General features: G+C 34.1%; 51 protein-coding genes and 1 riboswitch (2 of these 52 cut by a window edge). Of the genes, 32 read left to right on the top strand and 19 right to left on the bottom strand.

The annotated features are described in order from the left end of the window. The 7 genes from LNP04_RS09975 to LNP04_RS09945 form a co-directional block, all read left to right on the top strand. Positions 1 to 1,414, top strand: partial view of a hypothetical protein gene (locus LNP04_RS09975; protein WP_229982822.1) — the 3' portion only. Its footprint begins 236 nt before the window's first position; 1,414 of the gene's 1,650 nt are visible here — the last part of the coding sequence; its start codon lies beyond the left edge, outside the window; it ends in the stop codon at positions 1,412 to 1,414. Positions 1,415 to 1,471: 57 nt separating this feature from the next. After that, on the top strand, positions 1,472 to 2,662 hold the full coding sequence (locus LNP04_RS09970) for an oligosaccharide flippase family protein (RefSeq protein ID WP_229982821.1): 1,191 nt from the start codon (positions 1,472 to 1,474) through the stop codon (positions 2,660 to 2,662). 13 nt (positions 2,663 to 2,675) lie between these two features. Continuing rightward, the gene (locus LNP04_RS09965) at positions 2,676 to 3,185 is read left to right on the top strand and encodes a hypothetical protein (RefSeq protein ID WP_229982819.1); all 510 of its coding nucleotides are present in this window, start codon (positions 2,676 to 2,678) and stop codon (positions 3,183 to 3,185) included. Between the two features lie 99 nt (positions 3,186 to 3,284). Continuing rightward, on the top strand, positions 3,285 to 4,553 hold the full coding sequence (serS, locus tag LNP04_RS09960) for a serine--tRNA ligase (protein ID WP_229982818.1): 1,269 nt from the start codon (positions 3,285 to 3,287) through the stop codon (positions 4,551 to 4,553). Positions 4,554 to 4,994: 441 nt separating this feature from the next. Further along, a complete protein-coding gene (locus tag LNP04_RS09955; protein WP_229982817.1) occupies positions 4,995 to 5,285 on the top strand; it encodes a hypothetical protein in 291 nt (96 codons plus the stop codon). Positions 5,286 to 5,582: 297 nt separating this feature from the next. After that, on the top strand, positions 5,583 to 5,831 hold the full coding sequence (locus tag LNP04_RS09950) for a hypothetical protein (protein WP_229982816.1): 249 nt from the start codon (positions 5,583 to 5,585) through the stop codon (positions 5,829 to 5,831). Between the two features lie 54 nt (positions 5,832 to 5,885). After that, positions 5,886 to 6,596 (top strand): hypothetical protein, encoded by a 711-nt coding sequence (locus LNP04_RS09945; RefSeq protein ID WP_229982815.1) that lies wholly within the window; start codon positions 5,886 to 5,888, stop codon positions 6,594 to 6,596. 17 nt (positions 6,597 to 6,613) lie between these two features. On the opposite strand, the gene LNP04_RS09940 is transcribed toward LNP04_RS09945, so the two are convergent. Continuing rightward, positions 6,614 to 7,816 (bottom strand): IS256 family transposase, encoded by a 1,203-nt coding sequence (locus LNP04_RS09940; RefSeq protein WP_229982814.1) that lies wholly within the window; start codon positions 7,814 to 7,816, stop codon positions 6,614 to 6,616. Positions 7,817 to 7,938: 122 nt separating this feature from the next. Between LNP04_RS09940 and LNP04_RS09935 the strand changes: the two genes are divergently transcribed. The 5 genes from LNP04_RS09935 to LNP04_RS09915 all read left to right on the top strand — a co-directional run bounded on the left by LNP04_RS09935 (position 7,939) and on the right by LNP04_RS09915 (position 13,046). Next, complete coding sequence (locus LNP04_RS09935) at positions 7,939 to 8,433, top strand: hypothetical protein (protein WP_229982812.1); 495 nt, start codon at positions 7,939 to 7,941, stop codon at positions 8,431 to 8,433. Positions 8,434 to 8,435: 2 nt separating this feature from the next. Beyond that, positions 8,436 to 9,629, top strand: coding sequence for a radical SAM protein (locus LNP04_RS09930; protein ID WP_229982811.1), 1,194 nt, complete (start codon positions 8,436 to 8,438; stop codon positions 9,627 to 9,629). A 56-nt stretch (positions 9,630 to 9,685) separates the two neighbouring features. Further along, positions 9,686 to 10,177, top strand: coding sequence for a hypothetical protein (locus LNP04_RS09925; RefSeq protein ID WP_229982810.1), 492 nt, complete (start codon positions 9,686 to 9,688; stop codon positions 10,175 to 10,177). Between the two features lies 1 nt (position 10,178). Beyond that, entirely contained in the window at positions 10,179 to 10,445 is a 267-nt protein-coding gene (locus LNP04_RS09920; protein WP_229982809.1) for a hypothetical protein, read from the top strand. Positions 10,446 to 10,721: 276 nt separating this feature from the next. After that, a complete protein-coding gene (locus LNP04_RS09915; protein ID WP_229982808.1) occupies positions 10,722 to 13,046 on the top strand; it encodes a TonB-dependent receptor domain-containing protein in 2,325 nt (774 codons plus the stop codon). A 13-nt stretch (positions 13,047 to 13,059) separates the two neighbouring features. Here the strand turns inward: LNP04_RS09915 and LNP04_RS09910 are convergent, their stop codons facing one another. The 8 genes from LNP04_RS09910 to LNP04_RS09875 all read right to left on the bottom strand — a co-directional run bounded on the left by LNP04_RS09910 (position 13,060) and on the right by LNP04_RS09875 (position 22,000). Beyond that, complete coding sequence (locus LNP04_RS09910; protein WP_229982807.1) at positions 13,060 to 13,824, bottom strand: sulfite exporter TauE/SafE family protein; 765 nt, start codon at positions 13,822 to 13,824, stop codon at positions 13,060 to 13,062. Next, positions 13,815 to 14,267 (bottom strand): FixH family protein, encoded by a 453-nt coding sequence (locus tag LNP04_RS09905; RefSeq protein ID WP_229982806.1) that lies wholly within the window; start codon positions 14,265 to 14,267, stop codon positions 13,815 to 13,817. The genes LNP04_RS09910 and LNP04_RS09905 overlap by 10 nt, the downstream gene beginning before the upstream one ends. Before the next feature lie 12 nt (positions 14,268 to 14,279). Beyond that, a complete protein-coding gene (gene ccoG, locus LNP04_RS09900) occupies positions 14,280 to 15,734 on the bottom strand; it encodes a cytochrome c oxidase accessory protein CcoG (protein WP_229982805.1) in 1,455 nt (484 codons plus the stop codon). A 98-nt stretch (positions 15,735 to 15,832) separates the two neighbouring features. Next, on the bottom strand, positions 15,833 to 16,711 hold the full coding sequence (locus tag LNP04_RS09895) for a cbb3-type cytochrome c oxidase N-terminal domain-containing protein (protein WP_229982804.1): 879 nt from the start codon (positions 16,709 to 16,711) through the stop codon (positions 15,833 to 15,835). Positions 16,712 to 16,810: 99 nt separating this feature from the next. Beyond that, on the bottom strand, positions 16,811 to 17,008 hold the full coding sequence (locus LNP04_RS09890; protein ID WP_229982803.1) for a cbb3-type cytochrome c oxidase subunit 3: 198 nt from the start codon (positions 17,006 to 17,008) through the stop codon (positions 16,811 to 16,813). A gap of 12 nt (positions 17,009 to 17,020) precedes the next feature. Next, positions 17,021 to 19,282, bottom strand: coding sequence for a cytochrome-c oxidase, cbb3-type subunit I (gene ccoN / locus LNP04_RS09885; protein ID WP_229982802.1), 2,262 nt, complete (start codon positions 19,280 to 19,282; stop codon positions 17,021 to 17,023). Positions 19,283 to 19,287: 5 nt separating this feature from the next. Next, positions 19,288 to 19,512 carry a cbb3-type cytochrome oxidase assembly protein CcoS gene (gene ccoS / locus LNP04_RS09880; protein ID WP_229982801.1) on the bottom strand — a complete coding sequence of 75 codons (225 nt, stop codon included), beginning with the start codon at positions 19,510 to 19,512 and terminating at the stop codon, positions 19,288 to 19,290. Positions 19,513 to 19,621: 109 nt separating this feature from the next. Further along, positions 19,622 to 22,000 (bottom strand): heavy metal translocating P-type ATPase metal-binding domain-containing protein, encoded by a 2,379-nt coding sequence (locus LNP04_RS09875; protein WP_229982800.1) that lies wholly within the window; start codon positions 21,998 to 22,000, stop codon positions 19,622 to 19,624. Between the two features lie 90 nt (positions 22,001 to 22,090). Between LNP04_RS09875 and LNP04_RS09870 the strand changes: the two genes are divergently transcribed. From LNP04_RS09870 to LNP04_RS09850, 5 genes are all read left to right on the top strand, one after another. Further along, complete coding sequence (locus LNP04_RS09870) at positions 22,091 to 22,804, top strand: Crp/Fnr family transcriptional regulator (protein ID WP_129535743.1); 714 nt, start codon at positions 22,091 to 22,093, stop codon at positions 22,802 to 22,804. A gap of 59 nt (positions 22,805 to 22,863) precedes the next feature. Then, a complete protein-coding gene (panB, locus tag LNP04_RS09865) occupies positions 22,864 to 23,679 on the top strand; it encodes a 3-methyl-2-oxobutanoate hydroxymethyltransferase (protein WP_129535744.1) in 816 nt (271 codons plus the stop codon). Then, entirely contained in the window at positions 23,679 to 24,005 is a 327-nt protein-coding gene (locus LNP04_RS09860; protein ID WP_229982799.1) for a hypothetical protein, read from the top strand. Before panB ends, LNP04_RS09860 begins: the two co-directional genes overlap by 1 nt. Beyond that, positions 24,005 to 24,691 (top strand): RluA family pseudouridine synthase, encoded by a 687-nt coding sequence (locus LNP04_RS09855; protein ID WP_229986289.1) that lies wholly within the window; start codon positions 24,005 to 24,007, stop codon positions 24,689 to 24,691. Before LNP04_RS09860 ends, LNP04_RS09855 begins: the two co-directional genes overlap by 1 nt. Before the next feature lie 148 nt (positions 24,692 to 24,839). Continuing rightward, positions 24,840 to 27,674: a fibronectin type III domain-containing protein gene (locus tag LNP04_RS09850; protein ID WP_229982798.1), complete on the top strand. Its 2,835-nt coding sequence runs from the start codon at positions 24,840 to 24,842 to the stop codon at positions 27,672 to 27,674. Positions 27,675 to 27,736: 62 nt separating this feature from the next. Here the strand turns inward: LNP04_RS09850 and LNP04_RS09845 are convergent, their stop codons facing one another. Together LNP04_RS09845 and LNP04_RS09840 are read right to left on the bottom strand one after the other, a co-directional pair. After that, complete coding sequence (locus LNP04_RS09845; RefSeq protein ID WP_229982797.1) at positions 27,737 to 29,860, bottom strand: outer membrane beta-barrel protein; 2,124 nt, start codon at positions 29,858 to 29,860, stop codon at positions 27,737 to 27,739. Positions 29,861 to 29,926: 66 nt separating this feature from the next. Then, on the bottom strand, positions 29,927 to 30,766 hold the full coding sequence (locus LNP04_RS09840; protein WP_229982796.1) for a DUF5694 domain-containing protein: 840 nt from the start codon (positions 30,764 to 30,766) through the stop codon (positions 29,927 to 29,929). A 158-nt stretch (positions 30,767 to 30,924) separates the two neighbouring features. On the opposite strand from LNP04_RS09840, the gene LNP04_RS09835 reads away from it, so the two are divergent. After that, on the top strand, positions 30,925 to 31,938 hold the full coding sequence (locus tag LNP04_RS09835) for a sensor histidine kinase (protein WP_229982795.1): 1,014 nt from the start codon (positions 30,925 to 30,927) through the stop codon (positions 31,936 to 31,938). Further along, positions 31,925 to 32,608, top strand: coding sequence for a LytTR family DNA-binding domain-containing protein (locus LNP04_RS09830; protein ID WP_229982794.1), 684 nt, complete (start codon positions 31,925 to 31,927; stop codon positions 32,606 to 32,608). The genes LNP04_RS09835 and LNP04_RS09830 overlap by 14 nt, the downstream gene beginning before the upstream one ends. A 49-nt stretch (positions 32,609 to 32,657) precedes the next feature. Here the strand turns inward: LNP04_RS09830 and LNP04_RS09825 are convergent, their stop codons facing one another. Further along, positions 32,658 to 34,925, bottom strand: a complete 2,268-nt coding sequence (locus tag LNP04_RS09825) for an aconitate hydratase (RefSeq protein WP_229982793.1) — start codon at positions 34,923 to 34,925, stop codon at positions 32,658 to 32,660. A 444-nt stretch (positions 34,926 to 35,369) separates the two neighbouring features. Then, entirely contained in the window at positions 35,370 to 38,150 is a 2,781-nt protein-coding gene (locus tag LNP04_RS09820) for a bifunctional aconitate hydratase 2/2-methylisocitrate dehydratase (RefSeq protein ID WP_229982792.1), read from the bottom strand. Between the two features lie 397 nt (positions 38,151 to 38,547). Between LNP04_RS09820 and LNP04_RS09815 the strand changes: the two genes are divergently transcribed. The 8 genes from LNP04_RS09815 to LNP04_RS09780 all read left to right on the top strand — a co-directional run bounded on the left by LNP04_RS09815 (position 38,548) and on the right by LNP04_RS09780 (position 47,790). Then, complete coding sequence (locus tag LNP04_RS09815; protein ID WP_229982791.1) at positions 38,548 to 39,309, top strand: WG repeat-containing protein; 762 nt, start codon at positions 38,548 to 38,550, stop codon at positions 39,307 to 39,309. Between the two features lie 34 nt (positions 39,310 to 39,343). After that, positions 39,344 to 39,437: riboswitch (TPP riboswitch) on the top strand. A 44-nt stretch (positions 39,438 to 39,481) separates the two neighbouring features. Next, positions 39,482 to 41,584: a TonB-dependent receptor gene (locus LNP04_RS09810; RefSeq protein WP_229982790.1), complete on the top strand. Its 2,103-nt coding sequence runs from the start codon at positions 39,482 to 39,484 to the stop codon at positions 41,582 to 41,584. A 282-nt stretch (positions 41,585 to 41,866) separates the two neighbouring features. Next, positions 41,867 to 42,628: a hypothetical protein gene (locus LNP04_RS09805; protein ID WP_229982789.1), complete on the top strand. Its 762-nt coding sequence runs from the start codon at positions 41,867 to 41,869 to the stop codon at positions 42,626 to 42,628. Beyond that, positions 42,616 to 43,137, top strand: coding sequence for an acyl-CoA thioesterase (locus LNP04_RS09800; protein ID WP_229982788.1), 522 nt, complete (start codon positions 42,616 to 42,618; stop codon positions 43,135 to 43,137). Before LNP04_RS09805 ends, LNP04_RS09800 begins: the two co-directional genes overlap by 13 nt. Before the next feature lie 117 nt (positions 43,138 to 43,254). Continuing rightward, the gene (locus LNP04_RS09795; protein WP_229982787.1) at positions 43,255 to 44,187 is read left to right on the top strand and encodes a 2-hydroxyacid dehydrogenase; all 933 of its coding nucleotides are present in this window, start codon (positions 43,255 to 43,257) and stop codon (positions 44,185 to 44,187) included. Between the two features lie 93 nt (positions 44,188 to 44,280). Next, a complete protein-coding gene (locus tag LNP04_RS09790; protein WP_229982786.1) occupies positions 44,281 to 45,543 on the top strand; it encodes a serine hydrolase in 1,263 nt (420 codons plus the stop codon). A gap of 25 nt (positions 45,544 to 45,568) precedes the next feature. After that, on the top strand, positions 45,569 to 47,332 hold the full coding sequence (locus tag LNP04_RS09785; protein ID WP_229982785.1) for an Ig-like domain-containing protein: 1,764 nt from the start codon (positions 45,569 to 45,571) through the stop codon (positions 47,330 to 47,332). Then, complete coding sequence (locus LNP04_RS09780; protein ID WP_229982784.1) at positions 47,332 to 47,790, top strand: heme-binding domain-containing protein; 459 nt, start codon at positions 47,332 to 47,334, stop codon at positions 47,788 to 47,790. Before LNP04_RS09785 ends, LNP04_RS09780 begins: the two co-directional genes overlap by 1 nt. A gap of 81 nt (positions 47,791 to 47,871) precedes the next feature. On the opposite strand, the gene LNP04_RS09775 is transcribed toward LNP04_RS09780, so the two are convergent. From LNP04_RS09775 to LNP04_RS09755, 5 genes are all read right to left on the bottom strand, one after another. Continuing rightward, positions 47,872 to 48,387, bottom strand: coding sequence for an NUDIX domain-containing protein (locus tag LNP04_RS09775; protein ID WP_229982783.1), 516 nt, complete (start codon positions 48,385 to 48,387; stop codon positions 47,872 to 47,874). After that, positions 48,384 to 49,301 carry a site-specific tyrosine recombinase XerD gene (gene xerD, locus LNP04_RS09770; protein WP_229982782.1) on the bottom strand — a complete coding sequence of 306 codons (918 nt, stop codon included), beginning with the start codon at positions 49,299 to 49,301 and terminating at the stop codon, positions 48,384 to 48,386. Before xerD ends, LNP04_RS09775 begins: the two co-directional genes overlap by 4 nt. Positions 49,302 to 49,316: 15 nt before the next feature. Then, positions 49,317 to 49,748 (bottom strand): dCMP deaminase family protein, encoded by a 432-nt coding sequence (locus LNP04_RS09765; protein ID WP_229982781.1) that lies wholly within the window; start codon positions 49,746 to 49,748, stop codon positions 49,317 to 49,319. 27 nt (positions 49,749 to 49,775) lie between these two features. Continuing rightward, the gene (locus tag LNP04_RS09760; protein ID WP_229982780.1) at positions 49,776 to 50,543 is read right to left on the bottom strand and encodes an enoyl-CoA hydratase-related protein; all 768 of its coding nucleotides are present in this window, start codon (positions 50,541 to 50,543) and stop codon (positions 49,776 to 49,778) included. 99 nt (positions 50,544 to 50,642) lie between these two features. Further along, positions 50,643 to 52,130: a catalase gene (locus LNP04_RS09755; protein WP_229982779.1), complete on the bottom strand. Its 1,488-nt coding sequence runs from the start codon at positions 52,128 to 52,130 to the stop codon at positions 50,643 to 50,645. Between the two features lie 130 nt (positions 52,131 to 52,260). Between LNP04_RS09755 and LNP04_RS09750 the strand changes: the two genes are divergently transcribed. The 5 genes from LNP04_RS09750 to LNP04_RS09730 all read left to right on the top strand — a co-directional run bounded on the left by LNP04_RS09750 (position 52,261) and on the right by LNP04_RS09730 (position 56,968). Beyond that, positions 52,261 to 53,211, top strand: a complete 951-nt coding sequence (locus LNP04_RS09750; protein WP_229982778.1) for a LysR substrate-binding domain-containing protein — start codon at positions 52,261 to 52,263, stop codon at positions 53,209 to 53,211. A gap of 233 nt (positions 53,212 to 53,444) precedes the next feature. After that, positions 53,445 to 54,725, top strand: coding sequence for a methionine adenosyltransferase (gene metK, locus LNP04_RS09745; protein WP_229982777.1), 1,281 nt, complete (start codon positions 53,445 to 53,447; stop codon positions 54,723 to 54,725). Positions 54,726 to 54,807: 82 nt separating this feature from the next. Next, complete coding sequence (locus tag LNP04_RS09740; RefSeq protein WP_229982776.1) at positions 54,808 to 55,299, top strand: hypothetical protein; 492 nt, start codon at positions 54,808 to 54,810, stop codon at positions 55,297 to 55,299. Positions 55,300 to 55,486: 187 nt separating this feature from the next. Further along, a complete protein-coding gene (locus tag LNP04_RS09735; RefSeq protein ID WP_129535767.1) occupies positions 55,487 to 56,074 on the top strand; it encodes an RNA polymerase sigma factor in 588 nt (195 codons plus the stop codon). Between the two features lie 198 nt (positions 56,075 to 56,272). Further along, the gene (locus LNP04_RS09730; RefSeq protein WP_229982775.1) at positions 56,273 to 56,968 is read left to right on the top strand and encodes a YjjG family noncanonical pyrimidine nucleotidase; all 696 of its coding nucleotides are present in this window, start codon (positions 56,273 to 56,275) and stop codon (positions 56,966 to 56,968) included. A gap of 68 nt (positions 56,969 to 57,036) precedes the next feature. On the opposite strand, the gene trpS is transcribed toward LNP04_RS09730, so the two are convergent. Next, positions 57,037 to 57,671: the 3' portion of a tryptophan--tRNA ligase gene (trpS, locus tag LNP04_RS09725; RefSeq protein ID WP_229982774.1), read on the bottom strand. The gene runs 334 nt beyond the window's last position; the window shows 635 of its 969 coding nt (coding positions 335–969); its start codon lies off the right edge, out of view — the gene reads right to left on this strand; it ends in the stop codon at positions 57,037 to 57,039.

Here is a 57,671-nt window from a genome sequence, read left to right as displayed (position 1 = left end):
CGAGTTCAGAGGTTGCATTTGGGATAAAAAAGAAAATAAAATCCTTGTATTTACGAATCCCACATCTAGTCAACGTGTTTTTTATTCAAAAATAGATTCACTTATTTTTATCGATTCAGATTTGGTGAGAATGAGTGAAACAATTAAAGAAAATAACATTTCTATTAGTCCTGATATTACCTCACTCTATCAAATTTTAGCAATTGGAAATTTATTAGAGAACAGAACTCCAATTGAAAATATATACAAAGTTTTAGATGGTCATTTTTTAACGATCGACTGTAAAACACAATCGATTATTGAAAGAGAATATTTTGATATCGCTCAAACAGAATATTTTTCAAATTCCAAAGAGGTGGCAGTAGATCAAATCCATGAAGTTTTTGCGGCTGGTGTAAAAATGGAATATGAAAAAGATTTAGAGTACAATACGTCACATTTGGCATTGTTGAGTGGCGGATTAGACAGCAGAATGGCAATGATGTATGCTATCAAAGAAGGTTTTGAAATTGGTTCAACTCTTTGTTTTTCTCAGTCAGAGTATCTTGATGAAAAAATTTCGAGAAAGATAGCTGCAGATTATGACTTAGATTATGAGTTTATACCGCTTGATAGTGGCTTATTTTTAAAAAAAATAGATGAGCTTACAAGAATCTCTGAGGGTTGTATACATTTTATAGGAGGTATACATGTAAGTCATGCAGTAGATAATTTGAAGTACAGAGATTTTTCGCTTTTTCACGGCGGGCAAATAGGAGATGGAATATTGGGAGGTTTCAATTCTGAACCCCGACGAAAATCACCTTCTCATTATAAGATTATTGTGAATTCAGATTTTCTTCCCCACATACAATCCAATATTGACTCTGTTTTAAAAAAACATGATCGTGAAGAAATCTTTTTACTAAAAAATCTCGCCTATAATAGGACAGTTCTGGGCTCGCAGGTTCTCCGGCAGAAAGCGTATATGGTATCACCTTACATGACCAAAGATTTTATGCAATTGTCTGTTAGCCTTCCTGAAGAGTGGAAGTTTAAGCATAAACTGTATCAACAATGGCTTTTAAAACATTGTAAAGAAGCATCTAAATACACTTGGGAAAGAACTTTAATGAAACCAGATGCTCAATGGAAAATAAGGTTTGGTGAGAAGTATTTGAAAGGTGCTCGTAAAGCTTTTTATCAGAAACTACTAAACAAGCCGAAAAAAACCAGTATGTATCCTTATCAGTTTTATTTTGATAATGATATATCTATACAGCGGTATTATTCAAATTATTTCACAGAAAATATTGATCGTCTGGAAAATTATATTGAATTGCAAAACGATGTGAAATCTCTCTTTAGTTCATCTTCATTTTTTGAAAAAGCCTACGCAATCAATATTTTATCTATTTTTAAGCTATATTTTTAAATGAAAAGCTTACTATTTTTCTTGCAAAACTTTCTTAAAAATGAGGGACATTATGTTTTGACTTCATTATTGATTGCTAAAATATGTGGACTTTTATCATCTCTTTTTATCATTAAAATACTCCCAACAGAAGATTTTGGTAAGCTGAGCATAGTTGCGGCGGTTTTTTCTATTTTATCTGCATGCAGTGGTTTTGGGAGTCATCAGAGTTTATTGAGATTCGGCTCTATTTCCGATCTGGAAGCAGAAAAGAATAGCCTATCTGCTTATCTTTTTAGAAAAGGGTTTTATTATCAAATTTTATTATCAATAATTTTTTTGATAGTCAGTTTTTTTTACATTACAAAATATGAAGATATTTTCTATATTTTTTTGTTTTTTTGTGTTCGTCTTATCGGCTTTTATTTTTTTACTTATGTGCAATCAGATCTTAGAGTGTATAATAAAAACAGAGAGTTTGCTAGGTTTAATAACTTTTTAAGCATATATGGGCTTTTAATTCTGCTAATTCTAACCTATTTTTTTCAATTGAAAGGGTATCTCATTGCGATGGCTTTTACTCCTTTTTTGTCTTTGTTTTGGTTGGAAAAATCAAGAATGAATACTGTAAAGTTGTCTGATAGTTTTAATTTGAAAGAAATTAAACAATACGGATTTAATACTTCTGCAACAACCTTACTCTCCGATGCTCTTTTTTCAATAGATATCATTATCCTAAGTTTTTTACTCAATGAAGATGCAGTGGCAGACTACCGAGTAGCTATTTTGATTCCTTCAAATGTTACATTTTTAGCATTGTCTTTTATGCAGAGTGATTTTCATACTTTGGCAAAGAACTATCAAAACCGCAGTTTTCTTAAAAGCTATATCATCGGATATTACAAGTTTTTTATTCCAATTTGTCTGCTTATCTTTATAATAAGTGCATTATTTAGTAAAGAAATTCTGATAGTAATATCCAAAGAAAAGTATGCAGAAAGTTCTTATGTGTTTGTGATTTTCATGGCAACTTTTTTAATGAATATTTTGTTTAGAAATCTTTATGGGAATCTACTATCTGCAATAGGTAAAATGTCTGTCAATACAAAAGGCTCGGTGATTTCATTCATTACACTTATTGTATTTTCTTTCTTTTTAGTTCCAAAGTATCATGTTTTAGGAATGGCAGTTTGTGTTTCTGTGACTTTATTAAGTTCGGGATTTTTCTATTTTTATCATTTTAATAAATATTTAAAGAATCTAAAATAATTATCTTTGCCATATGAAGAATCTACTTTTTGGAATTTTATTGGGATGTTTTGCGCTTATCAGTTGTACGAGTGATGAAGATTCTTTTCAAAAAATAGATCAGACGATTCATTTTTATATTGAGGATGTTGCGGGTAAAGATTTATTAATACCGAATACCATTGGGGCTTACACCTCTGTCTCTATGAACGATGTTTTGGCGGCAACAGACGTTGCGCCTGTGAGCTTTTCTCCGAAAACAGATCCGAATTCTAGAAATTTGCTTGAGTATGTTGCGGGAGCCACCAGACAATTACAAAGCGGAGAGGCTTCTGATGACAGAATTTATCGTTCCCGAATTCGGGTGGCACTCACCAAAAAGTTGACTGACTCTACTTTTGCGGAGCCTGTAAATGATACTTTAGAAATTCTTTACCATTGGACTCCGGAAGTTTTTTCGGTTTCTAAAGTTTCTTATAACAATTCTGAATTACCATTAACAAAAGATTCAGAAAATCGTAATGTGGTGAAAATCACAAAATAATATTTAAATTTGCATAAATCTGTTGGATGATGGAAGCGGAACGATAGAAAGTCCTGTAACACCCAACAACAAACATCTAACACCCAACAACATACAAAAATGTTACAAGTCAATTTTTTGCGCGAAAACAAAGAACGCGTTTTAGAAGGTCTTCAAAAAAGACAATTCAAGGGTCTTGAGTTGGTAGACGAAGCTATCGTTACTGACGAAGAGAGAAAAAGAATTCAGTTTGAATTAGATTCTCAACTTTCAGAAATCAATAAAATCTCCAAAGAGATAGGTATTCTGATGAAAGAAGGGAAAAAAGAAGAAGCTGAAGCCTCAAAATCTAAAACATCACAGTTCAAAGAGTCGAGCGCAGAATTGAAGTATCAATTGGAAGTTATCGAGAAAAAATTATTAGATATTCTGTATCAAATTCCAAACGTGCCTTACGAATTGGTAAAAGCGGGAGTTTCTGCAGATGACAACGAAATTATTTATCAGTCTCATGATGTGGAAGGTTTAGGAGAAGGTGCAATTCCTCATTGGGAATTGGCAAAAAAATATAATTTAATTGATTTTGAATTAGGTGTAAAAATAGCAGGTGCTGGTTTCCCTGTTTATTTTGGGAAAGGTGCGAGATTGCAGAGAGCTTTGGTTCAATATTTTTTAGATAAAAATGTAGATGCAGGTTATCTGGAAGTGAATCCGCCTCACGTTGTGAATGAAGCTTCAGGTTACGGAACAGGTCAGTTGCCTGACAAAGAAGGGCAGATGTACTACATCAATGCAGATGATGTGTATTTAATCCCAACAGCGGAAGTTCCGGTGACGAATTTATACCGTGATGTTTTGTTGGATGAAAAAGATCTTCCAATTAAAAACACGGCATTTTCTCAGTGTTACAGAAGAGAAGCGGGAAGTTACGGAGCTCACGTAAGAGGTTTGAACCGTCTTCACCAATTTGAAAAGGTAGAAATTGTAAGATTAGAAAAACCAGAAAATTCTTATGTCGTTTTGGAAGAAATGGTAGAGCATATCAAAGAAATCCTTACAGATCTTGAATTGCCTTACAGAGTTTTAAGATTGTGCGGTGGCGATACAGGTTTTGCTTCAGCAATGACGTATGATTTTGAAGTTTGGAGTGCAGCTCAGGAGAAATGGTTGGAAGTAAGTTCAGTTTCAAATTTTGAAACGTTCCAGGCCAACAGACTGAAGTGTCGTTACAAAGCTGACGGAAAAACTCAGTTAGTTCATACTTTGAACGGTTCTGCAATGGCTTTGCCGAGAATTATGGCAGCATTGCTTGAAAATAATCAGACTGAAGAAGGAATTAAGCTTCCAAAGAAAATCGCTGAGTATGCGAAGTTTGAATTGATTAATTAAAACTTAGATTTATATAATGAAACCACCGATTTTTCGGTGGTTTTTTTGTTTTAAAATCTATGTTTTAATTAAATTTTATTTGTGAGGGTTATTTTTTTTTGCTGATAATAATATGAAAGTTGAAACTAAATAATCAAATCCTCTCTTCTTTTTTTCCAACTTTCTAGAGTTTTAATAATTCTATGAATAAATACTTTTAGAAAATTTAATACGACATATCAATTTATTTTTAATTTAAAATTTTCAATTGCTATTTGCTATATATTCTTATATAATTCAAATTTTATAAAAATTATAAATTAATAATATTTTACTCGTGATTTTTGCAAATTCATTATTTTCAATGAATGGTGATGAATTTTGAGAATTTATTTGCAAATAATAGAAATATTTATATTTTTGCCATTACTATGTGATTCGTTACTCAAAAAAACTTACATAATGATCAATGATATTTCAAAGAAAATAATAAATATTAGTGAATTCAAGATTGAAGAACTTGAAGAAAGATTAGAATTAGGAAGCTGGGCTGGAGGAGATGGTGGAAATGGCGGAAATGGTGGAAATGGTGGAAATGGCTGTTGCAATAATAATAGTTGTGACTGTGGCGGAGGAGCAAACACTGGCGGAAATGGTGGAAATGGTGGAAATGCTGGAAGTGGTGGAAATGGTACTATTGGTACATCTACAACTACAATTGAACCCCAAAAACCAACAACATCAACTCAGTAGTATTCCGAAATAAACAAAATTTGTAAATATTCTTAACAATTATTAAAGAAATTAAAATTCAAGAATTAGAAGAAAGATTAGAATTAGGTATTTGGCTTGGTGGAGAGAGTTCATCCGGTGATTGTAATGCAACTGGTTGTGGCGGTAGTGATGGTGGTAGTGGAGAAGGAACTATTACAATAGGAGATGGAAATAGTGGGACATCGACTCCAACAACACAACAACCTACCACAACAATAGATTCTTCAAAATAAATATTTTAGAAACATTTTTTAACAATTAAATATATTAACTATTATGAAAAAAGAAATTAGAATTCAAGAATTAGAAGAAAGACTAGAATTGGGAAGCTGGGTTGGAGGTGATGGAGGTGATGGAGCTGCCGGAGGAAGCGGAGCTTCTGGAAGTGGTGGAAATGGTGGAAACGGTGGAAACGGTGGAAACGGTGGAAATGCTGGTGATGGTACTATTGGTATTAATGTTGGTGGAGGAACAAAGCCTTCAGTTCCAACAACTACAACTACAACTGTCGAACCTTCAAAATAAAATTTATAATTTTTAATTTTGACCACTTATTTTTAATAATAAGTGGCTTTTTGTATGAATATAGAAAGTCTAATACCTAATATACATAACTCTTTTTCTGTTGTTGAAAAAGAGAATGAAAATGTTTTATTAATAATTGAAATTGATAAAGTTCAACGAGCATATTTATATTGTGACTCTCAAGTACTTCACATAATAGAATATATTAACGGGAAAAATTCTATATCAAAAATCCAAGATAATTTAAAGCAAGACAAAGAAATTGATATATCATTAGACCAACTACATGAAATAATATTTAATAAATTAAAAAAGATAACATCAGATGAAATTCATATAAAGCCAAAAAACTCATATCTACTTTTAAAGTTCACATTGATTAAATCAAAATATGTTGAAGTCATTTCTAAATATTTATCATTCATATTTAAAAATAGGAACTTTGTAATAATTTCTTTTATTTTCAATATAATATTTTGTGTAGGTTTTATCTATAGTGGTGTGCATAATTTTAAGTTAGATTCTCAAAAAATATACATATTGCCCTTAACAATGGCAATAACATTATTATTTCATGAATTTGGTCATGCTATTTCCTGTCGTTCTTATGGGGCTAAACATGGCGATATAGGTTTTGGTTTTTATTTATTAACACCTGTTCTATATGCTGATGTAACTGACGTTTGGAAATTATCAAGAAAAGAAAGGGTTATTGTAGATATTGCAGGAATGTATAGACACTGTCCCATTAAGTGTGTAAATTAAAAAGTTAGGGCTTAGATTTATAATCTGAGCCTATTTTCAAAAATAAGCATAAATTGGTTTAAAATCAATCCCCAATTTTGGATGGGCATGGTCCATTTTTTAGTTGCTTCTTTCAATGCTAAATAAACAGATTTTATAACTGCATCATCTGTAGGGAAAGACATTTTGTTTTTGGTGTATTTTCGGATTTTCCCGTTTAGATTTTCAATTAAATTGGTCGTGTAAATTATTTTTCTAATCTCGATTGGAAACTCAAAAAAGACGGTTAATTCGTCCCAATGAGTTCTCCAGGATTGTATTGCATAGAGATATTTACTTTCCCATTTGGTTGCAAAGTCGTCCAAAGCTGCTTTTGCCGCTTCTTTTGTGGGGGCAGTATAAATGTGTTTCATATCTGCAGAAAATTCTTTCCTATCTTTCCAGACAACATATTTACATGCATTTCTAATTTGGTGAACTACGCAGATTTGGGTTTGAGATTGCGGAAAAACCGAGCGAATGGTCTGGGTAAATCCATTCAGATTATCGGTAGCAGTGATGAGAATATCTTCTACGCCACGAGCTTTTAAATCGGTCAGAACATTCATCCAAAAGCTGGAGCTTTCGTTCTTTCCGAGCCACATCCCGAGAACTTCTTTTTTACCTTCACGATTGAGTCCTACGGCTAAATAAATGGTTTTGTTGATGACCTTGGAGTTTTCACGAACCTTGAAAACAATCCCGTCCATCCAGACAATCAGATATACTTCATCCAATGGTCGGTTCTGCCAGGCAACCACTTCGCTGGCAACAGCATTGGTGATTCGTGAGATGGTGGAAGTCGAAACGTCAAAATCATACATTTCTTTGATTTGCTCTTCAATATCACTTACACTCATCCCTTTAGCATAAAATGAGATGATAATGTTCTCCAAACCATCGATGATATTGTGTCTCTTTGGAACTAATGCTGGTTCAAAACTGCCTTCCCTATCTCTGGGAACTTTTATTTCTGATTCGCCGAATGAGGACTTTATCCTCTTGGTTGCGTGTCCGTTCCGATAGTTTCCATTAATGGTTTTTTCGTGTTTTGAATTATCCAGATGGCTGTCAAGTTCAGCATCCAACATATGTTCTACTGCTTTTTTGTGCAGCTCTTTAAAGAATGAGGTTAAATCTTCCCCGTTCTTAAAGGATTTGTAGAAATCCTTATTGTTTAGTAAATCTTCTTTGTCGATCATAACTATGTAATGGTTAAAAATAATAAAAAGTTATTTCCGTAAAATTTTTTGAGCTATAAGGGCTCAAAATTTTACAGAATAACTTTTTAACTTACACAGTTAGTGAGATACTACCAATGTATATGGAAAGTTTGTTGGTATTGTTTTTAATTTTATTATATATTTTAACAAATAACCCGCTTTTCTATTATTGTTCATCTGTGATAGTATTCAATACGATAGTAAATATAAATCCATTTTTAAGATTTGATGGATATTGGATTCTTTCAGATATTACCAATACGTATAATCTAAGAGCAAAAGCCAATGAGCAACTATATAATTTTATATCATTAAAAGATGTAAAGATTAATGCTCACAAAGGATTTTTAATAGTTTACGGATTATTATGCAACCTATTTCTACTTTGGTTTTTGTATTATGTATCAAGATATATGTTTTTAGATTTATTTAAATTTCCTACTAATGTTTATTATTATGTAAAAAACTGGTTTTGGCAAAGCGAAAATAATATTACTTTTTGGCAAATATCATTGCCTCTAGCATTTTATTTTATTGTTTTTTCACAATTAAAATCTTTATCAAAGAATATTAAATTAAAATTGAAAAAAGAATGAAAATGAGTGAAACAGTCTGGACATTATCGAAATATATTGTTTCTACCGAATATGATGATGCAATAATTATCTTTTCTACCAAATTCGGAAAAATATTAAAAATATCTACTGCGGTTTGGCAATGTATATGTGTTGGAAATTTAGATAATTTACCAACAGAAATAAAGGAATCTCTAATAGCGAATCAAATTCTAGTATCTAATCAAAAGGATGAATTTACGGAAATATTAAATCAAAACGAAAGTGTAAATACTAATAATACAACTCTTTATGAAGTTATTCAGCCTTCTGCATACTGCCAGATGGGATGTTTTTATTGTGGGCAAAATCATCAAAACATTAATTTAAACAAAAAAAATATATTAAACATAGTTGATGCAATTGAGCGAAAAATAAAAATAAATAGTTTTACGGAACTTAGAATTGGATGGTTTGGAGCAGAGCCGCTGATTGGTATGAGTAGTATGTTTGAGATAACAAATCGATTAAAAGAGATTTGTGATAAAGCTAATATTATTTATAGTGCAAAAATTATTACAAATGGTTTAAAGCTGACTGAATCAGTTTTTCGTGATTTATATAATAAACTATTCGTAGACTTTATAGAAATCACAATAGATGGTGTTGAAAACGCTCATAATGGAAGAAGAAACCTGAAAAATAGTGATAAAGGAACATTTAAAACAATTATCAGGAATTTAGAGAATATTATTAAGTTAAAAGCTCAGGAAAACTATAACGTTGAAATAAGCATAAGATGCAATGTTGATAAGGAAAATCAAACTACGGTTATTCCTCTAATTGATTTTTTAAAAGAAAAAAATATTTTAAATAGTGTAAATTTCTATTCTGCAAAAATTCATGAATGGGGCGACAAAAGTAATGATGAAGTAATAGATTTCGATTACCCTAGCCAAGAAATATTTTGGTTTGAAAATTTAATAAAGAATGGTAAAGGTGTTTCTTTACTACCGAAGAGAGTTTATAATGTTTGTTTGGCAACTAATAAAAATTCATCTGTGTATGATGCATTCGGAAATGTATTTAAGTGTACAGAGGTTCCATATATTACAAACGATATCAAAATGATGATGGAGGGTTTTCAACTTATAATAATGAAAATATTCTACGTAAGTATTTTTCTTCAGAAAATTACTTTTCGTATGATGGGTGGACTCAATCTCATTTTTGTGTAAGCTCTGTTGCACTTCATGTACTTTATAAATATAAAGAGACATATAAAAGTGAATGGATGAAATTAAAAGATTTTATATCAAGTAGATTAGAGAATGATTTATTAGATTCATATTGGTGGACTAATGATATTTATAGTGTTTATTATATTTCCTCTATTTCACATGTTGTGGATTTTCCAGAGGGTCTTATTAAAAACAAATTAAAAAAAATATCTTTATGTCAAAATTCCAATGGTAGTTTTTCAGATTTTTTTGGAGAAAATTTATTTTATACTGGCTTAGCTTTAAAAAGTTTATCAACAGTTGATTCTTTTCAAAAGAATATTAAAAATGGAATAGATTATCTATTGAAAAATCAGTATAGTGATGGCTCATGGGAAAATAGTAACTCACTGAGGATTCCAAGACCAGAAATTACGATACCAGAAATTACTAAATTTGATAGTATTAAGACCTTTGGGACAAATGTCAGAGCTATGGAATTTAAAAGATTATTTACAACATCAGTGTGCTTAAATACTTTAAACAAATTAAAAAATATTATATAAAATGACTACAATTAAAATTGAAGAACTAGAAGAAAGATTAGAGTTAGGTTCTTGGAACTCTTCTAATGATGGAAATGATGGTGAAAAAGGAAAAGACGGTGAGAACGGAAAAGATGGTGAGAACGGAAAAGATGGTGAAAATGGTAAGGATGGCACACGTGGAGGTCGCGGAGGTGATGGAGGTCGCGGAGGTGATGGAGGTGGGGGAAGTAATGGAGGAAATGGAGGTAACGGCGGCAATGGAGGGAATAGTGGAAAAAAAGAATAATCTTATTTGTATGATTAAAGATTTTTTGATTCTACAAAAAACTAATTATTTCCATAAATCTGTTTACAATTAACTCATAAAGAATATATTTTTTTATTCTTTAATAATTTTATTTATTAAATGTCAATTATTTCCTTATTTAAAAATGTTGTTTTTTTATTGTCGATAATCATTAGTGTCAAAACTTATTCTCAAAGCATTAATAAATCTAATATTGAGTTTTTAATAAATATTTCTAACTGTAAATTAGATAATGTCGAAATAAAAGTATCGTACATGGAGGATGGTGTCCTTAATTCCATGTTTTCTTTTTCAAACTGTTCACATACTGAAAAGGTTTCCTTGAAAAATGGAATGTATAAAATCTACATTTCTAAAGAAAACTATCAAACAGTAATAAAAGAAATTACGATTTCTGAAAATGAAAAAAAGATTGATTTAAATATTAATTTAGAATCAATTAAATCAATTGAAGAAGTGACATTATCAGGAGTAAAGAAAAGATTTATAAAATCAGAAGCTGATAAAATAACTATTTTAGTAGACGGAAATAACATTTTGAGTAATGGCTCAACTTACGAAGCTCTTACCAAAATTCCAGGTGTTATAGTTACTCCGAATGGTTATATTGCTCAAAATGGCAAAATATCAGCAATATATATTGATGGTGAACCCTCATCTATTTCTGGTGAAGACTTGAATAATTATTTGAATAGTTTACCCGCAAATTCGATTGATAAAATTGAACTAATATATAGTCCAGGAGCAAAGTATAGTGCGAATGTTTCAGGTGGGATTATTAATATTATAACAAAATCGAAGAATACAAGAGGAATTAATGGAAGCATAAATACAATAAATACAGTAAATCATAATTATAAAAATGCAACTTCATTACAATTAAACGGAAAGTATGATGCTATTTCATGGCAATTTCTAGCAGGTTATTATTATAATGAAGGTGACCAAAAAATAGATGTAAAAAGTATTTACAATCTACAAAATTCAACTCCTATACTTAATCAAGAAACAAAAAATCTTTTTCTATATAGGGGAAGTTATGCTCGTACAGGACTGAAATATACATTTAAGGACAAGTCTAGCATAAATTTGAACTATAATTTTTGGATAAACGGACATAATCCATCTTCAAGTATGAATATATTTAGTGAGGATTATATCCCTGCTATTAATAATTTATCACTATCAAACACACACACAGAAAATAGTAGTAATGAGCTAATTTTAAAATATAAACAAAATCTTGATTCTATAGGAAATAATTTTCAGCTAACCGCATATGGGCAAATTTTTAATTCTGAATATTTTGGAAATACTCAACAATTGGGATTTACTAATTTGTATAGTATAAATCAGTCGGATAAAAAAGTACAGAACTATTATGTTAAAAATGATTGGGAATTTAAAATAAAAAAGTTTGATTTAAGTATGTATTTAGGAGGGAGGTATGGAGATTTTCAAGCAGAAAGATTAGGTAAGTATAATCTAAATAATCCTGATTCCTTAATTTTTGAAAATACCAATTTTAATTCTGAAATTCCGTTTAATTATAATGAAAAAAATCTAGCTGCGTATGTTTCATTTAATAAGAAAATCAAAAAATTTGAACTTAGTGGAGGTTTGAGAATGGAATATTATGATATTAGAAGTAAATCAAATCCAAATGAATATACCGTAAAAACTAATTATATAAAGTTTTTCCCAAATTTAAACGCCTTTTATAGAATAAATTCGGATATAAATTTATCCTTAAATTATTCTAAAAAGATTAACCAACCAAATTATAATGATTTAGACCCTAATATTAATAATTTTAACAATTCTTATTTCCAAACTGTAGGAAATCCTTTTCTAAACCCGGAGTTAGTAGACAATTATCAAGCTAAACTGAGTGCATTTGACTATGCATATTTATCGTATGGATATTCTTTTGAAAAATCTAAAAACTTAACTATTATAGAAAACGATGGAGTTAATTTACAATCCATACAAACTTTAAAAAGTTTTGATAATGTAAAAACGTATTCTTTAAATTTAGGATTACCTCTTCCCTTTGCATTATTTACAAAAGGAATTTCTTTTTTAAAAAATGGTAATATAAATCCAGACAAAGTAAGTTTTTTATTTGCTAATGTAGGTTATAATAAAACAGTATTTAACAATTCATTTATATTAGTTCCTTCTAATAAAGCTACTTGGAACTTTTACGGATATTCTCAAATAGTACTTCCTAAAAACTTTAAATTTAATGTATATTATAGTTATATGTCTAAGGGAGTTTATAATATTTATGATATCAGAAAACCTGTTCAATCTTTGGAATTGACACTTTCTAATAAATTTTTTAACAATTCCTTCAATTGCATTTTCTCTGTTCAAAATGCGTTAAATAATAGTGGACTAAATGCCATTTTATATAATCAAAATCTAACTACACTTTACAATAGAGTTGATGAAAAAAGAATGTATAGGTTATCGTTGACATATACGTTTGGGAAATATAAAACAGCAAAAAACGACAGCGTAGATATTAGTACCGAAACAAAAAGTGTTGATTCCAATAAATCAATTGGTAAATAATTAATTGAAAAAATCAATGACAATTCGCACTGTGCGGATGCGTACTATGATCTCCCGGCAAATGACATTCGCCTTTATTATCTTTAGAAATCGTCATCGCTTCCGCTCTTGGAGAGATGTAAGGGATTCCCAACTCCAAACCTCTCAGAATAAATAATCCTCCTAAAAGAATCATAATCACCGGAACTGCTTTTAAAATTTTAAGCCTGAAAGCCTGATTCATGAGGTTTCCGACCAAAACTACTGCAAACATGAATGGAAGTGTGCCCAAACCAAATAAAGCCATATATGATGCTCCCTGTAAGATTCCGCCAGCAGCTAGACTTGCTGTTAATGCCATGTAAACCATTCCACAGGGAAGAAAGCCGTTGAGAACACCTGTGGTGAATCTTGAGCGGTAATCTGCTTTCTGTAAAAGTTTTCCTAAGTTTGATTTAACGGCAAATAAAAATTTAGATAAAAAAGGAATTTTCGAAGCAAAATCTTTTCCACCAAATGAAAATAAGGCCATCACAATCAGTAAAATTCCTACAGCAATTGTTAAATACTGCTGAAAACCTGCCATCTCAAATCCTTCACCGATAATTCCTAAAACTCCACCCAATAATGAATAGGTGAAAATTCTTCCGAACTGATAGGTTAAATTCTGAAGATAGAAATTGGTCGCCTGTTTTTTTGTTAATCCCATCGACAGAGCAATGGGACCACACATTCCGATACAGTGAAAACCGGATGCAAAGCCTAAACCAATTGCAGATATAATCAATGCTATTTCCATATCACATCATAGTCGAGTCGGTAGTCTGTCTTGTTGGTAGTCCACATCAATCGCAACGTATAATTTCCTTTCGTTAAAACTCTTGCAGGAATCGTGAATGACTGATTGGCATCAAGTTGCTCAGATCTTTTGATATCTAAATTCTGATCATCTGATCTGTTCAGCACAAATTTAATATTTGAATTTGCGTTGTTGATGGTTGCAGGGAAAGTCAATTTAATTCCCTCTGCATTCTGAGAAAAGGCTGGCTTTTCTTTAATGGTATCTGCTCTTTTTTTTGCATCGATTACCGATTGGTATTCCAATTCTTCTTCGTAATATTTGTCAGTAACCATTTCCGAGTTTTTCTGTCCGTTCGGAAATAAAAAAAGCATTGATAAAATAAATATAATAAAAGAACCAAGCGCCAAAAACACGCCATGTCCCCAAGTGAAATTTTTCATTCTTTAAAAAATTTAAAATTGTAATTTAAATGGTCCTTCAAAATAAGTTTCATAAGAATCTATAAGCTCGCCCTTCATATCGTAAACTCCGATTTTGACGTTTTGCTTAGACAGTTTCATGGCATTCTCCGGGAAGCTGATGTTGATGGTTCCTTTTGTAATCTTATCTCTGGCAACCGTAATTTTGCTTGATGCACTGTAGCTGATTTCACCTTGTGCAGGCTCAATCACCTTGATGGTAACGATTTTTTTGTCGTTGGTTTTATTCAGGAAGGTGTAGTTGTAAGTATTTGTGATTTTTCCTTCTCTTACAAAGAATGTGCTTCCAGCTGGTTTAATGAATTTGGCTTCCATCTCGCCACGGCTCGACAGTAAATATCCTAAGAATCCTACCAAAAGAACAAGAACTACAGCAAAGCCTTTCATTCTTCCGGTAAATTTGTAAGGTTCTCCGGTTTCTATTTCTTTTTCGGACGCGTAACGTACAAGACCTTTAGGCAAACCTACCTTTTCCATCACTTCATCACAGGCATCGATACAAGCAGTACAGTTGATACATTCTAATTGCTGTCCGTCTCTAATGTCGATTCCTGTAGGACAAACTACCACACACTGGTAACAGTCGATACAGTCACCTTTTCCGGCAGCTTTTCTGTCTTCACCTTTTCTCCATTTTGAACGGTTTTCACCTCTGTTGAAGTCGTAAAATACATTGATGGTTTCTTTATCAATTAAAACGCCTTGCAATCTACCGTAAGGACAAACCAATGTACAAACCTGTTCTCTAAACCATGCAAACACAAAGTAAAATGCTGCGGCAAAGAGAATCATCACAATAAAGTTGGTTGGATGTGCAAATGGCCCAGCTGATATAATCTCGATGACCTGCTCGTAACCCACGATGTACATAAACATGAAATGGGTAATGATTAATGAAATCACGACATAAACTGACCATTTCAAACTTCTTTTCCAGATTTTTTCGCTGTTCCATTCCTGTCTGTCCAACTTCATCTGCTTGTTTCTGTCTCCTTCAATCAGGTATTCTATTTTACGAAATATCGATTCCATAAAAATTGTCTGAGGGCATATCCACCCGCAGAAAATTCTTCCGAATGCAATCGTAAAAATGATAATGAAAATAAGAGAAGCGATAGCTCCTAAAGTAAGGATGAAAAAATCTTGTGGATAAAAAGGCTGTCCAACGATGAAAAACTCTCTGTCGATAACATTAAAAAGAAAGAAAGGGTTGCCATTGATTTTGATGAATGGTACTGTAAAATAGACGATTAGTAAGAAGTAACTTACAAAGTCTCTGTAGTTGGTATATTTACCTTTTGGTTTCTTTGGAAAAACCCATTTTCTCTTTCCGGATTGTTCCATTGTTCCTATAGAATCTCTATAGGTTTCAGGATCTAAAACCTGACCCTGTCCGCCACGCAGAATATCTTCTTCTTTATCTGACATTATAGTTTGGTTTTATTTAAAAAAAGAAAAAACATAATTCGTTACTATTTTTTAATTTAATAACAAATTATGTTTAATCATATATTTTCAAGTTTTAATTACTGTTTCTCCCACTTGGCTTCATCACCATAAGCTGGTGCTCCGCCTTTGTCTGTTGTAATTGGTGGAAGTTCCTGGTTAATGTGGTAAACGTAAGCAGCTACATTCTGAATGTCTGTTCCTGTTAATACGCCGTTTTTACCCCAAGCCTGCATTGCAGTTCCTGTTACCCCGTTTTCTACAACGTGGAATACGTTTTTGAATAATGTTTTCTCAGGCTGGTTGTGCCAGAAATTATCTGTCAAGTTAGGACCGATACCTCCTTTACCTCCGTCTGAGTGACAAGATACACAGTTGCTTTTGAAGATTTCTTCACCGGCAGCGATGTTGTCTTCAGAAAATACAGCTGTTTCTATTGTAATTGGTGGCTGCTTACTATTATAATCATCAATAGCGGCCATTTGTTCTTTGTATTCAGCATCATATTCGCTTAATGGGTGAGCAAAATCTGTAAAAGAATATGCACAGATGTACACTACACAAAATACAGTTCCGAAGTAGAATAAACCTAACCACCATTTTGGTAATTGATTATCTAACTCCATAATCCCGTCGAAACCATGATCGATAAGAATATCTTTTTCTTCTGTATCAGACTGCTTTTTGAAAGCTGCATCATACTGTCTCTTTAAAAAAGGAATTTTCTTTTCAGATAAGTACGCTGCTTTTTCTGCGTCAGATAATTTTTTGAATTTATTATTTTCAATCAAATCTCCGATTGCACTGTGAATGTATGCCAAGATTGCACTGATCGCAACAGTTCCCCAGAAATAAGGTGAAGCTAAAAACGAGTAGCTTTGAACAAATAAATAATAAAAAACTATAAGAAGCCCCATTATTATCAAGATGTTTACAAAAACCGGTGTTCTTTGTTTCATAAGTGAATGTTTATTGTTTTTAAATGTCATATGAATCACCATCGTCAAAATGTTATAAGCAATAACTAGGCTAACGGCGATTTCATAATCAATAATAGTTTAATCTTTTAAATTAAAATCATCTTCATCATCCCCAAGAGGTGCATTCTCTTCTTCTCTGTAATATTTTTTAGGTCTGCTAAAAACATATACAATCAATCCGATAAAGAACAACATAAAGAAAATCAGAGCCAAAGTTTGATACAAACCTGCATTTTCCGTATTGGATAATATATCTTTAAAGTTCTGAGGAATCATGAGCTTTTAATGTTAGTTATTACTAGCTGTTTTTATTTCAGTAGTTTTAATATCTGTACCCAATCTTTGTAGGTAAGAGATCAATGCTACAATTTCCTTCTTCTCAAGTTTTACGTCTGGTCTCTTAGCGTATTCCGCTTTCAAGTCAGCTGCTTCAGAATAGATGTCTTTTACAATTTTTGCAGCCTGGTTGTCTGCCCATTTATCTGCAGAATCAATTTGAGCTTTTGTATATGGTACATCAAAAGTATTCTTCATCAACTTCATTTTGTCGACCATCTTAGATCTGTCTAGATTCGTTGCGATCAACCAAGGGTAACGTGGCATGATAGAACCTGCAGATGTAGATCTTGGGTTATACATGTGTTTGTAATGCCAAGAACTTGGGTTTTTACCACCTTCTCTATGCAAATCTGGTCCTGTTCTTTTTGATCCCCAAAGGAAAGGTCTATCGTAAACGAATTCCCCTGCTTTAGAATATTGTCCGTTTTTACCGTTAAATCTTACAATCTCGTCTCTGAATGGTCTTACCATCTGAGAGTGACAAGCGTTACAACCTTCACGGATATATAAATCTCTACCTTCTAATTCTAACGGTGAATAAGGTTTCACTGCTGAAATCGTCGGTACACTTTTCTTCAATGATAGGGTAGGAATAATCTCTACCATACTCCCAATTGAAATCGTAAGTAATGACAATACGGTTAACAACATTGGCATTCTTTCCAACCAAAGGTGGAAACCTTCTCCTTCTTTACGTTTGTTCCCGATGTTTGCCAAAGCTGGTGCTTCTGCAGGAACTTCTTTTTGGAATGATCCTTGTCTAACAGTTTTCCAAACATTCACAACCATTAGTAAACCACCTGAAAGATAGAATAACCCTCCTAAGAATCTTAATTTGTAGTAAGGAATAATTGCAGTCACAGTATCCAACCAGTTTTTCCATAATAATGTTCCATCCGGGTTGAATTGCTTCCACATTAGACCTTGAGTAAATCCTGCGATGTACATTGGTACTGCGTAGAAAATGATTCCTAATGTACCTAACCAGAAATGCCAGTTAGCTAATTTTACAGACCACATTTTTGTTCTCCAAAGGATCGGTACCAAGTAATAGATAACACCAAATGCCATGAAACCATTCCATCCTAATGCTCCTAAATGTACGTGACCAATAACCCAGTCTGTAAAGTGACCAATTTTATTGATGTTTTTTGTCGCTAAAAGCGGTCCTTCGAATGTTGCCATACCATAACAAGTAACTGCAACTACGAAGAATTTCAAAATAGGATTTTCTCTTACTTTATCCCAAGCTCCTCTTAAGGTAAGAAGACCATTCAACATACCTCCCCAAGACGGTGCGATTAGCATAATTGAGAAACCAGTTCCCACTGCCTGCGCCCATGCCGGTAAAGCTGTATACTGAAGGTGGTGAGGACCAGCCCAAATGTATACGAAAATCAATGACCAGAAGTGAATAATCGATAATTTATACGAAAATACAGGTCTGTCTGCTGCCTTAGGTAAGAAATAATACATTAAACCTAAAACAGGAGTCGTCAATACGAATGCAACCGCATTGTGACCGTACCACCATTGTACGATAGCATCTTTTGCTCCTGCATACGCTGAATAAGATTTCCAGCCAGAGAAAGATAAAGGTACTTCAAGATTGTTAAAGATGTGAAGCATCGCTACGGCAACCCAAGTTCCAAGATAGAACCAAATGGCCACGTAAAGGTGTCTTACTCTTCTTTTCTTGATGGTTAAAATCATGTTTACACCAAAGATAATCCAAGATACAGCAATCAAAATATCGATTGGCCATTCGTGCTCAGCATATTCTTTTGAAGTGTTGATCCCCATAAAGAAGGTGATGTACGTAGCTACAATCATCAACTGCCAAGTCCAGAAATGAATCCAAGACAGCGTGTCGCTATACATTCTTGTTTTTAATAATCTTTGTGTAGAGTAGTAAACCCCTACATAAACGATATTACATACAAATGCAAAGATTACTGTCGTGGTGTGCAGCATTCTTATTCTACCAAAACCAAACGCACCGTGTGTGTTGATCAAACCTTGTATGTTACCAGATGATAAACTGTTGATTGTTGTATCATCAGTCCCGAAAAAAAATTCAGGAAGCTCAGGGTAGAAAAGCATCAAAGCTGCTGTCAGCCCAAACACGAATCCTATAATCCCAAAAACTATGGTCGCGTATAGGAATGCCCGAACAATACTGTTGTCATAACTAAACTTTTGTGTCTCCATATTAACTATTCACTTTTTTCTTCAAATTTATTACTTTCTCCTTTTTCACTTTTATCGTTTTTGTTGCCAGAATCTTCTTTCTCCTCCTTCACTTCATCATCAAAGAGTATTCTTACAGCCGGTGACTCATCGTCCTCAAACTGTCCTTTTCTGGCATTAACTATAAAAACGATCAGGAAAACTGCAGCTAAAGAAACACTGCATAAGATCATTAAATATAGAATATCCATTAGACAACAAAATTAACCTATTTTCGGGGTTCAAAATTAGTGAAAAATAATGACATTAATCACGAAATACGGGCTTTGGCTAATTTAAAATCAGTCTAAATAAGGGCTTTTAAGCGGTTTTTCGGAAATATTTGCGACCCAGTATCCAAGTCGAAAGTGTAGTAAATGAAATGACTGTGATGGAGCTCAGCGGCATCAAAATGGCAGCAAATAATGGTGACATATGACCAGTAACTGCAAAACTTAAGCCGACAATGTTGTAAAGAAAACTGATTACGAATGTCAATTTTACAATCGTCATTGATCCTTTGCAAACATTAAGGTAATTGTCTAAATGTGAGACTTTTTCGCCGTTCATGATTACGTCAGAAGATGGTGTAAAGCTGTTGGTGTCGTCAGAAATGGCAATTCCTACATTGCTTTGTTTTAGTGCTCCGGCATCGTTTAATCCGTCACCCAACATTGCCACTTTCATTCCGTTGTTTTGTAGGCTTTGTATGAAGTTTAATTTATCCTCCGGGCTTTGGTTAAATGCCATCGAACTCACATTTGGGATGATCGTTTTTAGTTGAGTTTCTTCCGAAGAATTATCTCCGCTCAGGATGAAAATCTTGTACTGAGCGATTTTTTTGAATAAATTTTTAAGGTTTTCCCGATATTCATTTTTAAAAATAAACTTCCCGATAAACTCGTTATTCTTGCTGATGTAGACTGCGGTTTCCAGGTTTTTAGATTCCTGATTGTTGTATTTTGCAGAGCCGATCTTATATAAATTTCCTCTTACCCTGGCTTCATAACCTTTCCCTGAAATTTCAACAAATTGTTCAACGGGAAAATAATCATCATTAATTTCAATGAAATCATATAGAGATTTTGAAAGCGGATGGTTTGAATTTTTTAATAAAGTTTTGATATTCATTAAATCAAATTCCTGAATTTCAGAACCTTCAAATTTAATGTTGGTCTTCTTTCTTTCGGTAATCGTTCCTGTTTTATCAAAAACAATAGCGTCTAATTTTGAAATCTTCTCAATCGTTAGCGTATCTTTTACATAAAATTTATTTCGACCCAAAATTCGCATGATGTGTCCGAATGTAAACGGAGAAGATAATGCTAATGCACAAGGACAGGCAATAATCAAAATCGCAGAAATCACCTGAAACATTTTTTCTAAATCAATAAATGACCAGTAAATTCCTGAAATCAAGGCAATTCCTAAAATGATAAACGTAAAATATTTACTGATGTCGTTGATTAGTGTGTCTAATCCCGTTTCATGCTTTTTGAATGCTTCTTTGTTCCAAAGCTGAGTCAGATAACTTTGGTCAACGTTTTTAATAACTTCCAATTCGAGAGAAGAGCCAACTTGTTTTCCTCCGGCAAAAATTTTATCTCCGGGTTGTTTGTTGATGCTTTCACTTTCTCCTGTGATAAAGCTGTTGTCAATATTTCCTTCACCGTTAATCAAAACCGCATCCACCGGAATGATTTCTTGATTTCTAACTAGAATTCTGTCGCCAATTTTAATTTCAGAAAGTAAAATGTTTTGCTGTTTCCCGCCAAAATCAACTTTCGTAACCGCAATCGGATAGAACGATTTGTAATCTCTGTCATAAGAGAGTGAACTGTATGTTCTTTTCTGGAACATTTTACCTAATAACATGAAGAATAGAAGTCCGCATAACGTGTCAAAATATCCAGGACCGTAATCTGTGATGATTTCATAAACACTTCGTCCGAACAACACGAAAATTCCTAAAACAATCGGAACATCAATATTGACGATTTTGTTTTTTAAACCGTACCAAGCAGATTTGTAATAATCTGAAGCTGAGTAAAATACGACCGGAAGTGAGAGCAGAAACATCAACACTCGGAATAAACCTTTGTAGTGTTCCATCCAGACGTCTTCGCCGCCAATATATTCTGGGAAAGCTAAGAACATTCCGTTACCGAAGGCAAAACCTGCAATGGCTAATTTTACCAGAAGAGATTTGTCTAAATGATCTTCGTTTTTATCGGCGGTTTCTAAGCTGATCGCTGGTTTATATCCTAAATTGGTTAAGAAATTAGCTAATTCGCTTAATTTTAAATCGTTATGATTGAATGAGATCTGTAAGTTCTTTCTTGTAAAGTTGACCTGAGAATATTTAATATCTTTATGAAGTGTATGAAGACTTTCTAAAAGCCAGATACAAGAAGAGCAGTGAATCACCGGAATTTTGAATGTTACCAAACTGGTATTTCCCTCTGAGAAATCGGTGATTTTTTCAAAAATTTCTGGCGTGTCGAGATAATCAAACTGTGAAGAATTTTCGTCGTTCGGACGGATTCCTGCGCGCTTATTTAATTCGTAAAAATTAGTTAGATTGTTGATATTCAGAATTTCGTAGACCGATTTGCAACCGTTGCAGCAAAAAATTTTCTCGTCAAAAGGAATTCTCTCCTTTTCTATGTCTTGTCCACAATGAAAACAGTTCTCGCTCACCTTCATAAATTATTGACTGACAAAATTATAACAATTTTTTTTGTTTATCGAGTTTAAATGTTCTATTTTTGTGATAAATGTCATATTAAAATGTCGCAGGAACAACAGATTGCTATTGAAGAAAGATTTGCCAGGGTTTTTAACGATAAATCCTTCAAAGAAAGGCTTTCCAATACTGATTTTGAAAGATACTTAGGTGCAAAAAAGAAGATGAGTTTTCAGAAACACGACATCATTTTTGATGATGGTGAAATTCCGAAAGGAGTTTATTTTTTGGAAAAAGGAGCTGCAAAATTGTCGAAGTCGGGCTCTTTTGGGAAAGATCAGATTTTAAGATTTATAAAAGAGGGTGATATCATCGGATATCGTGCTTTGCTTTGTGGTGAAAACTTTCAGGCTAAAGCAGAAGCGATGACTGATGTAGAATGCACTTTTTTACCTGCAGATGTTTTTATGGATCTTCTTGAGGTTGATCCTCAGTTGTCATTCATTATGCTTCAAAAGATCGCTTATGAATTGGGAGAATCTTCAAACACCATTACATTCCTTGCTCAGAAAACAGTAAGAGAAAGATTGGCGGAGATTTTAATTCTTTTAGAGCAAAAATTAGGTACGGATCCCGAAGGTTTCATCAAAATCTCATTAACGAGAGAAGAGATAGCAAACATTATCGGTACCGCAACAGAAAGTGCCATCCGATTGATTTCTGAATTTAAAGGAGATCAGCTCATCGAAGTAGACGGAAGAAACATTAAAATTCTCAATCACGATAAACTCATGAAACTCGGTCACGTAGTTTTATAATCATTCAATATACAAGTCGGCGGAAGCCGACTTTTTAACTTATAAACAATACATATATTATGTCTGTTCATTCTGAAATCAAAAGAGTTACTACTGAAACCTTACGAAAAATGAAATTCGATAAGGAGAAAATAACAATGCTTACCGCTTACGATTTTACCACTGCGAAAATGGTAGATGCCGGCGGAATCGATGCCGTACTGATTGGCGACTCTGCAGCTAATGTTATGGCGGGCTTTGAAACTACATTGCCGATTACTTTAGATCAAATGATTTATCATACTCAAAGTGTTGTGCGTGGAATAGACCGAGCTTTGATCGTGGCTGATTTGCCTTTCGGAACTTACCAAAGTAATCCCGACAAAGCATTGGAATCATCAGTAAGAATGATGAAAGAGGGTGGTGCTCACGCCATAAAAATAGAAGGTGGAAAAGAAATTTCAAAATCTATAAAGAAAATCATCAATGCAGGAATTCCTGTAATGGGACATTTGGGATTGACACCGCAGTCTATTTATCAATTCGGAACCTATAAAGTTAGAGCGAAAGATGAAGAAGAGGCTGAAAAATTAATCAGTGATGCAAAGCTTTTGGAAGAACTGGGCTGTTTTTCTATTGTTTTGGAAAAAATTCCTGCAGATTTAGCTAAAAAAGTGTCAGAAAGCATTACGATCCCAACCATTGGAATTGGGGCTGGTCCTGATTGTGACGGGCAGGTTTTGGTATATCACGATATGGTTGGGATGAACAAAGGTTTTTCACCAAAATTCTTAAGAAGATATCTAGATTTATATACAGAAATCACCGGAGCTGTGGCGCAGTACGTAAAAGACGTGAAAAGTGCTGATTTCCCTAACGAAAAAGAAAGTTACTAATGAGAAACAATTTACAAATGGCACAGGGGATTATCTCCGTGTTGGCAATACTTTGTCTGGTTATTGGATGGTTTGGAATGTTTTCACCGGAAGTCAACGAGATTATTTCAAGAAAATTATTTTATCTTTTAATAGGGTTGAGTTTTATTTTGCAGGCACCGTTGCTATCTAATGCAAAATTTACATATCCGATGTATGCTGCTGCTGCATTATGTATTATCGGAGCATTTCTTCCTGTGGAATCTAATTTTTCATTCATTAAAACAGTTGGTTTGCTGGGTGGAGTGATTATTTCATTTACCAACAGATCTGTGAACCGTCAGTAATTATGAAGGAACAGATTGTTTATGAGGATAACCACCTTTTGGTCATCAATAAAAGAGTTGGACAATTAGTGCAGGGCGACAAAACCGGAGATGAGTCTCTGCTGGATTCCATTAAAAATTATATTAAAATAAGAGATAACAAGCCCGGAAATGTTTTTCTGGGCTTGGTTCATCGTATCGACAGGCCGACTTCTGGCTTGGTAATTTATGCTAAAACTTCGAAAGCACTTTCCCGTTTGACGCAGATGGTTAAAAACAGAGAGGTCAAAAAAACGTATTGGGCGGTTGTTCCTAAAGAAATGATTCCTCAAAGCCAAAGACTGGTTCATTATTTACAGAAGAACGAAAAAAATAACAAGGCCATTGTTTTTACCAAAGTGACTGATGGCGCAAAGGAAGCAATTCTTACGTATAACATTATAAAGACTTTAGATAATTATCATCTTTTGGAAATTGATCTTGAAACCGGAAGGCATCATCAGATTCGTGCTCAATTATCAAAAACGGGAGTTCCGATTAAAGGTGATTTGAAATATGGTTCGCCACGTTCAAATCCTGATGGCGGAATCAATTTACACGCAAGAAAATTAGGATTTGTACATCCTGTTACGAAAGAAAATATAGAAATCATTGCTCCGGTTCCGCAGAATGATGCGGTTTGGAAGGCTTGCGAGGATTCAATATAGTGGGATTAATTAAGTTTTCAAAATTAATCAATAGTCATAATATTTGCTAATATTTTATTTATTTATCAGTGTTGTGCTGTTTTTTTTAAAATATAATTTAAGTTATGTAAAAAATAGTATATTTGTTTTAATCTAAATTGAAACAGATATGAAGCAATTTTACCAAAGCCTTTTTGTTAAAAGGAAATCAACGAAAAATTACCTAAAAAGTGCCATCGCAGGTTTGGCATTTTTATTTGCGGGTAATAATACTATAAATGCACAGGTAAGTACTTATAGTTTTGCGCAATCTTCCGGAGTTTTTACTCCAATTTCAGGTAATGTTTTGGGAGCTGCAACAGGAAATACTTCTGCCACAAATCTTAATAGTGAAGTTTATCCCATCACGATACCGTTTGGCTTTAATTTTAACCAGGTAGTTTATAATTCTCTGAATATTTCTTCAAACGGGTTTATAACGTTTGGATCAACTGCGCCAACCGCTACTAACACGACTCCGATTACTAGTACCGCAACATATGAAGGAAGTGTTTCTGCATTCGGAAGAGACTTAAGTAGTGTATATGATATTGGAGGAACTACTGGTAGAATTAGTTGGGAGACGATAGGTACTGCGCCAGCTCGTGAAGTTGTGATTCAGTGGACAGATTTTCGACCGGCAACTTCAACTTCAACAACGGCTGTTTACACATTTTCTTTTCAAATAAGACTTCATGAAACTACTAACAAGATTTCTGTAATATATAATTCAGGATCAAATATTGTCGGAAGTGTTTCCTCATCTTCTACTGTACAGGTAGGATTGAGAGGAACTTCAACATCGGATTTCAACAATAGGCTAAATGCTTCAAGTGTAGATTTTGGAAGCTCTACCGTAGGAACAGCAAATAGTAGCGTACAAAATTACAGTACAGTAAATGCTGTACCTGGAATGCCGCCTGCGGGTCTTACTTATATTTGGACTCCACCATCTTGCTTTAGACCGTCATCTGTTACAAATCCGACTAGTACAATTAATAGTGTTGATATACAGTGGGTCGCTCCTGCTTTAGCACCATCAAGTGGCTACGAACTTTACTATAGTACAACTAATACAGGCCCCATTTCAACCACAACTCCATCTATTGTAGGGATAACTTCAACCTCTACAACTATACCGAGTTTAGCACCAAATACATTATATTATGTTTGGGTAAGATCAGTCTGTACTGCATCTGATAAGAGCGAATGGTCTTTAGCGGGTACTTCAAAAACACTATGTACTCCTGTTACTACGATGTTTGAAAATTTTGATAGTTATGCAACGGGTAATATCGTTCCTGATTGTTGGGCTAGAATTGTAGGTGCATCAAACACCGCTCAGACAATCAGTTCTACAAGTCCTGCATCTGGAAATAGAAATCTTTACCAAATAGCATCTACTCCTGCTAATGCAACCGTTGCCGTGCTTCCAGAATTTAGTAACGTAAATATGGGAACGCATTGGCTGAGATTTAAAGCCAGAGTTGCATCATCTACAGGTTCTTTAGATGTTGGATATGTTACTAATTCTTCTGATGCATCTACGTTTGTCAATATTCAGACGATCAGCATATTGAATACTGTGTATTCTTCTCAAGATTCAGAATATACTGTGATTGTGCCTTCTACAATTCCTGCTAATGCAAGATTAGCTATTAGAAATAATGGTACTTCTACTGTGGGACATTTTTATGATGATGTTTATTGGGAAGCAAAACCTTCGTGTATTTCTCCGACTAATATAACAGTTTCTAATATCACGCCAACATCTGCACAAATTCAATGGAATGCCTCTGTAACTGCCCCGGCAAATGGATACGATATTTATTATAGTGTAAACAATGTTCCACCCACAGCGGCAACTGTTCCATCTGTAAGTGTAGCAACTGGTACATCTGTAATTATAAGTCCTTTGGATCCTTTTACAAAATATTATGTTTGGATAAGGTCAAAATGTTCTACAAGTGATTTAAGTAATTGGTCGACTCAAATCGTTACATTTAATTCTCTTTGCCAACCGCCTGCAATTGTTTCTACAACTCCTGCAACCATATGTCCGAACTCAACAGCAACATTATCAGCTACTGCAGATACGGGTGCAACAATAACTTGGTATGATGCTCCAACCGGAGGGAATACATTAACAACTGGAAATTCTTATACAACACCGAATTTATCTTCTACTACAAACTATTACGTATCTGCATTAACCGGCAGTTCTGTGAGTGTTGGAGTAGCGAATCCCGGCGCATTAACAAATGGAGGCACAACTGGTGCCGGCACAACTTTTTACATGGAGGCAACGGTATCCGGCACTCCAATCACCGTACAAAGTGTGGATGTTTTTCCTAGTGCTGCAGGTGATTCAAGTTTTATAAGAGTATATTTAGGCTCAGCCAGCACTCCTGTTTATGAAATCCCATTTACTTCTAATGTTGCCAGTGGAGGGGTTACACCACAGACGATCCCTCTCAATATATTTTTAAATCCGGGGGTGTACAGATTTAAAATTGAAGGAGCGGGTAGTTATTACAGAAACTACAGTACTCCTAACGGAGTAGGACAGTCATTTCCATATGGACAGGGTAATTTTACGTTAACGGGTGGAAGTAATGTAACAACAGGATACTATTTATTCTACAATTTTATTGTTGGAAACACTTGTGAATCTGCAAGAACAATGGTCACTGCTACTGTAGATGTTAACTGTCTTTCTACCTCAGAAACTATAAAGAAAGATGCAATAAAAGTCTATCCAAACCCATTCTCAGAAATGGTCAATATCACTAAGCCGGAATTAGTGAAAATGATACAAGTTTCAGATCTCTCTGGAAAATTGATTAAGACAATCAATCAACCAGAGTCTGTAATAAGATTAAATGATCTTTCTGCGGGAATGTATTTACTGCAACTTGATATGAAAGATGGTTCTAAGCAAACCATTAAAGTAATTAAGAAATAATAATTTAATCATCAAATAAGAATCGGCTCTAAATTTTTTAGAGCCGATTTCTTTTTTCTATCTTACTGTTGCAAAATTCCACCGTTATTTTCGCTTTGGGTGGTTTGCTTGATCATATTAGGATCTTCTTTCGCCAGTTTATTTTTGGTCGGTATTTTATAATTTACGGTAATCCCGAAACTTCTGCTGTCGACTTTGTTTGATGTAAATACTTTTCCTCCTAGTGAATTTGCCACAATGACACTTTTGTTCTGATTAAAAATATCTCTGGCGTAAAGCGAAAGATTAAGACGATCGGCCATGAACTTTTTTGATATCGTTAAATCAAAAGCATTGTTTAAAGGTTTTTCAATTTGAAAATAATAGAAATTTCCTCCCTTTGGTATTACGTTATAATTCGCTTGAAGCCTGATGTCTTTTGGGAGAATAAATTGTCCCATCAAACTGAAAATCCAAAATCCTTTTGATTTGATATCCGGCATTTCCTGAATCTGATATCCTGTGTAAACATATAATAAGTTCATTTTGTCAGGATTTACATTAAACTTCATCAGCTCGCTGAAAGGCGTCGTGAAAAGCATAAACGGAATCGGCATTCCGAAATTGAAGTTGTGTGTTCTGATGCTGTTTACCTGTACCTGTTCGTTTCTGATTAAATTGCCTTCCCTCGAAACTTTCTGAACAATCTGATTTTTCACCCAACTTGTGTTGTAGCCAATGTACGCATAATCAAATGCACTGATTTTGATTTCAGCATTGTCATAAATTGTTGGCTGTAGATCAGGATTACCGCTAGTTGTAAGTGTCTCTGTACTAAGTGTTGTGTTATTCGGGTTTAAGAGCGAAACACTTGGCAGGCTGATTTTTTTGTTATAGTTTAAATTAATGAAAAGTTGTTTCATTAAATTATACTGGACACTTGCATTTGGAAAAACTTTAAACTTTTTGAATGGATTTAAATTATCTTCCTTTAAAACATTGTTTTTGTCATAGAATCGTGTAATCCCTGTAATGTCATAATTTTCAGCTCTTGCTCCTGCGATGAAATCAAACTTCTTTAAAGTTGCCTGAAATTCTAAATAGGCAGAAGTAGTCTGTCTTGTGTAATCGAGATTCACCAGATTTCCATCTTTCGTTTCAAAATTTTGCTGGTCATACAATCCTCCGAAACTTACTTTTCCCTCATCCAAAATTTTCAAAGGCTGAGAATAATCGATTCTGAAATTGTATAAATTAAATAATGATGAGTTGTTTAATGATTTATCTCCAAATTGATTAAACTCTGAATCGCTGTTGGTATAAATTGCTTTAAAATCAAGCTTCTTATTTTTATCCTCAAATTTTTTCTGATACGTAGCAGCAACTTCTTGTCTTAACCCTTTAGAATCACTTCCAAAATTAGATGTTGAAGTACCATTTACAAAATTATCAGTCGTAATATCTGCGCCTCCGTTGTTGTGATTGATGTCATAGTTCAATAGCAATCTGTCTTTTCCAAGCTCAAAAGTAAAAGCAGAATTCATATAATATGTTCGCCCCAAAGAATTAGAATGGTTTCTGGTCAGCGCATCAAATTCAGAAAGAGATAAGCTTTCTCTGTAATATTGACCCAGATTGACCTGCCATCCGAACCATTTATTTCTTGAATTTAATGCAATCGAATTATTAAACCTACTTCTATATTTATCATAGCTCGAAAAACGATAACCTCCGTTGTAAACAGCCGTAAGATAATTTTTCGCTGATTTGCTTGTAATAATATTTAAAATAGCGCCTCCCGAAGTTGCGGGAAATTCTGCGCCGGGTTGCGTGATGATTTCAATTCTGTCAACCGAATTTGCGGGCATGCCTTCCAGGAAAGCATTCAGTTCATTACTTGAAATGTTCAAAGGTCTTCCATCCATATAAACATCCAATGGTTTCCCCTGATACATCATTCCTACCATATCAGATACCACCAAACCCGGAAGTTTTTTTACACCTTCCATTAAAGATCCTGAATTTAAGCTTGGCTGTTCAGAAAAATCAAAAATAGTACGGTCGGCTTTTTGTTCAACTGCTTTTTTTGTTTTGGTGATAACGACGCCTTCGATTTCTTTTTCCTTGGTTTCTTTGTTGTCCTTGGTTTCTTGCGCAAAACCTAAAACTGAACCTAAAATTGAGAGAGTAAGTAATGTTTTCTTCATAATGTGAGTAAATCTATTCTGTTAGACGAAGAAAAAGATGATTTGTTACAAAACTAACTCTACACTTTATTTTAATGAATCAAATTCTATATAATCAAACTCTGGTGATGAGGTAAATAGTTGTCTTAAAACTGAAGCATGGCCATTTCCTGCAACCACCAATATTCTATCTTCTGAAGTATGTGGAATGTTTTGAATATTTCTGAACATTCTGAGATTTCTGTCATACCAATACAAAGCCAGCATATCTGCACCATCATGTTCTCTTAGTTTAAAATCTCCACTTAGATAAGCACCATATTCATACTGATGATATTCTTTGCTGTTCATAAATTTGAAAAGATCTAAAATTGATTGGAAGTTTTTTCGTTCCGTATTTTTAAAAAAATTGTTATACTGTTTTGAAATAATATCATCGCTTACAAAATCATAATCCGCACCTAAATTTTTAAAATATAGAGAGTCTTTCTTGCCAAATTTTTCTCCAAGATCATCCAAAACAGAATTGGCATCAATGCTATATAATTCATTCAAATTAAGCTCTTTTGCAATGCGCATTGCAATCTGAAAACGTTCATCTCTTTGATTGGTGTGTTTGCCTTCTTTGTATTCTCTTAATTTTTGATTGGCATTCCAGTTTGGCCATGCTTCGATCGCAATTTTTGTAGGTTTAAATTTTTTAATATAATCAATAAGTTCAGTGACTTCTTTTGCCGTTTTTGGCGATAAAACATCTACCTGATCGCCTTTTTCGGTTTTATGAGCATCAAGATTAGGATAATCAAAATGGAATGAACCAACAACCAAAACTTTAGTTTTTTGATTTGTAAAATATTCCGAAGGTTTTTTCTGTGCAGAAATTAATACTGATAAACAAAGTATGAATGTGTATAATAGTGCTTTCATAGGATTTATTTTTGACAAAATTATCGTTATGAGAAATACAATAAAATAGGGTTTCGATCAATTGAAGATGAAACGGGATAAAATCAGTTTCATCGGGAAAAATGAACTGTTTATCGAAAAAATGATAAGAAATTTAAGAGAAAATCTATTTTTGTTCCATGAAAATCAATAAACTTTTTTATTTGCATATTTTCTTTTGGACGATCTATGTTACCGGGTCTGTTATTATTCCTTATTTTGCCTTCGATTCTAGAAATACAATCTTTAATATAACTTTCTTTCTAACAAGCATCATTTGTTTCTATGTAAATTATTTTGTGGTTGTTCCTAAATTTTTTGACGGAAATAAAATTTATAAATCGGTGATTGTGTTTTTCCTAAGTGCAAGTTGTTTTGTCGGTGTCCGATATTTTATGGAAGAATGGTTTTTGCCAACTTTTTTCGGAATCAGAAATTATGCAGAAGGAACACAATTCATTTATTATTATTTTGATAATATCTTTTACAGCAGCACAACGATTTTTATAAGTACTACGTTTTGGTTTTTCAGATATTTTATAAAAACGGAAGTAGAAAAAACGGAATTGGTGAAGGCTAAGAAAAATGCTGAATTGCAGGCTTTGAAAACTCAAATTAATCCGCATTTTATTTTTAATACTTTAAATAATATATATTCTCTCGTTTATCAAAATTCAGAAAAAGCGTTGCCTGCAATTGAAGAATTAGGGCAATTATTAAGATACAGCACAAAAGATCTTGAGAAAGATTTTATTACTTTAGATAAAGAAATCGGCTATCTCGACAGTTTAATAGCTTTAGAAAAACTAAGAATCAAACATCCTGAATTATTGAATGTTGAAAAAAAATTAAATCATCCAATGCTGAATATTTCGCCTATGATTTTAATTCCGTTTGTTGAAAATGCTTTTAAGCACGGAGATTTTAGAAATAAAGGTTTTGAAATGAAAATTTCAGATGAAAATAAAATTCTGCATTTTTATCTTTTAAATTTCAAAAAAGAAAGAATGAAAGACACAGTTTCTGGAATCGGAATTGGAAATGTGAAAAAGCGTCTTGAAATTTTGTATCCTAAAAAATACGAATTGAATATAACTGAAACCGAAACTGATTTTAAAATAGATTTAAAGATTGATTTGAATGAAGAAAATTAAATGCATTATTGTAGACGACGAGCCGCTTGCTGTTTCACTTCTTGAAAATTATGTCGAGAAAATTCCATTTCTCGAACTTGTTTTCTCTTCAGAAAATCCTATTCAAGCTCTAGAATTTATTCAGAAAAATGAAGCTGACCTTGTGTTTTTAGATATTCAAATGCCGGAACTGACGGGAATTAATTTCATGAAAATCTTAGGTGATAAGCAGAAATATATCTTGACGACCGCTTATTCCGAATATGCTTTGGAAGGCTACGAACATAATATTGTTGATTATCTTTTAAAACCTATTTCTTTTGAACGATTCAATAAAAGTGTCCTGAAAGCTCAGGAACGTTTTCCTTTGGATGAAATAAAAGAACTTAGCCATTTTTTCGTAAAATCTTCCGGTCAACAGCATCGAATCAATTCTGATGATATTTTGTATGTGGAAAGCATTAAAGATTATGTCAACATCAAAACTGAAGTTCAGGAGTATATTGTTTTAGAAACTTTAAAATCTCTAGAAAATCAACTTCCTAAAAATTTTACAAGAGTTCATAAATCTTTTATTTTAAATTTAAACGAAATAAAAAGTTTAGGTTCAAAAAAGATCATGCTCAATTCAGGGCATGAAGTTCCAATCGGAGATATGTACAAATCAAATCTTTTGGAAAAACTGAAATAGAAAAGCAACTCCAATTTTGAAGTTGCTTTCATTATATATAATAGAAATTTTAGTTTTCCTGTTGCTTAATCAAATTCAAAGCAGAACCTGCTTTAAACCAATCAATCTGTTGATCGTTATACGTGTGATTTGCCATTACAATATCCTTCGTAGAATCTGTATGAATAAATTCCAATGTCAACTGTTTCCCCGGAGCAAACTGATCCAGATCTAAGAAGTTAACCACATCATCTTCCTGAATTTTATCATAATCTGATTCATCAGCAAAAGTTAATCCCAGCATCCCTTGTTTTTTCAAGTTAGTTTCGTGGATTCTTGCAAATGATTTTACCAAAACAGCTTTTACACCAAGATGTCTAGGCTCCATTGCGGCGTGCTCTCTTGAAGAACCTTCACCATAGTTCTGATCTCCTACAACAATCGAAGGAATTCCTGCAGCTTTGTACGCTCTTTGTACAGCAGGTACTTCACCGTAAGCACCGTCTAACTGGTTTTTTACTTTGTTGGTTTCCATGTTGTATGCGTTTACAGCTCCGATCAACATGTTGTTTGAGATGTTATCAAGGTGACCTCTGTATTTCAACCAAGGTCCTGCCATAGAAATATGGTCAGTTGTACATTTTCCGAAAGCTTTTATTAAAACTCTCGCTCCGGTAATGTTTTTACCATCCCAAGCCGGGAATTCTTCTAATAACTGAAGTCTGTCTGAAGTTGGACTTACCTTCACTTCAACTGACGAACCGTCTTCTGAAGGAGCCTGATAACCATTGTCTCCAACGTCAAAACCTTTGGCTGGTAGTTCAGAACCGCTTGGTTCATTTAATTTTATTTGCTCTCCGTTTTCAGCGGTTAACGTATCTGTAATTGGGTTAAAATCTAATCTTCCTGAGATTGCAATTGCCGCTACCATTTCTGGTGAAGCTACGAAAGCGTGAGTATTTGGGTTTCCATCAGCTCTTTTTGCAAAGTTTCTGTTGAATGAGTGAATGATGGAGTTTTTCTCTCCTTTTTCAGCGCCTTCTCTGTCCCATTGTCCGATACAGGGTCCGCAAGCATTGGTAAAGATTCTTGCATTTTCAAATTTTCTGAAAGAATCAAGGAATCCGTCTCTTTCTGCGGTAAATTTTACCTGCTCAGAACCTGGGTTGATTCCTAAAATAGCTTTTGGTTTTACGCCTTTCGCTACTGCATCTTCAACAATAGAAGCAGCTCTTGATAAATCTTCATACGAGGAGTTTGTACACGATCCAATCAATGCCCATTCAACTTCAATTGGCCATCCGTTGGCTTCAGCTTTAGCTTTAAATTCAGAAACGGGAGTCGCCAAGTCCGGAGTGAAAGGTCCGTTCAAGTGTGGAGCCAATTCTGAAAGATTAATTTCAATGACCTGATCGAAATACTGTTCAGGGTTTGCATAAACTTCAGCATCACCTGTTAAGTGTTCTGCAATTTTGTCTGCTGCATCTACAACATCCTGTCTTCCTGTAGAAGCAAGATATCTTCTCATAGAATCGTCATATCCGAAAGTAGAAGTGGTAGCACCAATTTCTGCACCCATGTTACATATTGTTCCTTTACCTGTTGCGGATAAAGATTGAGCACCTTCTCCGAAATATTCTACAATGCATCCTGTTCCACCTTTTACGGTAAGGATTCCTGCAACTTTTAAGATAACATCTTTTGCTGAAGTCCAGCCAGACATTTTTCCGGTTAATTTTACACCAATAAGCTTAGGCATTTTAAGCTCCCAAGCCATTCCTGCCATTACATCTACGGCATCAGCACCACCAACTCCGATGGCAACCATTCCTAATCCTCCTGCATTTACCGTGTGAGAATCAGTTCCGATCATCATTCCTCCAGGGAATGCATAGTTTTCTAAAACAACCTGGTGAATAATTCCGGCTCCCGGTTTCCAGAAACCGATTCCGTATTTATCACAAACAGAACCCAAGAAGTTGAAAACTTCAGAGTTCTTGTTGATTCCTTCCTGTAAATCTGATTCTGCACCCACTCTTGCCTGAATCAGGTGATCTGCATGAGCGGTCGACGGAACAGCCACTTTAGCTTTTCCTGCCTGCATAAATTGTAAAAGAGCCATCTGAGCTGTTGCATCCTGCATGGCAACTCTGTCCGGAGCGAAATCCACGTAAGAATTTCCTCTTTCATGTTCTTTTGTTGCGTTTCCTTCCCACAGGTGTGTGTAAAGAATTTTTTCTGAAAGTGTCAACGGTTTTCCTGTGATCTGTCTTGCTGCTGCAATACGTTCAGGATAACGCTCATACACTTTTTTGATCATGTCAATGTCGAAAGTCATATCTTAATTTAATTTTTCTGTTTTCAATAAATCTTCTGTTATTTAAATTTAATAAATCTTCTTTTTAAAACATAATGTTTAATTTTTAAGCAAAGTGCACAAATATTTTCCTGGCTACTAAATGTTTTTAAAGTTCGCAAAGGCGTAAACTCAGCAAAGTATTCAAAGGTTCAGCAATCAGATTAAATTTATTTCAGAAAATTATATTCGTATGTGATTCATCAAATACTGTTCCTCCATCTATAATAAGAGATAAATATGATGAATGACTGAGATTATTTCTAACTATCAAGTTAAGAAAAAATAAAATTTCGGTTATTGATTTAAGATAAAATAAATAAGATGAGGCTTAAATGGAAACGTTCTAAACAAAAAATGGAAGATTTCTTTTTGAAGTCTTCCATTTATATTTAAAAAGCCTTTTGACTTTTATTTAAAAATCAATTAATGACCAACGGTAACCAATTCCTTGATAGATGGTATAAAAGTAGTCAAGTCAATACCTTCAACTGCTGCTTTGTATTCTTTAATGCTTGGAATTCTTCCAATAATGGCAGACAATACAACCACTGGTGTAGAAGCCAATAAAGATTCTCCTTTCTTACGTTCAGAATCTTCAACCACTCTTCCCTGGAAAAGTCTGGTAGATGTTGCCAAAACGGTATCTCCTTTTTCGGCTTTTTCCTGGTTACCCATGCAAAGGTTACATCCTGGACGCTCAAGATACATCATGTTTTTATACTCAACACGTGCTGCACCTTTTGGAGCATTGTCGTCAAATTCAAAACCTGAATATTTCTCTAATAATTCCCAATCACCTTCAGCTTTTAATTCATCGATGATGTTATAAGTTGGAGCTGCAACAACAAGTGGTGCAAGGAACTCAACTTTACCATCTCTTTTTTCGATGTTTCTTAGCATTTGAGAAACAATTTTTAAATCGCCTTTGTGAACCATACAAGATCCTACAAAACCAAGGTCTACTTTTTTGTCACCTCCATAATAAGTCAAATCTCTGATGGTGTCGTGAGTATATCTTTTAGAAACATCTTCGTTATTTACATCTGGGTCAGCAATCATTGGCTCAACAATAATGTCAAGATCAACAACTACTTCTGCATAATAACTAGCATTTGAATCCGGAGTTAACGCTGGTTTTTCACCTGACTTAATTTCTGTAATTCTTTTGTTTGCTTTGTTGATTAATCCCTGAAGAACCTGATTGTGATTATCCATTCCTTTGTCGATCATGATCTGGATTCTACTTTTTGCAATTTCCAATGATTCGATCAAAGTGTCGTCTTCAGAAATACAGATTGAAGCTTTTGCTTTCATTTCTGCAGTCCAGTCTGTAAATGTAAATGCCTGATCAGCAGGAAGTGTTCCGATGTGAACCTCGATAATTCTACCCTGGAATACGTTTTCTCCTCCGAACTGCTGTAACATTTGCAATTGAGTCGCATGTACTACATCACGGAAATCCATGTGATGTTTCATGTCACCTTTGAAAGTTACTTTCACAGATTCCGGAATCGGCATCGATGCTTCACCAGTCGCTAATGCCAAAGCAACAGTTCCTGAGTCAGCTCCAAAAGCTACACCTTTAGACATTCTTGTGTGAGAGTCACCTCCGATGATGATTGCCCATTCGTCAATCGTAATATCATTCAAAACTTTATGAATAACGTCTGTCATCGCATGATATTCACCTTTCGGATCTCTTGCAGTGATCAAACCGAAATCATTCATAAATTTCATCAATCTAGGAATGTTTGCCTGCGCTTTTTTGTCCCAAACTGATGCTGTATGACATCCAGATTGGTAAGCACCGTCAACAATTGGAGAAATTACTGTTGCTGCCATAGATTCCAATTCCTGTGCAGTCATCAAACCGGTTGTATCTTGTGAGCCAACTATATTTACTTCAACACGAACGTCTGAACCTGCGTGTAAAACTTTGCCCGGAGCTAAACCAACAGCATTTTTGTTAAATATTTTTTCAACAGCAGTAAGACCGACTCCTTCTTTAGTAATTTCTTTTGAGGGAGCATAAACTGTAGGAATTTCAATTCCTAAAATACCTGAAGCCCAAGTTTGTAATTTTTTACCAAAGACAATTGCGTAAGATCCGCCAGCTTTGATAAATTCCATCTTTTGCGGCGTGAATGACTTAGAAATATCTTTCAATTCCTGGTCGCCATTGTATAATTTTTTAGTCTTTGTGTTAATCGTAAGAACAGTTCCTGTAGCTACAGAATAAACTTCCTCAAGAATTGGTTCGTTGTTTTCATTACGGATAATATTACCTTCTGCATCTAGTTTTTTTACCCAGTTTTGTAGATCGATTCCAATTCCACCAGTCACGTCAACTGTCGTCAGGAAAATTGGAGAAATACCATTTGTTCCACCAACAATTGGTGCAAAATTCACAAATGGAATATAAGGACTAGCCTGTTTACCAGTCCAAAGTGCCACGTTGTTTACACCAGACATTCTTGATGAACCAACTCCCATCGTTCCTTTTTCAGCAATCAACATCACGCTTTTGTCAGGATGTTGTGCCTGCAAAGCTTTAATTTCTTCTTGAGCTTGTGGAGTCATCATGCACTTTCCGTGAAGTTCACGGTCTGATCTTGAGTGCGCCTGATTTCCAGGTGATAATAAATCTGTCGAGATATCACCTTCACCAGCAATATAGGTAACTACTTTGATTTCTTCAGGAGCTTCTGGTAGTTTTGTGAAGAATTCAGCCTGTGCATAGCTTTCAATAAGTTCTTTTGCAATTTCGTTACCGTTATGGAATGCTTCTTTTAAACGATCTGTGTCAGCTTCGTAAAGGAAAACCTGAGTTTTTAGAACGTTTGCAGCTTCTTTAGCAATATTAGCATCGTTACCTAAAGCTAAATCCAACAATACTTTGATTGAAGGACCACCTTTCATGTGAGATAATAACTCGAATGCAAAAGCAGGAGTTATTTCTTCTAATACGGATTCACCTAAAATGATTTCTTTTAAAAACTGAGCTTTCACAACAGCAGCAGGTGTTGTACCCGGTAAACTGTTGTAGATAAAGAATTTCAGAGAATCTGCTCTGTATTCGTTATTGGTATCTTTAATTTGTGAAATGATTGCGCTTAAAAGTTCGGCACCATCAATTGGTTTTGGGTGAAGACCCTGAGTTTTTCTTTCTTCAATCTCTTGGATGTAATCCTGATAAATATTCATAAATAGAAGTTCTTTTTAAAAAATTAAAGGTAGATATTGAATAGTTGCCATCTGAAAGTACAGAAGCAAGCTGTATGATCTACACCATTTCTAAAAATGAGAGATAATAATCTGTCCCAATGGGTAAATAGTAAAAGGACTTTCTCTGAAAATGTAAGTGGTTTACCTGCAATCTGTCTCGCCGCAAAAACTCTTTTCGGATAAAACGTTTGGGTGGCTTTTGATGTGTTGCAATCAAATGTTGTGGCTTAAAAACGTTTTAATATTATCAAACATTTAAAAATGTTCCCAAAAATACGGAATTTTAATATTTTTTTTGGTCTAAATTATTTAGATTCTGTATAAATATGTGTTTTATATTTTCTATTTTTGGCAGATATTTTGAACACAAACAATCATGAAGAAAATTTTCAATGTTATTTTTATTCTTTTATCAATGAGTTTCGTTGCTCAGTCTAAGGTTTTGAAAAGTAATAAGTTAGTTGTTAAGAAGAATCCGGTAAAACAGATTGTTAAGAAAAAACCTGAAAGTAATTTGGTGGTTATTAATGAAAATGTTCCTTTATTAATTCCGCAAAAATTAAATGGTAATTTTGGATATGTCAATCAAAAAGGTAAATTCGTAGTGACTCCCGAGTACCACATTGCCATGTTTTTTGCTGAAGATTGCAATCTTTTAAATTCACCAAATCCTAAAGCCAAGAAGTTTGGCACGTCTAATTTTGCGACAGTTGAAAAGAACGGTATTTCATACAGAATCAATCAGGCCGGAAAAAGATTATACCAATTTAAAAATGCAGATTTGGGAAAGTGTCAGACTGAATTTAAAAAACAACTTTTTCATGCTTATATTTTAAATGGCTCGTATGGAATTATAGAAGATTCTAAGTTTAGTAACCCATCTGACCGCTCGCATTTTAAAATTTATCCAAAATATGAATATTTACATATTTTAGAAGGTGATGATTTGTCAAATCCTATGATTGTGGCTTCGCATAAGGATAAATTTGGCATCATCGATGTCAACAACAATATTATCATTCCATTTGAATATGCTGATATCAAAAGAAACTATAGCTGGAAATTGGGGAAAATGTTTGAAGTGACTAAAGATGATATCAACTATTACTATATTGATTCCAATAACAAATCCTATTAAATTTGTAACATCATCAAATTTTTGTAATTTTGCGCTGAAATTAAAGGGGTGCTCCAATGGGGGCTGAGATTATACCCAATGAACCTGGAACGGGTAATGCTGTTTAGGGATGTTGTATCATAATATCTTATCGATCCCCTTTTATTCCATTAAATTTTAAAAATTTATAAGAATGAAAGGATTTATTTTTTTAGGACTTACCGCAAGTTCTATGGGTTTTGCACAAACTCAGAATACAGATTCTCTGAAAGTCAGAGAAATCGAAGCTGTCAACTTTACCAAAAGATTGCCGGTTGCCAAGGAAATCATCAATGTACAGAAGGATTTGGATGGCAGAAACCTTGGGCAGGATTTACCAATTCTCTTAAAAAATCAAACCTCAATTATCTCAACTTCCGATGCTGGAAATGGCGTTGGATACACGGGTTTTAGAATTCGTGGGGTTGCAGGAAGAGGAATTAACGTGATGATGAATGGTGTTCCGTTCAACGATTCTGAAAGTCAGGGAACTTTCTTTGTCAACGTTCCGGATCTTACGAGCTCAGCGTCTCAGATTGTGATACAAAGAGGTGTGGGAACTTCCAACAACGGAGTTTCGGCTTTCGGGGCAAGTATCAATGTGATTTCTAAAGAGCCTGAAGAAAAGTTTTATTTTAAAACAGATGACAGCTACGGTTTATTTAATACATACAAATATTCTGCTGAGGTAGGTTCTGGTAAATTCTGGAAAGACCGTCTTTCTGTGATGGGAAGATATTCTCACATTCATTCTGACGGTTATATCGACCGAGCTTTTTCAGATTTAAATTCTTACAATTTTACTGCTTTATTTGAAGAAGGAAAAACGAAGCTTCGTCTGATGGCATTTGGTGGAAAAGAAAAAACCTATCAGGCCTGGAACGGAGTCGACAGGAAAACATGGGAAACCAATCCTAAATACAATATTTCAGGTGCAATCTATGATGCAAACTGGGAAAATGTAGTCGGATTTTATGATAACGAAACTGATAATTACAGACAAAATCATTATCAATTACTTTGGGAGCAAGGTTTGAATGAAAGATGGAGTTTAGAAACCACTTTGCACTACACTAAAGGAAGAGGGTATTACGAAAATTATAAACAGGGAGATCCTTATGCAAGATATGCCCTGCCTGATTTCAATGGTGACGAGTATTCTGATTTTATCAGAAAAAAATGGCTGAATAATGATTTCTACGGTATTGTTTCAACACTATACGGAAAGTTTGATAATCTTGATCTGAATTTCGGCGTTGTCGGAAATCAGTATTACGGAAGACATTATGGAAATGTAACAGATGTTTTTGTTCCGCAGATTCAGGAGCATGAATATTACAGAAACCGTTCTGTGAAAAATGAAGTGGCGGGTTTTGCTAAAGCCTTGGTTAAAGTAAATGATTTCGAATTCTTCGGAGATCTACAATTAAGAAACATCGATTATGATACGAAAATCTTAATGGCAGGCGATGACGAAGGGGCAGATTTAAATAAAAACTGGCTATTTTTTAATCCAAAAGCTGGTGTCAATTATAAATTAGGTAACGGAAAAGTATTCGTTTCTTATGCTCATGCGCAACGAGAACCGAATCGTGATGATTTGATTGCAAACAATGATGTAAAATCAGAAAAGCTACATGATTTTGAAGCGGGTTTTGAGAAGCAGTTCGGGAAAGTCGCTTTCACAGCCAATCTATATTATATGTATTACCTGAATCAGTTGGTTTTAAACGGACAGATCAGCAATATCGGAGAATTCATCAGAACCAATTCAGGGAAAAGTTTCAGAAGAGGTATTGAAGTCGGTGCTTTGGCTAAACTTTCAAAGCAATGGGAAGTTTCTGGAAATGTAAGTTTGAGCCAAAACAGAAATCTTGATTTCAGAATTGAAAACGAAACAGGAATTAATCAATTAGGAAACACGGAAATATCTTTCTCACCCAATGTAATTGCCAATTTAGGTTTGAGATTTAATCCTACCCATAATTTGCAGTTTGCTTTGATGAATCAATATGTTGGGAATCAGTATTTAGATAATACAGAAACCCAGGATTTGCAGTTGAAAGATTATTTTCTGACAGATTTTAATGCTCAGTATCAATTTAAAATTGCAAAACATGATGTTGCTTTAAAATTGTTGGTCAATAATATTTTTAATCAGAAATATGTCAACAACGGTTATGTTTATGACGGACCCATATATTTTTCTCAGGCAGGAACCAACTTTATGTTTGGCGTTAGTTGGAAAATTCAGTAATTAATTATACACCATTTCATATTATTATATTTCAATAAAGTTCAGATTAATTTTTTTAAAGACTGCTTCGGCAGTCTTTTTTGTTTTCAATTAAATGACAAAAAGCTATTCCCACAGATTTCATAGATTTTCACAGATCAAGCGGTTGAGGTATGACAAATTTTAAGTTTGTTCGAAAAAAAAATCTGTGTTGATCTATGTAATCCGTGGGAAGCATTCCATCGTTTATATTGCAAACAAATCTCTGAAAAAGTCACGAAAAAGTTATAAATTTGCCGTCAAATGAATATTTCAGCTTACATTTTAGACTATTTGAAACAATTTGGAACGGTCACCGTTCCGAAGTTTGGTGTATTTTCTCTGGAAAATTCTAAAGCAGTCCTCAATTCAGAAAACGGAAGCATCCTCCCTCCCTCTACCAAAATTGCGTTTCATTCTGATTATCAGGTTTTATCTGATAATTTGGTTCAGTTTATCAGCAGTCAGAAAGCGGTTTCAAAAGAAGCGGCAGAAAACGAATTGCAAATTCAAACTGATTTTTGGAAGAAAAAACTGCAGGCAGAACAGGTTTTAGAGATTCAGGATCTCGGAACTATTTTCATCGAAGACGGACAGCTTCATTTTAAAGGAAACCGTTTAGAATCTGATCATCCTGATTTTTATGGTTTAGAAGAAATTCACTTTTCAGATATTAACAAAGGGGAAACTTTCGAAACGCCTAAAAATATAGAGAAAGATTACAAATTCAATAAATCAATTCTTTGGATTTTCCTTTTTATCGTTCCGGTTTTAGGAATGTTGTATTTAGCATACACCCAGCAGGAATTGATTTTCGGAAAAAAATCTTTTGATGACGTTTCTGTACAGACCAAAACGAAAAGGATTGAAAAGAAAATTCCGGTAAAAATTGATTCAGTTCAGATAAAAAAAGCAGATTCAATTAAAGCTTTTAAGGCAGATTCTTTAAGAAAAGATTCAATAAAACAAGCTGCAAAAACTTGGAAACCAAGTTCTCAAAAAAGAAAATCAAGATGGCAAAAATAAAAAAAGCGTCAGAATCTCTGACGGTGATGACCAATATCGTACTTCCCAATGATACCAATCAGTTGAGAAATCTTTTCGGCGGCGAATTATTGGCAAGAATGGATCGTTGTGCATCCATCTCAGCAACCAGACATTGCGAAAGAAGAGTAGTAACGGCGTCTGTAAACCACGTTTCATTCGATCATCCAATTCCGGAAGGTGGAATTGTTGTGATGGAATCTAAAGTTTCGCGTGCATTCTCAACATCAATGGAAATTTATGTTGATGTTTGGTTGGATGACCCTATTAATCATAAAAAAATTCAGACCAATAAAGGAATTTACACTTTCGTGGCCGTGGATGAGTTTAATAGACCTATTCCAATCCCGGCAATGGAACCGGAAACTGAACTTGAAATAGAAAGATTTGATGCTGCATTAAGAAGAAAAGAACTTTCTCTGATTCTTTCAGGAAGAATGAAACCTTCTGAATCTGTTGAGCTTAAGAAATTATTTCAAGATCCTTCTTAAAATAAATAAATTAATAGAAAATCTACGACTCTGCTTAGCTTGATAAAATATAAAAATCATTCTGAGCAGAGTCGTAGAATTTTAAGGTAAAATATCAATAGTTAATTTTAAAAAAAAATGAAGATTCTCCTTCTAGACAAAAATCACCCACTCATCACCGAACAACTTTTAGAAAAAAACTTTATTCTGGAAGAAGATTTTATGTCTTCTTATGATGAAGTTTGCCAGAAGATTGAAAATTATGATGGAGTTATTATCAGGAGTAGAATTCCTTTAGACCAAAACTTTTTAGAGAAAGCAAAAAATCTTAAGTTCATCGCAAGAGTAGGAGCGGGAATGGAAAATATTGATATACCCATTGCTGAAAAATTAGGAATTCAACTGATCAATTCTCCCGAAGGAAACAGAGATTCTGTTGCAGAACACGTTGTCGGAATGTTATTGATTTTAATGAACCGACTTTTCATTGCTTCAAACGAAGTGAAAAACGGGATCTGGCTGCGTGAAGAAAACCGTGGTGACGAATTACTCGGAAAAACCGTCGGATTGATTGGTTACGGAAATATGGGAAAAGCAACTGCCAAAAGACTTTCAGGCTTCGGGTGCGAAGTGATTTTCCATGACATCCTTCCCAATCTTTCAGATAAATTTGCGACACAGGTTTCTTTAGAAGAGTTGAAAGAAAAAGCTGAGGTTCTGAGCCTGCATATTCCTTTGACATATTCAACAAATTATTTGGTGGATGCTGAATTTATTTCTGAGATGAAAAATGATTTCTACTTTGTAAATACGGCAAGAGGAAAGAATGTAGAAACGAAAAGTTTAGTTAAAGCTTTAAAATCAGGAAAGGTAAAAGGAGCATGTCTTGATGTTTTAGAATACGAAAAGGCTTCATTCGAAAATCTGGAAACAGAAAATGAAGATTTACAATATCTTTTAAACTCTGAAAAGGCTATTGTGACGCCTCATATTGCTGGTTGGACGCACCAGAGCAAAGAAAAATTGGCGCAGATAATTGTTGATAAAATTTTAGCTTCTTATTCGAATTAAGCAATTCGGATTATGTTAAATAATTCACAATTTACAATGATTTTTCACGATTCATTTTGAGTTTTATTAAATTGCCACTCATTTTTGAAACTCATGAAGAAGCTTACTTTTATACTTGTTACAACCCTATTTTTATTCCTTTTTTCCTGTAAAAACAAATCCGAAAACCAAGAATCTGTCTCAGAAAACACCACAAATCTGCCCAATTACGGAAATGTAGATTTAGGAAAAGTATTTTCTCCGGAAGATGCTATTCTTTCAAACAAAGACTTTATTGTTAACTATATCGATCAGTATTATAAGAAAGTTTGGGAAGGAAGTGACCTAAGCGGCGGAATTCTGATTGCAAAAGGAAATGATATTCTCTTTGAAAATTATAGAGGTTTTGCGAGAGAAGGTAATCAAATGCCGATTGATAAAAACACCCCTTTGCACGTGGCGTCAGTTTCTAAAACTTTGACGGCAATGGCAATGCTGAAATTGGTAGAGGCAGGAAAAATAAAATTATCAGATCATTTAACTCAACATTTTCCGGGGTTTCCTTATCCGAAAGTGACGGTTCAGACTTTACTAGACCAAAGAAGCGGACTTCCAAAATACGAATATTTCATTACAAAAATTCAACCGGCTCCGGCGGAACTTTCAAAAAAATATATTACCAATCAGGATGTTCTGAATATGATCATCAAATACAAACCTGAATTGGCAAGAGATACTGATACTGGTTTTATGTATTGCAATACCAACTTTGCACTTCTCGCATTGTTGATTGAAAAAGTAACGAAAACACCTTTTCCACAAGCCATGCAGGAGATGGTTTTCACACCTTTAAAGATGACGAAAAGTTACATTTTTCAGGAAAAAGACATTCCGACTGCAGCACAATCATTTTATTACGGTGGAAACAGATTGTATCCTTTGGATCGTTTAGATCTAATTTATGGGGATAAAAATGTTTACACTACGCCAAGGGATCTGTACAGTTTCTCAAAAGCGATGTTTTCAAAAGATTTTTTAAAGCCAGAATTGAAAGAGATGATTTTCGAACCTTACAGTAATGAGAAGGCGGGACAAAACAATTACGGTTTAGGATTCAGAATGAAAATTTTTGATAATGGTGAAAAATTGACGTATCACAACGGATGGTGGCACGGAACAAACTCGGTTTTTGCTCATCTTTTAAAATCTAAAGTGACCATCGTTGCCATTGGTAATAAATATTCAGGAAAAGTGTATTCTGCATTGGCACTTTCAGGGTTATTCGAAGATTTTCCGCCTCAGAAAGATAAGCTGAATCACATTATGAATGATAATAAGGATACTTTGAAAACCGGAACTGAGGTTTTTGGAGAATAATGTTTATTTTTGCTCAAATATATTCATGAAAAGAATCCTTCTCTTACTGATTGTCAGTTTTCTTGTGCATTCTTGCGCAAGAGTCGGTTCGCCGGTTGGCGGGCCGAAAGATACTTTGGCTCCGCAGTTTTTAAGTTCAAATATTGACACGACCAGAGTTAATGTGAGAAGAGATATTAAAGAACTGAGAATAGATTTTGATGAATACATTACATTAAAAGACATTAATAAAAATCTAAACATCTCTCCACCCATAGAGAATATCACAAGAATTCTACCTTCAAATATTGCCAATAAATATTTAATCATTCAGTGGTCAGATACACTTCAGGCAAATACAACTTATAATTTTAATTTCGGAAATTCAATTGCAGATAACAGTGAATCTAATATATTAAGATATTATAATTTTGCATTTTCTACAGGTGAAAAACTGGATGATCTTTACATTAGTGGTGAAGTAAAAGACGCTTTTACGATTAAAAAACAGAATAGCAGCGAAAATAAAATGGTTGTCGGTTTGTATCAATTAAAAGATACGATTGATTATAAAAAGAAACCTTATTACATCACAAAAGTAGATGATGACGGATATTACGAGCTTAATTATCTGGCTCCGGGTAAATTTAAAATCATAGCATTTGACGATGAAAACGGAAACTCCATTTATGATCCGGGAAAGGAGAAAATAGGTTTTCAGAAAGATACGGTAAACATTGAAAAGTCGATTTCAGGTTTAAATTTAAAACTGTATCCATCTAAAAAGTTATTTAAAAAACCTGAACTGAAAGAAATTCAGGGTGGTATTTTGATGTCATTTGAAGGAAATCCGGGTGAAGTGAAAGTGGTTTCTAAAAACGAAAAACTTCAGGATTATAAAGTAACACATACGCCAAAATCAGATTCTGTACGAATTTGGTTTGATGCAGTGAAAAGTAATGTCGGACAAACGGTTACTGAGAATCTCAAATTTGCTTACGAAGCAGACGAGAGAAAAGATTCTACATCGGTTTTTTATAAGTATAATGCAAAAAATACAATGACAGTCGATAACAATATCGGTGGTTCAATACTTCCTCCCAAAAGCGATTTCAGGTTGGTTTCAAATTATGTAGTTGATAAGATAAGCCCAGAAAAATGGACTTTAAAAGTAGACAGCCTTACCACCCAGAATTTCACAGCTAAAATATCTGAATCTAATCCTTACGAAATTTTGGTTCAGTCTGATTTTATTGCCGGAAAAAAATATCAGTTGACAATTCCTAAAACCACCGTTTCTTCTTATTACGAAAAAAATGCTGAGTCTAAAAGATTCGATTTTGAAGCAGATAAAGTTGAAAATTATGGAAGTTTTAATTTTATGCTTACCAATGCGCCTACTACAAAATATTGGATTCAACTGTTAGATACATCAGAAAAGGCAGTTTATCAAAAATATACCAGTGGGAGTAATGTTAAATTTGATATTGTAAAACCGGGCGACTACATCGTAAGAATTTTGGTAGACAATAATGGCAATAAACGATGGGATGAAGCCGATTTCGTCAATCAGGTTTTTGCAGAAGATTCATATTTGTATTACAAAATGGTTGTAGCGAGGCCTTTGTGGGAGTCTAAAGAAGAGTGGGATCTCAATGATAAAAGAACTTTTGAAGGCATTAAAGAAGCTCCTAAAAAGAATAATGAAGATACGGAACAACCGCAGCCAGGTTTTAATAACAATAATGGTACTTTAAATAATCCTACACAGTCAGGTACAAGAACTAGAACGCCACAACTTACGAGATAATGGAAACATTCAAAAAAATAGTGTTCTGGAGTCTGGTGGCTTTTGCGCTGATACAATTTATACCCACAGATAAGATCAATCAGCCCGTAAATAGTTCTGTCAACTTTATCGAAGTTAAAAAATCACCTTCAAAAGTTGTCGGATTACTGAAAAACGCTTGTTATGACTGTCATTCTAACGAAACAGTTTACCCGAAATATGCTTACATAGCACCTTTCTCATGGTCGGTGAAAGATCATGTGAATGAAGGAAGAGAACATCTTAATTTTTCAGTCTGGAATGCTTATAACAAAGATTTGAAAGAAAGTATGCTTAAAAAGGCTGTACAGACGCTTCAGAATAAATCAATGCCAATGCCTGCATATATTGTTTATCACGACGAAGCTAACTTATCTGAAGCAGAAAGAACTGTTTTGATTAATTATTTTGAGGAAATTTTGAAGTCTAAATCTTATTAGACTAAAAACAAAAATCCCACACATTTTAAAAGGTTACCAAAATTTTGATTGTTTTAAAACGTGTGGGAAATTATTTTAGGCTTAAAAATTCTTTAAGTATTCTTCAAAAAATATTTTTTGCGAATCAAAGGCAATATCATCAAGATTAATTTCTGAAGCAGGAATCCATTGGGTTTCTGATATTTCTGAGAGTTCTAAATTGACTTCAAATTTTTCTGAAACATTGTATTCGTAAAACAAATCGATGGTATTATAATCAATTTCTTTATACTGATAAACATTGGGAAGGCTCGTAAGATACTTAAGATTTGTAACATCAATTTCTAACTGAAGTTCTTCAAAAAGTTCTCTTTTGCAAGTGTTTTCTGCACTTTCTTTAGGGTCTACAAAGCCACCTGCGAGGTCAAGTTTTCCCTTTTTAGGTTCCTGATTTCGTCGGGTAAGATAAATTTCGTTGCCACATCTTATTACGACAGCAACAGCTCCGGCAACGTTATTGTATAAGTTGAAATTGCAATTGGGACAGCTCCATTTTTTTTCGCCGTCCCAATTCAATGATTCTTTGCCACAGTTTGGGCAAAATTTCAATATTTTCATTCAGTAAGTTTAGCCTTATTTCGTGGATGATAATTTAAGATAACATCACGTAGCTCTTCAGTTTTCAGATGTGTATAAACTGCAGTAGTTGTAATACTCGAATGACCTAGCATTTCTTGTATGTAGCGCAAGTCTACGCCGTTTTGCAGTAAATGTGTAGCAAATGAATGTCTGAAAGTATGCGGTGATATTTTCTTACTTATTCCAGCTTTATCAGTAAGTTCTTTAATGATAATGAATACAATCACACGAGACATAGAAGTTCCTCTGCTGTTTAAAAACAAAGTATCTTCATGTTTCTTATTAATCTTAATGGTAGAACGTACCTCAGTAATATAATTTTGTAGTAAATCTGCAGTGTAATTTGCAAGAGGAACGAAACGCGTTTTATTACCTTTCCCTACAACTTTAATGTAATTTTCTTTAAAATTGATATTCGAGATTTTAATATCTATTAGTTCAGAAACACGAATTCCGCAACCGTATAAAACTTCGATGATGCAATGATTTCTTTTTCCAAGGTCGGTGTGAATTTCAATAGCATCAATAATTTTATTAATATCTGAAAGGCTTAAGGTATCAGGTAAATATAAACCCAATTTTGGACCTTCCAGCAATGCTGAAGGGTTGTCTTCGCGAATTTCGTCTTCCAAAAGAAATCTGAAAAATGCTTTGATAGAAGAGATCCATCTTGCCTGTGATCTTTCGCTGAATTTCTGCTTAGAAAGTGTAAAAATGTACTCCTGAAGATTTTCATACGCAATCACGTCAGGACCTACGTTTTGAAGGTCTTCTTCTGCGTAATCTTTAAGTTTTTTGATGTCGCGAACGTAAGCGTCTAATGTGTTTTCTGAAAAGTTTCTTTCAAATCTTAGAAAAATTTCGAAATCTTTAATTTTTTCATCCCAAGTCATTGTGTTGTGTTTTTTTTAAGTTTTTAATTCATTCTCGGAAACTTGTATTATTTCAATTCCGTGGCTTTGTAAAAATGATATTCCTTCGTTATCTGAATACGCATTAATATATACGAGTTTTTCTATGCCTGCCTGCAGTATCAGTTTGCTACAATCTTTGCATGGGGAGAGCGTGAGGTATAAAGTTGCTCCCCGGGCTGATTGATTAGAGCCGGCTAGTTTCAAAATCGCATTTGCTTCTGCGTGCAGTACGTACCAGTGTGTTTTACCGTTTTCGTCTTCACAGCAGTTCTCAGATCCAGAAGGGGTACCATTGTAACCATCTGAAATAATCATCCTATCTTTTACGATAAGAGCTCCTACTTGCTTCCTTTCACAGTAGGAAAGTTTTGCCCATTCAAGAGCCATTTTCAGATAAGCTTTGTCAAACTTATTGTACATCTGCATTGCGTTTTTTCGAAATAATTTGTGATATTAGAAGTTAGGCTTTCTTTTTTCAATGAAAGCGGAAACTCCTTCTTTTTTGTCTTCTAATTCAAAAAGTTCTCCGAAATATTTAATTTCAGTTTCAAAACCTTTATCCGTGTCAGACAGATTGGTGGCTTGTATTGCTCTGGAAATTGCCATTGGAGAATTATTTGCAATTGTTTTTGCTAATTCTTTTGTCTTGTTCAACAATTCTTCGATAGGGAAGACCTCGTTTACCAAACCAATTTCTTTTGCTCTTTGCGCAGGAATCATTTTAGCTGAGAAAATCATCTCGTTGGCTATTCCTTTTCCTACTAGTTTTGGAAGTCTCTGTGTACCTCCGTATCCAGGAATCAACCCCAAAGTAACTTCAGGAAGACCAAGCTTTGCATTTTCAGATGCATATCTGATATGGCAAGACATTGCTAATTCTAAACCTCCGCCCAAAGCGAAGCCGTTTACAGCAGCAATTACTGGTTTTGATAAGTTTTCAATTTTGTTGAAAAGAATATTTTGCCCATTTCTTGCTAATTCTTCAGCTTTTTCTTGATTAAAATCACTGAATTCTTTAATATCTGCTCCTGCTACAAAAGATTTTTCTCCGCTTCCTGTCAATATAATAACCCTAACCTCATGGTGAGACGCTAACTCATCTAACGCAGAACTGATTTCTTTTATTGTCTTTGCATTCAATGCATTTAGGCTTTCAGGTCTGTTGATTGTGATGATAGCAGTCTTGTCTTCTCTGCCTAAAATTATATTTTCGTAACTCATTAGCGATCTATATCTTTAATAACCTGCAAATTAAAAATTATTTTGCAAAAAAAAGGGAAAAAATTATTTTTTTTCCCTTTTTTGTTTATTTATAATAGTTTATTTTAAATGATTCATCATGTTTGAATCAATATTGATGTGTAAACCAGAAGCCACTTTCATGCCAAGCTCAATGTTTGCACGGAAAAAATGACACAACTGTCGGTTGATAATTTCATCTCTTTTCGGACCGTCGATACCGCTCATATTGTCGATAATATTATGAACCAAACGATCTCTGTCTTCCTGATTCATTGCTTTTGTATACAATAATCCGGGTTGAGTGTAGTGGTCATCATCATTTTCGTTACGGTTATAGTTTGCAACATGATTATTGTCTAATTCATATTCGAAATTTTTATAAGATGAATCGGGTTGGATGTCGTCAAAACTGTTAGGATGGTAATTAGGTTTGTCCTGGTATTCACTTGAGTCTGCCATAAATCCGTCTCTTTGATAATTATTGACTGCAAACGGACATCTATTTACTTCCAATTGATGTGCATTTACCCCCACTCTGTATCTGTGAGCATCGGGATATGAGAATAATCTTCCTTGGAGCATCTTATCTGGTGAAAAACTAATTCCGTTAACTAAATTACTTGGTGAAAAGGTTGATTGTTCTACATGGGCAAAATAATTAACAGGAACTTCATTCAATTCCATTTCGCCCACTTCAATTAAAGGGAAATCTGCCTGAGACCATACTTTTGTAATATCAAAAGGATTCCATCTGAATTCTTTTGACTGTTCTTCGGTCATTACTTGGATGTACATCGTCCATTTTGGGAAATCACCGTTATCGATTGCGTTGCAAAGGTCTTCCTGAGCGAAATCAGGATTTTCTCCTGCCATTTTTGTAGCTTCTTCGTTGGTGAAGTTTTTAATTCCTTGTTTTGTTTTAAAGTGAAATTTCACCCATGTTCTCTGATTTTCTGCATTAATCATCGAGAATGTATGCGACCCGAAACCGTGCATGTGTCTGTAACCGTAAGGCGTACCTCTTTCAGACATTAGGATTAGAACCTGATGAAGCGATTCCGGATTTAAACTCCAGAAATCCCACATCATTGTTGCACTTTTTAAGTTGGTTTTAGGAACTCTCTTTTGAGTATGAATAAAATCTGGGAATTTTTTAGCGTCTTTAATAAAGAAAACCGGAGTGTTGTTCCCTACTAAATCCCAGTTTCCATCTTCTGTATAGAATTTTAAAGCAAATCCACGAGGATCTCTTGCGGTGTCTGCACTTCCTTTTTCACCACCCACAGTTGAAAAGCGGGCAAACATTTTACAAGAATTTCCTACCTGAGAAAAAAGTTTTGCTTTTGTATATTGTGAAATATCATGAGTAACAGTAAATTTTCCATAAGCGCCGCTACCTTTTGCGTGAACAATTCTTTCGGGAATTCTTTCTCTCACAAAATGCGCAAGGTTTTCCTGTAGAATAAAGTCCTGTAACAAAACCGGGCCTCTTGAGCCTACAGTTTGAGAATCCTGATGCTCAAAGTACGGAGCACCGCTGCTTGATGTTAATTTTTTAGAATCCATAGAGTTATAATTTGATTGATTTTTTCAGTTTTCAAGAGCTGTTGCCAGCCTAATATTTATCAAATTTAGTAGAAATTTTTATTGGTTATGCTAAAAACGTCATATCTTTGTCATAGATAATATTAATCAAATGAACATTCAGCAATTGGAATATCTTATCGCTGTCGATAAGTATAAACATTTTGGTAAAGCTGCTCAGGCGTGTTTTATAACTCAACCTACATTAAGCGCAATGATACAGAAGTTTGAAGATGAGCTGGATGTGAAGGTTTTTGACAGAACGACCCACCCGATTCGTACTACTGACGTGGGATTACAGATTATTGATCAGGCTAAAGTTATTATTGAAGGGGTAAACGAACTTAGAAATAAAGCGAATTTATTAAATAATATTTTAGGAGGAACAATTAACTTGGGAATTATTCCAACAGTTTCATCGTTTATCTTACCAACTGAAATTTTCCATTTCCTGGAAGAAAATCCTAAGATTTTGATGAATGTAAAAGAAATGACCACTGATAATATTATCAAAGCTTTAAAGGCTGGTGAATTAGATGCAGGAATTATTTCTACACCTTATGACAATGCCAACGAATTTTATCAGGATTTCTTATTTAATGAAGAACTGATGATTTACAGTTCGGATACTGAGGCGAATAAGAAAAATACATTTATTGTTCCTGACGAATTGAATGTAGAAAAAGTTTGGCTTTTGGAAGAAGGTAACTGCTTGAGAAATCAATTTGAAAACATCTGCCATTTAAAGGAAAACAGGTTAAAGCCTAAAAATCTTGAGTTTTTAGCTTCTAATATTCAGACTTTGGTTCACATGGTTGATAAAGTTGGTGGAATCAGTATTTTACCAGAATTGGCACTAAATCAATTGTCTGAGGAACAAAAAAATAAAGTTTTCAGATTTAAAAAACCTTTTCCTTACAGAGAAATCAGCATTATTTATTACAAGCCGACTTTCAAACAAAAAATCATCGATGAATTAAGAACTTTCATCAAAGATTCTTTGACTAAAAAACTGAATTTTAATGAAAACCCTAAAGATTACGTGAGCATCAAGCCTCAATAATGCTTTTCAATATTGATTTAAACTATTAATTTCAAGAAAATTATAAATACCACGCAAAAGTTTTGAGTATTAGGAAAATAGTACTTAAATTTGCTGACGTTTATAACGAGGAAAAATTTGACCTGATTGCAACCTCTCTAAAAAAATGCTAAAACAGAATATTCTTTTTAGCTTTTCTGGGCAATTATTCATTTTTTTTCTTCTACATTTAATTTTAAAAATACAAGAATAATATGTCTTATTTATTTACGTCTGAATCAGTTTCAGAAGGGCATCCAGATAAAATTGCCGACCAGATTTCCGATGCATTAATCGATAACTTTTTAGCATACGACAAAACTTCAAAGGTAGCTTGTGAAACTTTGGTTACTACAGGTCAGGTTGTTTTGGCTGGTGAGGTAAAATCTGATGCATATCTTGATGTTCAGACAATCGCAAGAGAAGTAATCAACGGAATTGGTTATACAAAAGGTGAATATATGTTCAACGGTGATTCTTGCGGTGTAATTTCTGCTATTCACGAACAGTCACCGGACATCAATCAGGGTGTTGACAGAGCTGTAAATGATGAGTCTTTTGAAGCTAAAGCAAATGCGCAAGGCGCGGGCGATCAAGGGATGATGTTTGGGTATGCAACGAATGAAACGTCTAACTATATGCCTTTGGCTTTAGATCTCGCACATACGATTCTTAAAGAACTTTCTGCAATCAGAAGAGAAGATTCTGAAATCAAATATCTTCGTCCGGATGCGAAATCTCAGGTAACGATTGAGTACTCTGACGATCACAAACCGGTAAGAATTGATTCTATCGTAGTTTCCACTCAGCATGACGATTTTGCTGCTGAAGAAGAAATGCTGAACAAAATCAGAGAAGACATCAAAAATATTTTGATTCCTAGAGTTGTTGCTTTGCAGACTGAAGAAATCAAAGCTTTGTTCAACGATAAAATCAAATATCATATCAATCCTACAGGAAAATTCGTAATCGGTGGTCCTCACGGAGATACAGGTTTGACAGGAAGAAAAATCATTGTTGATACATATGGTGGAAAAGGTGCTCACGGTGGTGGCGCATTCTCAGGAAAAGATCCTTCAAAAGTTGACAGAAGTGCTGCTTATGCTACAAGACACATTGCTAAAAACTTAGTTGCGGCGGGTGTTGCAGACGAGGTTTTAGTACAGGTTTCTTATGCTATCGGTGTTGCTGAACCTTGTGGTTTGTACATCAACACGTATGGAACTTCTAAAGTTGAATTAAATGATGGTGAGATCGCTAAAAAAGTTTCTACCATTTTCGATCTTAGACCTTATGCAATAGAGCAAAATTTGAAGTTGAGAAATCCTATTTATCAGGAAACGGCTTCTTATGGTCACATGGGAAGAGAGCATTTCGTTGCTGATAAGACTTTCAACAAAGGTCATAAAAACGAATTAACTCTTACAGGTTTAGAATTCTTTACTTGGGAGAAATTAGACAAAGTAGAAGAAATTAAATCCGCTTTCGGAATTTAATATTTCTTTTAACATATTTAAACTGCTTTATCTTCATGAGATAAGGCAGTTTTTTTTAAATTTACGTTTTAAATAAAATAAGATGAAGAACTTTAGTTGGGTGGCGGCAATTGTATGTGTGTGTGTTATGAGTGTTTTTGCAAAAGCTCAGGTAACAATACATAAAATGTTGAATGTAGGATATGTATATCAAAATCAAAGTTTTGGTGAAGTAGGAGGGAAATTGCTTTTTCTCAAGACAGACGACGTAATTTATAGATTGGGAGCTTCTGCATTAATGGGGTCAGCCAATTCTGAATTTGCGATTATGCCGAAAGTGAATGCTGATATTTTATTGAATTTTGAAAAAAATGTAGATTTCAAACATTCCTATTATTTTCTTGCTGGTGTTGAAGGAACCAACAAATATGTTGCTCCAAAAATTGGTGTCTCGCTATTCGGGCTTTTAGATTTGACAGGAGGATATGCTTTTTCTATCGCAGATTCTAGATTAAATGGAAAAGAATTAAAGGGCTTAAATATTAATTTCACACTAAATATTCCTACAGCGTTCTTACATGACATGTTTAAGTAGTTTTTTTTACATATTTCTTCTAAATATTTAATAATTGCTTAACAGTTATTAAATTTTTATTTATATTTACAGCATAATTTAATGCTTATTGATAAGACTTTACTCTAACAAACTTTGTAGCGGAAAATAAACCAGTCAGAATGACGGGAGACAGTTTGGCTACGGGTATATACTGAGAAGAAAAGTCATGAAATCAACAGATAGCCTATTAATATCTCTTTACCAGAAAGGAGACGAAGAAGCATTATCAACCCTTATACATCGTCATCAGAAAGACCTCTTTTCGTTTATTCTCTATAAGATAAACGATGAAGATTTGGCCAACGATGTTTTTCAGGATACTTTTATCAAAATCATTATTATGCTAAAAGAAGGGCGCTATAATGAGGAAGGAAAATTTATTCTTTGGGCAAAAAGAATTGCACAAAATTTAATTATCGATCATTTCAGAGCAAAATCCAAAAACGTGAAAGTTTCGGAGACCACTTTTGATAATGATGAGTTTTCTATTTTTGACTTGATCAGGGAACCTTCAGAAAATATTGAAGATCAGTTGGTCAGTATGCAGATTCAGGAAGATTTGCTGAAAATGTTACAGTTTTTACCACAGAATCAACAAGAGGTGATAAAACTCAGGTTTTTCGACGGACTAAGTTTTAAGGAGATCGCAGACCATACAGATATGAGTATTAATACGACTTTGGGGCGTGTTCGATATGCTTTAATTAACCTACGAAAAATCATGGAGGAAAATAATATTGTCTTAACGAGATAATAATTCACAATGTTTCACGTTTTAAAGAAAAAACATTTTTTGCCTATGAAAAATAACGATTCTTTAAAAATGAAAAGTTTGAAACCCAAAAAACAAACCATTGATTTTTTGCTTAGTTTCTCGAAAAGTCTTGATGTGGTAAAGATTAAGAATAATCATTATCACGTTTCAAAAAATTAATCATTAATTTTGTGCTGTATGAAAATTCAGCACATTTTTTTTGACCTCGACAATACCCTTTGGGATCACCGCAGAAACGCTTATTTAACAATCAAAAGCCTTTTCGAAAAAGAAGAAATTACTTTAAAATACAATATTGATTTTGAAGAATTTCACACAAAATATCACGAAATCAATGAGAGGCTTTGGGAGCAGATTCGTGATGGCGAAATTGATAAAGAATATTTGAGAAAACATCGTTTTTATGACACATTCAATCATTTCGGAATTGATGATCTGGAATTGTCGATGTATTTTGAAGAACACTTTTTAGATAAAATTTTAAATTTCAATCATCTTGTAGAAAGTGCCGATGTTATTTTGGAATATTTAAAAGCTAAGAATTATACACTTCACATTATTTCAAACGGCTTTCAGGAAGTGACTGAAAGAAAATGTATTCTCTCGGGTATTGATCATTATTTTCAAACCATTACCAGTGCCGATTCTGTGAGTGTGAGAAAACCAAATCCTGCTATTTTTGAACATTCTCTGAAATTAGCAAATGCTGCCAAAAAGGAAAGTGTTTTAATTGGAGACGATTGGATTGCCGACGTGGTCGGAGCACAAAATTTTGGAATTGATGTAATTTTCTTTGATGTTTTAAATGAAAATCCGCAGCAAGAAAATTTAAAAGTGATTAAACATCTTTTGCAGATTAAAGAATATTTATAAAAGGATTACAAACAGTTTCGGCGGCACCTTGGTGCCGCCGAAGGTTATTTATTAGAGAGATGTCGAGGTTAAATTCCCAAACTTTCTCTTACTCGCTGAATGGTTTGCATAGCAATCGCTCTTGTTTTCACTGCTCCTTCCTGAAGTTTAGCTTCCAATTCATCAAGATTGTTCATGTAGTAAGAAAACAGTTCTCTTTCTTTTTCAAATCTTGTCAGGATTAAATCTAAAAGTTCTTTTTTAGCATGACCGTAACCGAAATTACCGGCTAAATATTTAGCTCTCAATTCTTCTGTTTGTTCAGCAGTTGCAATGAGTTCATAAATAGCAAAAGTTTTATCAGTAGAAGGATCTTTTGGCTCTTCTAAAGATTTAGAATCACTTTCGATGCTCATTACCTGTTTTTTTAATTCTTTTTCAGGCAAGAAAATATTGATGATGTTTCCTCTTGATTTCGACATTTTGTGGCCGTCAATTCCGGGAACATATTTGGTGTCTTCCTGCAATTCTGCTTGTGGTAAAACCAAAACTTCACCCATTTGATTATTGAATCTTGAAGCAACGTCACGGGCAATTTCTAAATGCTGAAGCTGATCTTTTCCTACGGGAACGATTTCTGCATCATACAATAAAATATCTGCCGCCATCAAAATCGGATAGGTAAATAATCCAGCATTAACATCTTGTAAACGATCTGCTTTAT

Source organism: Chryseobacterium sp. C-71, from assembly GCF_020911865.1.
Classification (GTDB): domain Bacteria; phylum Bacteroidota; class Bacteroidia; order Flavobacteriales; family Weeksellaceae; genus Chryseobacterium.
The sequence above is the reverse complement of the archived record's forward strand: the minus strand, read 5'-3'. Positions and strand labels throughout refer to the sequence as shown.

What these genes read in the sequence shown, in the direction of transcription:
- ccoS (WP_229982801.1), bottom strand. Translation starts at nt 19,512, where the DNA reads ATGGATATTCTATATTTAATGATCTTATGCAGTGTTTCTTTAGCTGCA.
- LNP04_RS09905 (WP_229982806.1), bottom strand. Translation starts at nt 14,267, where the DNA reads ATGAAAAATTTCACTTGGGGACATGGCGTGTTTTTGGCGCTTGGTTCT.
- panB (WP_129535744.1), top strand. Translation starts at nt 22,864, where the DNA reads ATGTCTGTTCATTCTGAAATCAAAAGAGTTACTACTGAAACCTTACGA.
- LNP04_RS09820 (WP_229982792.1), bottom strand. Translation starts at nt 38,150, where the DNA reads ATGAATATTTATCAGGATTACATCCAAGAGATTGAAGAAAGAAAAACT.
- serS (WP_229982818.1), top strand. Translation starts at nt 3,285, where the DNA reads ATGTTACAAGTCAATTTTTTGCGCGAAAACAAAGAACGCGTTTTAGAA.
- LNP04_RS09755 (WP_229982779.1), bottom strand. Translation starts at nt 52,130, where the DNA reads ATGGATTCTAAAAAATTAACATCAAGCAGCGGTGCTCCGTACTTTGAG.
- LNP04_RS09750 (WP_229982778.1), top strand. Translation starts at nt 52,261, where the DNA reads ATGAACATTCAGCAATTGGAATATCTTATCGCTGTCGATAAGTATAAA.
- xerD (WP_229982782.1), bottom strand. Translation starts at nt 49,301, where the DNA reads ATGACTTGGGATGAAAAAATTAAAGATTTCGAAATTTTTCTAAGATTT.
- LNP04_RS09765 (WP_229982781.1), bottom strand. Translation starts at nt 49,748, where the DNA reads ATGCAGATGTACAATAAGTTTGACAAAGCTTATCTGAAAATGGCTCTT.
- LNP04_RS09840 (WP_229982796.1), bottom strand. Translation starts at nt 30,766, where the DNA reads ATGAAAGCACTATTATACACATTCATACTTTGTTTATCAGTATTAATT.
- LNP04_RS09925 (WP_229982810.1), top strand. Translation starts at nt 9,686, where the DNA reads ATGAAATTAAAAGATTTTATATCAAGTAGATTAGAGAATGATTTATTA.
- LNP04_RS09790 (WP_229982786.1), top strand. Translation starts at nt 44,281, where the DNA reads ATGAAGAAGCTTACTTTTATACTTGTTACAACCCTATTTTTATTCCTT.
- LNP04_RS09860 (WP_229982799.1), top strand. Translation starts at nt 23,679, where the DNA reads ATGAGAAACAATTTACAAATGGCACAGGGGATTATCTCCGTGTTGGCA.
- LNP04_RS09830 (WP_229982794.1), top strand. Translation starts at nt 31,925, where the DNA reads ATGAAGAAAATTAAATGCATTATTGTAGACGACGAGCCGCTTGCTGTT.
- LNP04_RS09920 (WP_229982809.1), top strand. Translation starts at nt 10,179, where the DNA reads ATGACTACAATTAAAATTGAAGAACTAGAAGAAAGATTAGAGTTAGGT.
- metK (WP_229982777.1), top strand. Translation starts at nt 53,445, where the DNA reads ATGTCTTATTTATTTACGTCTGAATCAGTTTCAGAAGGGCATCCAGAT.
- LNP04_RS09935 (WP_229982812.1), top strand. Translation starts at nt 7,939, where the DNA reads ATGGAAAGTTTGTTGGTATTGTTTTTAATTTTATTATATATTTTAACA.
- LNP04_RS09760 (WP_229982780.1), bottom strand. Translation starts at nt 50,543, where the DNA reads ATGAGTTACGAAAATATAATTTTAGGCAGAGAAGACAAGACTGCTATC.
- LNP04_RS09955 (WP_229982817.1), top strand. Translation starts at nt 4,995, where the DNA reads ATGATCAATGATATTTCAAAGAAAATAATAAATATTAGTGAATTCAAG.
- LNP04_RS09730 (WP_229982775.1), top strand. Translation starts at nt 56,273, where the DNA reads ATGAAAATTCAGCACATTTTTTTTGACCTCGACAATACCCTTTGGGAT.
- LNP04_RS09870 (WP_129535743.1), top strand. Translation starts at nt 22,091, where the DNA reads ATGTCGCAGGAACAACAGATTGCTATTGAAGAAAGATTTGCCAGGGTT.
- ccoN (WP_229982802.1), bottom strand. Translation starts at nt 19,282, where the DNA reads ATGGAGACACAAAAGTTTAGTTATGACAACAGTATTGTTCGGGCATTC.
- LNP04_RS09945 (WP_229982815.1), top strand. Translation starts at nt 5,886, where the DNA reads ATGAATATAGAAAGTCTAATACCTAATATACATAACTCTTTTTCTGTT.
- LNP04_RS09735 (WP_129535767.1), top strand. Translation starts at nt 55,487, where the DNA reads ATGAAATCAACAGATAGCCTATTAATATCTCTTTACCAGAAAGGAGAC.
- LNP04_RS09895 (WP_229982804.1), bottom strand. Translation starts at nt 16,711, where the DNA reads ATGAAACAAAGAACACCGGTTTTTGTAAACATCTTGATAATAATGGGG.
- LNP04_RS09825 (WP_229982793.1), bottom strand. Translation starts at nt 34,925, where the DNA reads ATGACTTTCGACATTGACATGATCAAAAAAGTGTATGAGCGTTATCCT.
- LNP04_RS09815 (WP_229982791.1), top strand. Translation starts at nt 38,548, where the DNA reads ATGAAGAAAATTTTCAATGTTATTTTTATTCTTTTATCAATGAGTTTC.
- LNP04_RS09835 (WP_229982795.1), top strand. Translation starts at nt 30,925, where the DNA reads ATGAAAATCAATAAACTTTTTTATTTGCATATTTTCTTTTGGACGATC.
- LNP04_RS09800 (WP_229982788.1), top strand. Translation starts at nt 42,616, where the DNA reads ATGGCAAAAATAAAAAAAGCGTCAGAATCTCTGACGGTGATGACCAAT.
- LNP04_RS09785 (WP_229982785.1), top strand. Translation starts at nt 45,569, where the DNA reads ATGAAAAGAATCCTTCTCTTACTGATTGTCAGTTTTCTTGTGCATTCT.
- LNP04_RS09810 (WP_229982790.1), top strand. Translation starts at nt 39,482, where the DNA reads ATGAAAGGATTTATTTTTTTAGGACTTACCGCAAGTTCTATGGGTTTT.
- LNP04_RS09940 (WP_229982814.1), bottom strand. Translation starts at nt 7,816, where the DNA reads ATGATCGACAAAGAAGATTTACTAAACAATAAGGATTTCTACAAATCC.
- LNP04_RS09930 (WP_229982811.1), top strand. Translation starts at nt 8,436, where the DNA reads ATGAGTGAAACAGTCTGGACATTATCGAAATATATTGTTTCTACCGAA.
- LNP04_RS09965 (WP_229982819.1), top strand. Translation starts at nt 2,676, where the DNA reads ATGAAGAATCTACTTTTTGGAATTTTATTGGGATGTTTTGCGCTTATC.
- LNP04_RS09805 (WP_229982789.1), top strand. Translation starts at nt 41,867, where the DNA reads ATGAATATTTCAGCTTACATTTTAGACTATTTGAAACAATTTGGAACG.
- ccoG (WP_229982805.1), bottom strand. Translation starts at nt 15,734, where the DNA reads ATGTCAGATAAAGAAGAAGATATTCTGCGTGGCGGACAGGGTCAGGTT.
- LNP04_RS09915 (WP_229982808.1), top strand. Translation starts at nt 10,722, where the DNA reads ATGGAGGATGGTGTCCTTAATTCCATGTTTTCTTTTTCAAACTGTTCA.
- LNP04_RS09890 (WP_229982803.1), bottom strand. Translation starts at nt 17,008, where the DNA reads ATGATTCCTCAGAACTTTAAAGATATATTATCCAATACGGAAAATGCA.
- LNP04_RS09740 (WP_229982776.1), top strand. Translation starts at nt 54,808, where the DNA reads ATGAAGAACTTTAGTTGGGTGGCGGCAATTGTATGTGTGTGTGTTATG.
- LNP04_RS09850 (WP_229982798.1), top strand. Translation starts at nt 24,840, where the DNA reads ATGAAGCAATTTTACCAAAGCCTTTTTGTTAAAAGGAAATCAACGAAA.
- LNP04_RS09775 (WP_229982783.1), bottom strand. Translation starts at nt 48,387, where the DNA reads ATGAAAATATTGAAATTTTGCCCAAACTGTGGCAAAGAATCATTGAAT.
- LNP04_RS09780 (WP_229982784.1), top strand. Translation starts at nt 47,332, where the DNA reads ATGGAAACATTCAAAAAAATAGTGTTCTGGAGTCTGGTGGCTTTTGCG.
- LNP04_RS09950 (WP_229982816.1), top strand. Translation starts at nt 5,583, where the DNA reads ATGAAAAAAGAAATTAGAATTCAAGAATTAGAAGAAAGACTAGAATTG.
- LNP04_RS09795 (WP_229982787.1), top strand. Translation starts at nt 43,255, where the DNA reads ATGAAGATTCTCCTTCTAGACAAAAATCACCCACTCATCACCGAACAA.
- LNP04_RS09910 (WP_229982807.1), bottom strand. Translation starts at nt 13,824, where the DNA reads ATGGAAATAGCATTGATTATATCTGCAATTGGTTTAGGCTTTGCATCC.
- LNP04_RS09845 (WP_229982797.1), bottom strand. Translation starts at nt 29,860, where the DNA reads ATGAAGAAAACATTACTTACTCTCTCAATTTTAGGTTCAGTTTTAGGT.